44 protein-coding genes, 4 tRNA genes and 1 pseudogene (2 of these 49 cut by a window edge) are annotated in these 57,671 nt (G+C 62.2%); 18 read left to right on the plus strand and 31 right to left on the minus strand.

All coding sequences use genetic code 11. The annotated features are described in order from the left end of the window. Positions 1 to 1,311, minus strand: partial view of a phosphoenolpyruvate carboxykinase (GTP) gene (locus tag LSO07_RS00235; protein ID WP_151091732.1) — the 5' portion only. 561 nt of this gene lie to the left of the window's left edge; 1,311 of the gene's 1,872 nt are visible here — the first part of the coding sequence; it begins with the start codon at positions 1,309 to 1,311; the stop codon falls past the left edge of the window. Positions 1,312 to 1,667: 356 nt separating this feature from the next. Here LSO07_RS00235 and LSO07_RS00240 point away from each other — a divergent pair, with 356 nt between their 5' ends. Continuing rightward, on the plus strand, positions 1,668 to 2,681 hold the full coding sequence (locus LSO07_RS00240; protein ID WP_151091734.1) for a D-2-hydroxyacid dehydrogenase family protein: 1,014 nt from the start codon (positions 1,668 to 1,670) through the stop codon (positions 2,679 to 2,681). Here the strand turns inward: LSO07_RS00240 and LSO07_RS00245 are convergent. Further along, positions 2,669 to 3,442, minus strand: coding sequence for an L-asparaginase (locus LSO07_RS00245; RefSeq protein ID WP_151091736.1), 774 nt, complete (start codon positions 3,440 to 3,442; stop codon positions 2,669 to 2,671). The genes LSO07_RS00240 and LSO07_RS00245 overlap by 13 nt on opposite strands. A 178-nt stretch (positions 3,443 to 3,620) precedes the next feature. On the opposite strand from LSO07_RS00245, the gene LSO07_RS00250 reads away from it, so the two are divergent. Next, positions 3,621 to 4,106, plus strand: coding sequence for an asparaginase domain-containing protein (locus tag LSO07_RS00250; RefSeq protein ID WP_034781194.1), 486 nt, complete (start codon positions 3,621 to 3,623; stop codon positions 4,104 to 4,106). 608 nt (positions 4,107 to 4,714) lie between these two features. Continuing rightward, positions 4,715 to 7,399 carry a TonB-dependent receptor gene (locus LSO07_RS00255; RefSeq protein WP_225317129.1) on the plus strand — a complete coding sequence of 895 codons (2,685 nt, stop codon included), beginning with the start codon at positions 4,715 to 4,717 and terminating at the stop codon, positions 7,397 to 7,399. A 135-nt stretch (positions 7,400 to 7,534) separates the two neighbouring features. Here LSO07_RS00255 and LSO07_RS00260 read toward each other — a convergent pair whose 3' ends face one another. Together LSO07_RS00260 and dinB are read right to left on the minus strand one after the other, a co-directional pair. Next, complete coding sequence (locus tag LSO07_RS00260) at positions 7,535 to 8,431, minus strand: recombination-associated protein RdgC (protein ID WP_034754435.1); 897 nt, start codon at positions 8,429 to 8,431, stop codon at positions 7,535 to 7,537. A gap of 118 nt (positions 8,432 to 8,549) precedes the next feature. After that, positions 8,550 to 9,704, minus strand: a complete 1,155-nt coding sequence (gene dinB, locus LSO07_RS00265) for a DNA polymerase IV (protein WP_151093914.1) — start codon at positions 9,702 to 9,704, stop codon at positions 8,550 to 8,552. A gap of 185 nt (positions 9,705 to 9,889) precedes the next feature. On the opposite strand from dinB, the gene LSO07_RS00270 reads away from it, so the two are divergent. From LSO07_RS00270 to LSO07_RS00305, 8 genes are all read left to right on the plus strand, one after another. Next, complete coding sequence (locus LSO07_RS00270; RefSeq protein ID WP_151091739.1) at positions 9,890 to 12,049, plus strand: S9 family peptidase; 2,160 nt, start codon at positions 9,890 to 9,892, stop codon at positions 12,047 to 12,049. Positions 12,050 to 12,148: 99 nt separating this feature from the next. Continuing rightward, positions 12,149 to 12,224 (plus strand) — tRNA-Val (locus tag LSO07_RS00275). A 54-nt stretch (positions 12,225 to 12,278) separates the two neighbouring features. Then, positions 12,279 to 12,355 (plus strand) — tRNA-Asp (locus tag LSO07_RS00280). A gap of 217 nt (positions 12,356 to 12,572) precedes the next feature. Continuing rightward, positions 12,573 to 12,648 (plus strand) — tRNA-Val (locus LSO07_RS00285). Positions 12,649 to 12,705: 57 nt separating this feature from the next. After that, positions 12,706 to 12,782: transfer RNA gene (locus tag LSO07_RS00290), tRNA-Asp, on the plus strand. 112 nt (positions 12,783 to 12,894) lie between these two features. Next, complete coding sequence (locus LSO07_RS00295) at positions 12,895 to 13,992, plus strand: hypothetical protein (RefSeq protein ID WP_225317130.1); 1,098 nt, start codon at positions 12,895 to 12,897, stop codon at positions 13,990 to 13,992. Next, positions 13,983 to 14,609 (plus strand): ATP-binding cassette domain-containing protein, encoded by a 627-nt coding sequence (locus tag LSO07_RS00300; protein ID WP_151091741.1) that lies wholly within the window; start codon positions 13,983 to 13,985, stop codon positions 14,607 to 14,609. The genes LSO07_RS00295 and LSO07_RS00300 overlap by 10 nt, the downstream gene beginning before the upstream one ends. Positions 14,610 to 14,745: 136 nt before the next feature. Next, positions 14,746 to 15,084, plus strand: a complete 339-nt coding sequence (locus LSO07_RS00305) for a CzcE family metal-binding protein (RefSeq protein WP_191909552.1) — start codon at positions 14,746 to 14,748, stop codon at positions 15,082 to 15,084. Between the two features lie 69 nt (positions 15,085 to 15,153). Here LSO07_RS00305 and ahpF read toward each other — a convergent pair whose 3' ends face one another. From ahpF to LSO07_RS00415, 22 genes and pseudogenes are all read right to left on the minus strand, one after another. Continuing rightward, positions 15,154 to 16,749, minus strand: coding sequence for an alkyl hydroperoxide reductase subunit F (ahpF, locus tag LSO07_RS00310; protein WP_034780871.1), 1,596 nt, complete (start codon positions 16,747 to 16,749; stop codon positions 15,154 to 15,156). 98 nt (positions 16,750 to 16,847) lie between these two features. After that, positions 16,848 to 17,411 (minus strand): alkyl hydroperoxide reductase subunit C, encoded by a 564-nt coding sequence (gene ahpC, locus LSO07_RS00315; protein WP_034780873.1) that lies wholly within the window; start codon positions 17,409 to 17,411, stop codon positions 16,848 to 16,850. A gap of 188 nt (positions 17,412 to 17,599) precedes the next feature. Next, positions 17,600 to 18,004, minus strand: coding sequence for a DUF3597 domain-containing protein (locus LSO07_RS00320; protein WP_034780875.1), 405 nt, complete (start codon positions 18,002 to 18,004; stop codon positions 17,600 to 17,602). 170 nt (positions 18,005 to 18,174) lie between these two features. Next, complete coding sequence (locus tag LSO07_RS00325; RefSeq protein ID WP_225317131.1) at positions 18,175 to 21,018, minus strand: EAL domain-containing protein; 2,844 nt, start codon at positions 21,016 to 21,018, stop codon at positions 18,175 to 18,177. 134 nt (positions 21,019 to 21,152) lie between these two features. Continuing rightward, positions 21,153 to 21,545, minus strand: a complete 393-nt coding sequence (rbsD, locus tag LSO07_RS00330; protein WP_034780878.1) for a D-ribose pyranase — start codon at positions 21,543 to 21,545, stop codon at positions 21,153 to 21,155. 13 nt (positions 21,546 to 21,558) lie between these two features. Next, complete coding sequence (rbsK, locus tag LSO07_RS00335; protein WP_034780880.1) at positions 21,559 to 22,467, minus strand: ribokinase; 909 nt, start codon at positions 22,465 to 22,467, stop codon at positions 21,559 to 21,561. Further along, entirely contained in the window at positions 22,464 to 23,522 is a 1,059-nt protein-coding gene (locus LSO07_RS00340) for a LacI family DNA-binding transcriptional regulator (protein ID WP_151091745.1), read from the minus strand. Before LSO07_RS00340 ends, rbsK begins: the two co-directional genes overlap by 4 nt. Before the next feature lie 14 nt (positions 23,523 to 23,536). Further along, positions 23,537 to 24,508: an ABC transporter permease gene (locus LSO07_RS00345; protein ID WP_034780885.1), complete on the minus strand. Its 972-nt coding sequence runs from the start codon at positions 24,506 to 24,508 to the stop codon at positions 23,537 to 23,539. Positions 24,509 to 24,525: 17 nt separating this feature from the next. Further along, positions 24,526 to 26,076: a sugar ABC transporter ATP-binding protein gene (locus tag LSO07_RS00350; protein WP_151091747.1), complete on the minus strand. Its 1,551-nt coding sequence runs from the start codon at positions 26,074 to 26,076 to the stop codon at positions 24,526 to 24,528. An 84-nt stretch (positions 26,077 to 26,160) separates the two neighbouring features. Continuing rightward, on the minus strand, positions 26,161 to 27,120 hold the full coding sequence (locus LSO07_RS00355; protein WP_034780889.1) for a sugar ABC transporter substrate-binding protein: 960 nt from the start codon (positions 27,118 to 27,120) through the stop codon (positions 26,161 to 26,163). Between the two features lie 208 nt (positions 27,121 to 27,328). Next, positions 27,329 to 28,210, minus strand: coding sequence for an EamA family transporter (locus LSO07_RS00360; RefSeq protein ID WP_151091749.1), 882 nt, complete (start codon positions 28,208 to 28,210; stop codon positions 27,329 to 27,331). 162 nt (positions 28,211 to 28,372) lie between these two features. Continuing rightward, positions 28,373 to 29,452, minus strand: a complete 1,080-nt coding sequence (locus tag LSO07_RS00365; RefSeq protein WP_151091751.1) for a zinc ribbon domain-containing protein — start codon at positions 29,450 to 29,452, stop codon at positions 28,373 to 28,375. An 8-nt stretch (positions 29,453 to 29,460) separates the two neighbouring features. Next, positions 29,461 to 30,576, minus strand: a complete 1,116-nt coding sequence (locus tag LSO07_RS00370; protein ID WP_151091753.1) for a zinc ribbon domain-containing protein — start codon at positions 30,574 to 30,576, stop codon at positions 29,461 to 29,463. 66 nt (positions 30,577 to 30,642) lie between these two features. Beyond that, positions 30,643 to 31,368, minus strand: a complete 726-nt coding sequence (locus LSO07_RS00375; protein ID WP_139144208.1) for a hypothetical protein — start codon at positions 31,366 to 31,368, stop codon at positions 30,643 to 30,645. Positions 31,369 to 31,413: 45 nt separating this feature from the next. Further along, on the minus strand, positions 31,414 to 32,193 hold the full coding sequence (locus LSO07_RS00380; RefSeq protein WP_151091755.1) for a hypothetical protein: 780 nt from the start codon (positions 32,191 to 32,193) through the stop codon (positions 31,414 to 31,416). 168 nt (positions 32,194 to 32,361) lie between these two features. After that, positions 32,362 to 32,466: pseudogene (locus LSO07_RS28440) on the minus strand (zinc-ribbon domain-containing protein); the annotation flags it as partial. A 291-nt stretch (positions 32,467 to 32,757) separates the two neighbouring features. After that, entirely contained in the window at positions 32,758 to 35,019 is a 2,262-nt protein-coding gene (locus LSO07_RS00390; RefSeq protein WP_225317251.1) for a YgiQ family radical SAM protein, read from the minus strand. A gap of 356 nt (positions 35,020 to 35,375) precedes the next feature. Then, a complete protein-coding gene (locus tag LSO07_RS00395) occupies positions 35,376 to 35,654 on the minus strand; it encodes a DUF4404 family protein (protein WP_034753883.1) in 279 nt (92 codons plus the stop codon). 11 nt (positions 35,655 to 35,665) lie between these two features. Beyond that, a complete protein-coding gene (locus LSO07_RS00400) occupies positions 35,666 to 35,878 on the minus strand; it encodes a VF530 family DNA-binding protein (protein ID WP_034780902.1) in 213 nt (70 codons plus the stop codon). Positions 35,879 to 36,002: 124 nt separating this feature from the next. After that, on the minus strand, positions 36,003 to 38,156 hold the full coding sequence (locus tag LSO07_RS00405; protein WP_151091759.1) for a M3 family metallopeptidase: 2,154 nt from the start codon (positions 38,154 to 38,156) through the stop codon (positions 36,003 to 36,005). A gap of 224 nt (positions 38,157 to 38,380) precedes the next feature. Then, the gene (locus tag LSO07_RS00410) at positions 38,381 to 40,546 is read right to left on the minus strand and encodes a M3 family metallopeptidase (RefSeq protein WP_225317132.1); all 2,166 of its coding nucleotides are present in this window, start codon (positions 40,544 to 40,546) and stop codon (positions 38,381 to 38,383) included. 154 nt (positions 40,547 to 40,700) lie between these two features. Beyond that, positions 40,701 to 40,919, minus strand: a complete 219-nt coding sequence (locus LSO07_RS00415) for a SlyX family protein (RefSeq protein ID WP_070290273.1) — start codon at positions 40,917 to 40,919, stop codon at positions 40,701 to 40,703. Between the two features lie 238 nt (positions 40,920 to 41,157). Between LSO07_RS00415 and LSO07_RS00420 the strand changes: the two genes are divergently transcribed. Together LSO07_RS00420 and LSO07_RS00425 are read left to right on the plus strand one after the other, a co-directional pair. Continuing rightward, on the plus strand, positions 41,158 to 41,466 hold the full coding sequence (locus LSO07_RS00420) for a type II toxin-antitoxin system RelE/ParE family toxin (protein ID WP_231773028.1): 309 nt from the start codon (positions 41,158 to 41,160) through the stop codon (positions 41,464 to 41,466). Then, entirely contained in the window at positions 41,463 to 41,819 is a 357-nt protein-coding gene (locus tag LSO07_RS00425) for an addiction module antidote protein (protein ID WP_099390126.1), read from the plus strand. The genes LSO07_RS00420 and LSO07_RS00425 overlap by 4 nt, the downstream gene beginning before the upstream one ends. A 7-nt stretch (positions 41,820 to 41,826) precedes the next feature. Here the strand turns inward: LSO07_RS00425 and LSO07_RS00430 are convergent, their stop codons facing one another. Then, positions 41,827 to 43,887, minus strand: coding sequence for a UvrD-helicase domain-containing protein (locus LSO07_RS00430; RefSeq protein ID WP_151091761.1), 2,061 nt, complete (start codon positions 43,885 to 43,887; stop codon positions 41,827 to 41,829). A gap of 209 nt (positions 43,888 to 44,096) precedes the next feature. On the opposite strand from LSO07_RS00430, the gene LSO07_RS00435 reads away from it, so the two are divergent. Then, entirely contained in the window at positions 44,097 to 44,582 is a 486-nt protein-coding gene (locus LSO07_RS00435) for an SRPBCC family protein (RefSeq protein WP_034780908.1), read from the plus strand. A 9-nt stretch (positions 44,583 to 44,591) separates the two neighbouring features. Here LSO07_RS00435 and LSO07_RS00440 read toward each other — a convergent pair whose 3' ends face one another. Together LSO07_RS00440 and LSO07_RS00445 are read right to left on the minus strand one after the other, a co-directional pair. Further along, entirely contained in the window at positions 44,592 to 45,713 is a 1,122-nt protein-coding gene (locus LSO07_RS00440) for an HD-GYP domain-containing protein (protein WP_225317133.1), read from the minus strand. A gap of 166 nt (positions 45,714 to 45,879) precedes the next feature. Continuing rightward, positions 45,880 to 47,328 carry a dihydrolipoyl dehydrogenase gene (locus LSO07_RS00445; RefSeq protein WP_151091763.1) on the minus strand — a complete coding sequence of 483 codons (1,449 nt, stop codon included), beginning with the start codon at positions 47,326 to 47,328 and terminating at the stop codon, positions 45,880 to 45,882. Between the two features lie 128 nt (positions 47,329 to 47,456). Here LSO07_RS00445 and LSO07_RS00450 point away from each other — a divergent pair, with 128 nt between their 5' ends. After that, positions 47,457 to 48,347, plus strand: a complete 891-nt coding sequence (locus LSO07_RS00450) for an ArgP/LysG family DNA-binding transcriptional regulator (RefSeq protein ID WP_034780913.1) — start codon at positions 47,457 to 47,459, stop codon at positions 48,345 to 48,347. A gap of 13 nt (positions 48,348 to 48,360) precedes the next feature. Here the strand turns inward: LSO07_RS00450 and LSO07_RS00455 are convergent, their stop codons facing one another. Beyond that, entirely contained in the window at positions 48,361 to 50,412 is a 2,052-nt protein-coding gene (locus tag LSO07_RS00455; protein ID WP_151091764.1) for a primosomal protein N', read from the minus strand. A gap of 135 nt (positions 50,413 to 50,547) precedes the next feature. Between LSO07_RS00455 and LSO07_RS28330 the strand changes: the two genes are divergently transcribed. Then, positions 50,548 to 50,682 (plus strand): hypothetical protein, encoded by a 135-nt coding sequence (locus LSO07_RS28330; protein WP_256607843.1) that lies wholly within the window; start codon positions 50,548 to 50,550, stop codon positions 50,680 to 50,682. A gap of 571 nt (positions 50,683 to 51,253) precedes the next feature. Here LSO07_RS28330 and hemE read toward each other — a convergent pair. Continuing rightward, positions 51,254 to 52,339, minus strand: a complete 1,086-nt coding sequence (hemE, locus tag LSO07_RS00460; protein ID WP_034780918.1) for a uroporphyrinogen decarboxylase — start codon at positions 52,337 to 52,339, stop codon at positions 51,254 to 51,256. Positions 52,340 to 52,539: 200 nt separating this feature from the next. On the opposite strand from hemE, the gene LSO07_RS00465 reads away from it, so the two are divergent. Further along, positions 52,540 to 54,483, plus strand: coding sequence for a dipeptidyl-peptidase 5 (locus LSO07_RS00465; protein ID WP_151091766.1), 1,944 nt, complete (start codon positions 52,540 to 52,542; stop codon positions 54,481 to 54,483). Continuing rightward, positions 54,480 to 57,671: the 5' portion of a DEAD/DEAH box helicase gene (locus LSO07_RS00470; RefSeq protein ID WP_151091769.1), read on the plus strand. Its footprint extends 990 nt past the window's final position; the window shows 3,192 of its 4,182 coding nt (coding positions 1-3,192); its start codon is at positions 54,480 to 54,482; its stop codon lies off the right edge, out of view. Before LSO07_RS00465 ends, LSO07_RS00470 begins: the two co-directional genes overlap by 4 nt.

The raw sequence follows: 57,671 nt of genomic DNA on the forward strand, positions 1-57,671 counted from the left end.
GGTGGTCGAGCGGCGGCCGCCGAAGATGAAGGCCGAGATCGGCACGCCGGCCGGATCGTCCCAGGCTGCGTCGATCACGGGGTTTTGCGTAGCAGCAACCGTGAAGCGCGCGTTCGGGTGCGCCGCCTTGGTGCCGGACGCGGGCGTCCAGTCCTTGCCCTGCCAGTCGATCAGGTGGCTTGGTGCTTCTTTCGTCAAGCCTTCCCACCACACGTCGCCATCGTCCGTCAGCGCCACGTTGGTGAAGATCGTGTTGTCGCGCATGGACGCCATGCAGTTGTAATTGGTTTTTTCGTTCGTGCCCGGCGCCACGCCAAAATAACCGGCTTCCGGATTGATGGCGTACAAACGGCCGTCGGCGCCCGGCTTGATCCAGGCGATATCGTCGCCGATGGTAGTCACTTTCCAGCCGTTAAAACTTGCCGGCGGGATCAGCATGGCGAAGTTGGTCTTGCCGCAAGCGGACGGGAAGGCTGCCGCCACGTAGTGTTTCTTGCCTTCCGGCGATTCCACGCCGAGGATCAGCATGTGTTCGGCCAGCCAGCCGGGATTGTTATCGGCCGATTGCGCTTCCTGGTAGCCCATGTTCGAGGCGATGCGCAGGGCGAAACATTTCTTGCCCAGCAAGGCGTTGCCGCCGTAACCGGAACCGAAGGACCAGATTTCGCGCGTTTCCGGGAAATGCACGATGTACTTGGTGCTGTTGCACGGCCATTTCACGTCGGCCTGGCCGGCTGCCAGCGGTGCGCCCACGCTGTGCACGCATGGCACGAACTCGCCATCGGTGCCCAGCACGTCGTACACGGCACGGCCCATGCGGGTCATGATCTTCATGTTGACGGCGACATATGGCGAATCGGACAATTCCACGCCGATGTGCGCGATTGGCGAGCCCAGCGGGCCCATCGAGAACGGCACGACGTACATGGTGCGGCCGCGCATGCAGCCGTCGAACAGGCCGTTCAAGGTATGGCGCATTTCGCCTGGTTCGGTCCAGTTGTTCGTCGGGCCGGCCGCTTCTTTCGTTGCCGAGCAGATATACGTGCGGTCTTCGACGCGGGCCACGTCGCTCGGGTCGGAGCAGGCCAGGTAGGAATTCGGGCGCTTTTGCGCATTCAGTTTTTTCATGGTGCCACTGGCAACCATTTCGGCGCACAGGCGCTCGTACTCTTCTTGCGAACCATCGCACCAGTAGATGCGCTCTGGCTTGGTCAGCGCAGCAATGTCGGCCACCCAGTTGATCAGTTTCTGTTGTTTAATATAAGCTGGGACGTTGAGTGCGGCGACGCCACCCATGACGGGCTGATTCATATTACCTCCAATACCAATAAAAGAAATTCTGGTCGTTCTGCAAGACAGGCAGCATCGTTGAGAGGTGGCTGCGGCTCACTGCGGGCGGCGTGTTCACGCGGGCAGGGCTCTGGTGTCGTGTCAGCCGCGGCGTTCGCGCCAGCGGCATTTACCTGGATCATGCTCCCAGGCTGCAAGAACAGTTTGCGCTATAACTATAATCAGGAAGCTTCAAAAGTGCCGGCGATTGTACACCCGCCAAACAGCTATTCTCGCAAAAATGTAGGAGAATAGCTTGACTAATGTAGTAGGCTATTCAGCATTTCCCGTATCCTGTTATTTCCCTACCAAATCCTCACTAAAATCGGCCATCCACCATGAAAATTGCCATACTTGATGATTACCAGGATGCCGTGCGCGGCCTCGATTGTTTCCAGTTACTCGACGGCCATGAGGTCAAAGTGTTCAGCAATACGGCGCGGGGCCTAGGCCAGCTGGCGATCCGTCTGGCGCCGTTCGATGCGCTGGTGCTGATCCGTGAGCGCAGCAGTTTCAACCGGGCCTTGCTGTCGAAACTGCCGAATCTGAAACTGATTTCGCAAACGGGCAAGGTCAGCGGACACATCGATGTGCCGGCCGCCACCGAGCTGGGCATCGCCATCGCGGAAGGCATCGGCTCGCCCACGGCGCCAGCCGAACTGACGTGGGCGCTGATCATGGCGGCGCAGCGCAAGATCGTGCCGTACGCGCAACATTTACAGGAAGGGCTGTGGCAAACGTCATCTATCGCGCCGGCGCGCAACACGCTCGGCACGGTATTGAAAGGGCGCACCCTGGCGATCTGGGGCTACGGCAAGATCGGTCAATTGATCGCCGGCTATGGCCGCGCCTTCGGCATGACCATCCTCGTGTGGGGCAGCGAAGCGAGCCGCGCGGCAGCCGTGGCGGCAGGCGATACGGCGGCGACATCGCGTGCAGCCTTCTTCGAGCAGGCAGACGTGCTGAGCTTGCACCTGCGCCTGTCCGACAGGACGCGCGGCCTGGTCACAAACGAGGACCTGGCGCGCATGAAACCGACTTCCCTGTTCGTCAACACCAGCCGCGCCGAACTGGTCGCCGATGGGGCACTGGAAGCGGCACTGCCGCAGGGACGCCCGGGCGCCGCGGCGCTGGACGTGTTTACGGACGAGCCGCTGCCGCCAGGCTCGCCATTGCTGCTGCTGCCGAACGTGCTGGCCACGCCACACCTGGGCTACGTCGAGCGTGACAGCTATGAACTGTATTTCCGCTACGCCTTGCAAAACATCGTCGATTTTGCGCAAGGTCAATGCACGCGCCTGCTCAATCCCGAGGCATTGCAACACGCGCGGCAAGCCCCTCAGGAGCGCTGAAAGCCCTTCAACAAATCGGGCTCGCCCGTGATGCGGATGGCGGGTGCGGGCAGCACGTGCCGGCCGCGCCACAGGCCGGCCCAGCCGGGCGGCCAGGCGATGTCCGGCCCACCGTACGGTGCCACGCCGGCGCGCACGGCGACGACCGGCACGGGCGGCATGTCTTGCAAGGGCTCGCCTGGCGTGCGCTGCATGTCCAGGCTGTACATGTAATTGGGCAATAAAGCATCGCAGACGCGGCCAAACCAGTTGCTATGGTCGTCGTCGCGCCCTAGCGCCTGCGCCAGGCCTTGCGGATCGAAACGGGCCAGGGCATCGATCAGCTCGCCAGTGGTGGCGCCGGGCGTATCGCCCCAGCCCATCACGGGGTTGACGTTGTAATCGGCGCCCGAGCCGTACCAGCCTTCGCGCCAGGGCCGCTGCATCCAGTCGCGCGGCCCCGCAAACAAATGCCAGCGCCAATGCAGGCCGGACGGCTTGGGCCAGGAATACAGATACAGTTTTTGATAGCCAGCCTGGTGCAGCTCGCGCACCATGGCCATCAGGCGTGCATGCGGCATGCGGTCCGGCGGCGCGCGGCGAAACAGGATCGCTTCGCCATCGGCGAATTGCACGTCATCGGTCGACAGGTTCAGGTCCAGGGTCCGCGCTTCGCTGCCGAAACGGGCGGCAATCCAGCCCGTCAGCAAATTGACGGACGTAATCACCCCGTAGCCGCGGTGGCGGTGAAAAATGACGGTGCCGGGAGCGAGCGCTTTCATACGGAGTCGGGGTGGCAGGCAAACAAAGAAACCAGTGTACTCACAGATGGCCAAATTTTCCAGATGCGGCGCGGTAGCAGGGCGGCAGGCACGCTGCCCCATCTGCGGCGGCATTCACGCAACGGTGCCAATCCACGCTATCATGCGCGTCATTCTCCACTGACATCGTGACCACATCATGACTTTGCGCATACTCGCCACTGGCGGCACTTTCGACAAACACTACAACGAATTGAACGGCACCCTGGGCTTTTCCGACAGTCATTTGCCGGCAGCGATTGCCCGTGCGCGCATGACGGCGCCCGTGGCGCTGGAGCAACTGCCCCTGCTCGATTCGCTCGACATGCAGGATGCAGACCGCCAGCGCGTGCTGGCCTCATGCCGCGCGGCACAGGAAAAAGCCATCGTCATCATCCATGGCACCGACACCATGCGCGAAACGGCGCAAGTGCTGGGCGCGGCGAACCTGCAACAGACGGTGATCTTGACGGGTGCCATGATTCCCTACGAAATTGACAACTCCGATGCCTTGTTCAACCTGGGCTTTGCCTGCGGCGTGGCGCAAACCTTGCCAGCCGGCGTGTACGTGGCCATGAATGGTCAGATCTTTGCTTGGGACAATGTGCAAAAGAACCGCGCCGCCGGCGTATTCCAGCCCTTGTAAGCCGTTGGCAGAACAGGGGGCCAAAGCAGACCGGCACTCGTTCAGACTGACACTTTGTCACAATTTAACAAGCCCGCTTTCAGCGGGCTTTTTTACATTTTTTCACATTACATAAATTCTGCGAATTCACGGATTTCATCAAATTATTGCAGGCAAAACATTGAATTGCCAATATAATAATTTTATGTTGTAAAAAAACGCCATCGAACATTTTTAAAAACACAGATATCTTTAAATATAAAGCTGTGATTTAACAATTAAATTAAATATTCTTCTGTATCTATAATTAATTGCCAAATCCGACACGGTTGATATGCATTTTTTCTTGCTGAGACGACATAATGTTCGCCTCGACAAGTCAAAAGTGCATTTATAACAATATTGCGCTAAGTAGTCTTCCACTTCCCACCGACGTGGTTCCGCCTACCGTACACGAGCACCGCTGGCCATCTACCCGATGGCCAGAGCGGTGCTCGTGTACTGCTTGTCGTTATTAAAACTACTACGGAGTAATTGTTACAATGGCATTTAAAGAAAAAATTGGCGTACGCAGCGTACGACTGGCCCTGACCGTTCTGGCAGGTAGCGTCTTGTTCTCTGGCCAATCCATGGCGGACGAAGCAATTCAAAAAGTTGAAATCACCGGTTCGAGTATCAAGCGTATCGCTGTCGAAGGCGCACTGCCTGTGCAGCGCCTGTCGCAAGAAGCGATCGCCAAATCGGGCGCCACTTCGGTAGCCGACCTGATCCAGGCCCTGCCCGCCATGCAAGGCTTCACCATCGGCGCAGTCGCCGCAGGTTCCGACTCGGGTGGCAATACCAGTGCTTCGCTGCACGGTATCGGCGAAACCTACACCCTGGTGCTGTTGAACGGCCGCCGTATCGCGCCACAAGGCTCCGGCACCACGGTCAACCTGAACGCCATTCCGATGAGCGCCGTTGAGCGCGTCGAAATCCTGACCGACGGCGCTTCGGCCCTGTACGGCTCGGACGCCATCGCCGGCGTGCTGAACTTCATCCTGAAAAAAAACCAGCAAGGCGCCACCCTGGAAGCCACCTACGGCGGTCCGGAAGACAAGGGCGGCAACGCCTGGAACACCAGCGTCACCTACGGTTTCGGCGACCTGGACGAAGACCGCTTCAACGTGCTGGTATCGTACCGCCACGACGAGCAGTCGAAACTGGTAGCGACCGACCGCACGTTCGCCGATAGCTCGTACCTGAAATTCGCCCGCGGCGGCAAGAACTACATCTGGGACCGTACCAGCACCTCGGCCTCGCCGGCAGGCGCCACTGTTGCCTACAACAAGAGCACCACTTCGACGGCCTTCACACCGTATCTGAAACAAAACAACGGAAATTGCCCTGACAATTCCCACGTCACGACCAGCAATCGCAACGCCTGCGGCTTCGACACCGGCTCCACCGTGGAAATCGTGCCGCAATCGAAACGCGACAGCCTGTTTTCCAAAGCCACGTACAAGCTCAATGACAGCCTGAACGCGTTTGCCGAACTGGCCTATTCGCGCTACGACCTGACGGCGCGTATCGCCGCCAACCCGATCCCCATCTCGATCGCGCAAACGGTGAAAGACCCTGTCACCGGCGTTGAGAAGCTGGTGTTCAACAATCCGGCCGCCTACGCGAATTACGTGCAACCTTACCTGTCGCCAGCGCAACAGGCAGACATCAAATCGATCACGGCCAACTACCGCAGCACCGATTTCGGTTTGCGTGCAAGCCAGACCGTTACCCAAACCAAGCACATGGTGGTGGGCGTGGAAGGCGAACTGGGTGCGTGGAACTTCGAAAGCGGCCTGACCTGGTCGCAAAACTCGATCGACGAGCGCTACACCGGCGGTTACCAGAAAAACCAGGCCTTCAAGGACATCCTGGCCAATGCGGACTTCGATCCCTTCGCAGTAACGCAAAAGCCATCCGTGCAAGCACAGATCGCCGGCGCGCAATTCATCGGTTCGGTGCGTACCGCCTCGACCACGATGCGCGGCGTCGACACGCACGGCTCGCGTGAATTGTTCTCCTTGCCAGGCGGCAAGGCCAGCCTCGGTATCGGCGGCGACTACCGCACCTACCGCTATGAGCAGTCGCCAGGCGCCACCGGCGACGACATCTACAGCTTCAACACGAAGGCCGCCTACGACATGAGCCGCGACACCTACGGCGCCTTCGTCGAGTTGCTGGCGCCGCTGGCCAAGTCCTTCGAAATGACCGTTGGTGGCCGTTACGACGCTGTCAAGGCGATCGATGACAAGCTGAACAACAAAACTGTCGGCAAAAAAGATAGCGCCAATACTTACAAGGTATCGGCACGCTGGCAGCCAGTACAAACCGTGCTGATCCGCGGTTCCTACGGCACGGGCTTCAAGGCGCCAAGCATGCTGGACATTGCCCAGCCACTGGTCACTGCCGGCTTTACCGCCAAGAAATTTGATTGCCCATACCCAGGCACCAAGCTCTGCCGCGGCGAAACCACGCAATACAATGCCATGTCGGAAGGCAATCCTGAACTGCAATCGGAAAAATCGAAACAGTTCACCCTGGGCTTCCGTGTCGAGCCTAGCGCCGCCTTCTCGTTCGGCGCCGACCTGTGGGACGTAAAACTGCGCAATGCCGTCTCGGAAATCACCGAAGAGCAGGCATTTGCCGATCCGGTCAAGTACGCCACGAGCTTCACGCAATATGTCGAACCGTCGACCGGCAATGCCTACTACGCGTTCAAGAAACTGTCGGTCAACATCGGCAAGAAGGAATACCGCGGTATCGACTGGGATCTGTCGGCCAACCACAAGTTTGACTTCGGCAAGCTGACCGCCCAATTGAGCGGCACGCACATGTTGCATGCCAACTACACCAAAGCAGGCAGCGACAACGTGTACACCAGCAACATGAACTTCTTCGGCGACACCAACGAAGTCACGTTCCGCAACCTGATGAAGCTGACGACGACCCTGGATACGGGCCGCCTGAGCAACACGGTAACGGTCAACTACCGTAACGGCTACACCGATGCAGCCGCGACCGTGTATGACGTAGCAGCCGCAAAAGAAGTGAAGGGTTTCCGCCTGCAAGTACCGTCGTACACCACGTTCGACTGGCAAGCACGTTTCGCCTTTGACAAGCAAACCACGATCCGCGCAGGCATCAAAAACCTGTTCGACCGTGCACCACCGCTGTCGCTGCGCGCTTCGTCGGGCCACCAGGTCGGCTTCGACCCACGCTACGCCGATCCAATGATGCGTTCGTTCTACATCACCGGCAACTACAAGTTCTAATTTGACGTCGTAAATTAGCTGGTCTCGAAAGCGCCTTGCACTTTACCGTGCAGGGCGCTTTTTTCTTGCGCCCGCAGATTGCACAGGCGAAAAAAAAGGAGCCGCAGCTCCTTTTTCGTCACAGCATGACCGCGCTTACGCCGTCGCTTCGCCGCCCAGGGCTTCGACCACGTCGGCCATCAGCTTGCTCAGTTCGCCCGTCATCAACATCACGTCGCCGTCGAAACGCTCTTCGTCGTTCTTCGTGCTCGATTCCGTTTCCTTGATCACGTCCAGCGGCTTGACGCTCTTGATGGCCAGCGATTCCGTCAGCACGAACGAAATCTTGTCGTTCCACGTCATCGCCAGGCGCGTGCACTGCTTGCCGGCCGCGATGTGGCGGCGCACGTCGTCCGCTTCCAGGGTGTGGCGCACGTAGCGCACAGTGGCCTTGCTTTCGCCCGTGGCGCGCAATTCCGTATCCATGTCGACCGTGAAGCCGGCAGGCGCGTCGTCGGCCTGCAGCCATTCCGTCATCACCGCCACGGGCGAGCGCTGCACGCGCAGGCTTTCCAGCGGCAATTTGTCGACGGCTTTCAACAGCAGCTTGATGACTTCATCGGCCTTTGCCGGGCTGGCGGCATCGACCACCAGCCAGCCATTGACGGGGTCGATCCACGTCCAGACGTTGCTGCGGATGCTGAAGGCGCGCGGCAGCAACTCGTCGGCCACGCGTTCCTTCAATTCCTTCATGGCTTTCTTGCCAGGCGCAAAGCCTTGCGCTTCTTCCATCTCGGCAGCGCGGGCCTTGGCCACCTGATTGATGACGGTCGCTGGCAGCAGTTTCTTTTCCGTGCCCAGCAAGATCAGCATCTGCTTGTTGACCACGTGGACCAGGCCGCCGTTCGGGCGTGGCGTATCCCAGCCCTGGCGCATCAGATCCATGCTGGTCGCCGGCGTAAATTTGTTCGAGGACAAGGCCTCTTCCAGTTGTTCTGGCGTATAGGCCCATGGTGCGGGCAGGCGGTAAATCTGAAGATTCTTGAACCACATAGTTTTTGTCTTCCGTTTGTTTCAGTAGTGCCAGGGGAACGCCATTCTACACTTTCGACACGGGAATGCCGTCAAAAGCGCGGACTGGCGCGGTGTTGTTGATGCATGGGGAATGCCGCTACAGGGCGGGAAACAGCTCCGCCTGGGCCGGCGCCTGCCGCGTCACGATGGCCGGATCGGACAAGGTCGAGATGCGCACGCCCAGCAGGCGGATTTTCTTTTCAAATGGCACGCGCCGCAGGCAATCGCGGCTGGCGCGCAGGATGGCGGCGGCGTCCGCCGTGGCGCTGGGCAAGGTGATGTCGCGCGTGACGGTGCTGAAATCCTCGAAGCGCAGCTTGATGCCCACCGTGCGACCCGCCAGCGATTGCTTGTCGAGGTCGCCCGCCACGCGCGTGCACAGGCTTTCCAGCTTTTCCGACAGGGTGGCGCGGTCGCGCACCACCTGCAAGTCGCGCTCGAACGTCGTTTCGCGGCTGACGGACTTGGTTTCCCGGCTCGTCTGCACAGGCCGGTCATCGATGCCCAGCGCCGCCTGGCGCAGCCAGCCCGTGTACAAGTCGCCAAACTGCGTGCGCAGCATGGCCATGTCGGCCCGGGCCAGCTCGCCGATGGTGACTATTCCCAGGGCCTCCAGCTTGGCCGTCGCCTTCGGGCCGATGCCATTGATCTTTTTCGCCGGCAAGGGCCACACGCGCGCTTCGATATCCTCGGGCTGCAAAATGGTGAGACCGTCCGGTTTTTCCAGGTCGGAACAGATTTTTGCCAGCAATTTGTTGGAGGCCAGGCCAATCGAACACGACAGGCCCGTCGCCTCGGACACGGCCGCCTTCAGGCGCGCCGCCATGGCCGGCGCCTGCTCGCCATACTCCGTCAGGTCGACATAGATTTCATCGATGCCCACGTTCTGGATGATGGGGCACAGCTGGGCCACGGCCTGCTTGAAGCGCGCCGAATACTCGCGGTAAGCTTCGAAGTCGGCCGGCAACAGGATGCTGTCGGGCGCCAGCTTGGCCGCCTTCATGATGCCCATGGCGGAAAACACGCCAAACGCGCGCGCCGCATAGGTCGACGTGGTGACGACGCCGCGCCCCACGTAATCGCGCATGCGCGCAAACTGCCGTGTGCCATCTTCCTGCAACACGGGCTGCTGCAAGCGCCCGCCTCCGATGACGACGGCTTCGCCGCGCAGTTCCGGATATTTTAATAGTTCCACTGAGGCAAAGAAGGCATCCATGTCCAGGTGGGCAATCCAGCGGCGGGTTTCAGGCAATGTAAGGGCAGATGTGGTCAAGGGCACCTCGCGGCGGGATGCGGTCGGATACTGTAATTATATACAGTATCACTGCAAATGTCCGTGGATGCAAGCCCCGGGACAGTATTGACTGAAATCATGATTGGCTTTTCTATTTAGCAAGAATAGAATCGCTGCACAACAACGAAACCTAGGGAGTTGCCTTGTCCACAGCACATCACGCTTCGCGCCGCCGGTCCGCCTGGTTATCCATCCTGCCGGCCCTGCTTCTGTCCACGCTATCGCCATCCGCGCTGGCCGACACCAGCCCCCTCGCCAACGCGCCTGTCGCCGCCAAGACAGCCTGGCAGGAAACGCGCCACGGCACCGTCGTCACGGACGACTACCGCTGGCTGCAAAAGAAAACCGATCCTGCCGTGATCGATTACCTGAATGCGGAAAACGCCTACACGGCCGCCGTCACGGCCCCGATCCAGCCGCTGGCCGACAAGGTGACTGCGGAGGTCAAGGGCCGCATGCAGGAAGTGGACCTGTCCGTGCCTGCGCGCCAGGGCAATTTCTACTATTACACGCGCACGGAAGCGGGCAAACAATACCCGATTCACTGCCGCCGCCCCGTCGGCACGAACGGCGCCTACGATGCGCAGGCGGCTGAGGAAATCTTGCTGGACCAGAATCAATTGGCCGAAGGCCAGAAGTTCTTTGCCGTGCGGGCATTCAGCATCAGCCCGAATGAACAGTTGCTGGCCTACACTACCGACACGACGGGTTTCCGCCAGTACGAGCTGCATGTCAAGGACTTGAAGACGGGCAAGTTGCTGGGCGATACCATGCCTCGAGTCACGTCCCTGGCCTGGGCGGCGGACAATGCGACCCTGATGCTGACGCAGGAAGACGCCACCACCAAGCGCGCGGACCGATTGTTCCGCCTGCCGCTGGGCGGCACCTTGCAGCAGGTCTACCACGAGCCGGTGGAACAGTTCGCCATCGGCGTAAGCCGCACGCGCGACCATCGCTACTTTGTGCTCACCGCGCGCAGCACGGATACGAGCGAAGTGCTGCTGCTGCCAACGAGCACGCCGCAAGGCACCTTTCAATCCGTGCTGAAACGTGAAAAAGGCCACCGCTACGGCATCGAGCACCGCGATGGCCAGCTGTATATTCTGACCAACAAGGAGGCGAAGAATTTCCGTGTCGTCAGCGCGCCGCTGTCCGCGCCGCAGCCGAAGAACTGGAAGACCGTCGTGCCGCACAACAAGGATGCCGTGATCCAGTCCATCGACGTCTTCCAGGGCTACCTGGTGGTGATGGAAAAGGCCCGTGCCCTGAACCGCGCGCGCATCCTTGATTTCGCGCATAAAAATTGGAAAACGGTGCAGTTCGACGACCCCGTCTACCTGGCGACCTCCGTCGGTACGCCGGAATTTTCCTCCACGCAATTTCGCATGTCCTACCAGTCGCCCGTCACGCCGCCCACCATCATCGACGTCAGCATGCAAGACGGCAAGCGCACGGTGCTGAAGCAGCAGGAAATCGTCGGCGGCTTTGACGGCAGCCGCTACACCACGCAGCGCCTGTGGGTGAAGGCGCGCGATGGCGTGCAAGTACCGCTGTGGATCGTCTACAAGAAAGGCGTCAAGCTCGACGGTTCCGCGCCGCTGCTGCTGTACTCGTATGGTTCGTATGGCATTTCCACGGAAGCCAGTTTTGCCATCAGCCGCATCAGCCTGCTGGACCGTGGCGTCATCTATGCGCAGGCGCATATCCGTGGCGGTACGGACATGGGCGAAGCCTGGCATGAAGACGGCATGCTGATGAAGAAGAAAAACACCTTCAATGACTTCATCGACAGCGCCGACTACCTGGTGCGCGAAAAATGGACCAGCCCGAACCGCCTGATCATCCAGGGCGGCAGCGCGGGCGGCTTGCTGATGGGCGCCGTCGTCAACATGCGCCCGGACCTGTTCCACGCCGTGCATGCGGCCGTGCCGTTTGTCGACGTGATGAACACCATGATGGACGCCAGCCTGCCGCTGACGACGGGCGAGTACCTGGAATGGGGCGACCCGAACCAGAAGGCGGCCTACGATTACATGCTCAGCTACTCGCCGTACGACAACATTGCGCGCAAGAATTACCCAGCCATGCTGGTGACGACGGGCCTCAACGACAGCCAGGTCATGTACTGGGAACCGGCCAAGTATGTGGCCAAGCTGCGCGCGTATAAAACGGATGGCAATCCCCTGCTGCTGAAAACAAATATGGGCGCCGGCCACGGCGGCGCCTCGGGCCGCTATAACGCCATCGCCGAGAATGCGTTCAATATGGCGTGGATGCTGTCGCAATGGGGTATTACAGAGTAAAGTGAAAAAAGCGCTTGCAGAAGGATTTCGCCCGTCCTATAATAGCGCCTCTTCCAGACGTGGTGACAAACGTCGGGATGGTTTTCTGAGACAAGCAACGGGTGCTTAGCTCAGTTGGTAGAGCGGCGCCCTTACAAGGCGTAGGTCGGGAGTTCGAGCCTCTCAGCACCCACCAAATCAGAAAACTGTCCAGTGCTTCATGGATCAGCAATACAGATCATACGAGCTTGGAGTGGTAGTTCAGTTGGTTAGAATACCGGCCTGTCACGTCGGGGGTCGCGGGTTCGAGTCCCGTCCGCTCCGCCAATAAAAGAAAAGCCCTTTGGTTCTCTGAACCGAAGGGCTTTTCCCATTTCAGAAGCAGAAAAAGCGTCAACCCTCCCTCGCCCCGAATATTTTTGCGTTTTTCAGCAAAAAAAAGCTTTTATCCCATAAGAATAGTTGCACAAGCACGAAAGCGCCCCCTATAATAGTGCCTCTTCCAGACGTGGTGACAAACGTCGGGATAGTTTTCTGGGTATGCGGGTGCTTAGCTCAGTTGGTAGAGCGGCGCCCTTACAAGGCGTAGGTCGGGAGTTCGAGCCTCTCAGCACCCACCACCAATACAGAAAATTATCCAGTGCTTCATGGATCAGCAACACAGATCATACGAGCTTGGAGTGGTAGTTCAGTTGGTTAGAATACCGGCCTGTCACGTCGGGGGTCGCGGGTTCGAGTCCCGTCCGCTCCGCCAATAAAAGAAAAGCCCTTTGGTTCCCAGAACCGAAGGGCTTTTCCCATTCTGGGAGCGCAAATGCACTAGAATCAGCGCTCTTGCTGACTCTGCCGCTCCTGCCTTGATGCGCTTGCCCCGTAGTACTCATCCCTATATCGCTCTGCGGCTGCGCCTGGCCCATCATGCTTTGCTGCAATTTGCCGCCAGCCTGACCAGTTCCATGGAAATCTTCTTTTTCCTGGCCGGCCCCGTCTTGCTGGGCTTGCTCAGCGTCATCGCCTTGCCCGGCTTTCTCGCCGTGGGCCTGCCCTGGCCCGCCGCCCTGGGCCTGCTGGGCGGGCAAGCGTTGCTCACATGCCTGCCCGCCTGGCTGCTGCGCAAGCGATTGTTGCCGGCCCCCCTCGCCGCCTGGCTGCGCCAGCTGCCCTTGCCGCCGCGCCTGCGCTGGCAAGCCGACGTCGCCGTGGCCGGACTGCTGATGCTGCCGCTGGGCCTCGCCTATGCCGTCTCGGCCAGCATCTGGCTGGCGCAGTCGCCTCCCTGGCTGCGCCCGATTGCCGCGCCCGGCATCGCTGCCACCATCACCGTCTGGCTGCTGGCCTGGCTGTTGACAACGCTCATCGTGGCGCAGCGCCTGCGCGCGCCGCAGCCCACACAAAGGGCACGCCCGCCAACGATGACCGCGTATGTGCCGCAACGGCCCCGCTGGCGCACGGTGTTCCTGTGGCGTCAGCTGTTCTGGCTGCCGTTCTGGCGCAATGACAATGTGATCGGCCTGCAGCAAAGCGTGCTGCTGGCCACGGCTGGAACCAGCATGCTGGCCTGGCTGCTGCACACACCGCTCGTGCCTGCGCCACTGCTCGGTTTGCTGGCCAGCGCCAGCCTGGTCATTCTGACGGACCGGGGCGACAAGGCCGTGCGCGAGCAGATCGCCGTGCTGCGCCCCACGCTGAACGCCTGGCCCATGGCCAGCACGGCCTTGACGCGCCTGGCTTGCGCGGCCAGCCTGCTGCCGCCGTTTGCCGTGCTGCTGGCAGGCGCCGTCTTGCTGTACGCCACCGATCCCGCCGCCCTCCAGCGGCGCGTCACCGGCGTCTACGCCATCACCGCCAGCCTGGCCCTGCTGGCCATCGTTGGCCTGCCCCGCCTCACGGCGCGCGGGCGTGTCGCCCTCGTCATCCTGTCCATCCTTGCCTTGAGCGCCATCGGAAGCGAATTATGGAATTGAACCTGTCGTCCCCCACCCTGCAGATCGAACACCTCGATTTCCACTTCCCCACGCACAGCGTCTTCCAGGGCTGCAATCTGCAATTCGGCCCCGGCATCACCTGGCTGCGCGGCGCGAACGGGGCCGGCAAGACGACCTTGCTGAAGCTGGCAGGCGGCGCCCTGCTGCCCGCGCGCGGCGCCATCCGCCTGGACGGTATCGACAGCGGCTTCATGCCGCTGGCCTACCGCGCGCAAGCCTTCTATTGTGGCGGCGACGTGCCAGCCCTGCCCTGGCTGCAAGTGCACGAATTTCTCGACCTGCACCTGGCCCTGTATCCGGGCAGCGACCAGTCCCTGCTGAACGACGAGCTGAGCGCGTTTGCCATGACGTCGACCTTGCAGCAAAGCATCAACGCCCTGTCCCTGGGCCAGCATAAAAAACTGCAACTGGCGCTGGCCCTGGCCTTGCCCGTGCGCCTGCTGCTGATCGATGAACCGTTCAACGGCCTCGATGCGGCGGCCATGCTGCACCTGCGCGCGCGCCTGGCCGATCCGGCCCGCCTGGCGCGCCAGTGCATCGTGCTGACCAGCCACCTGGCGCCGGATGTGCCGCTGGCAGCCACGGTGGAAATATAGACAGGAAATACAGCTTTGCAGATCGACCAAGGACAGCTTACGATGCCGTGTTGCAAAATCCGGCGATCCCGGTGCAGCCATTACCCATAACACGGCGCGCTTATTCACCGCGCCAGGCTTATTCTTGGAGATTACTATGTTGAACACCCACCGCAGCGCCCTGGCGATTTTGTGCGCCGCCTTCGCCGCCTCGGCCATCGCGGCCGGTCCGACAGGCACGCCCGCCGACTATGGCAGCAGCGCCCCGCACGCCGCCGCCCAGCGCAGCATCGACCTGCAGCCCGACACGCGCCACATCAACGTCACGCACGGCGAAACCGTCACCATCGCGCGCGCCGGCCAGCGTTTTACGTGGCACGTGCAAACCTTCAGCAACAAGACCGTCTTCGCCCTGGCCGACATCGCGCCGAAGGACATGCCCGTCGATGGGATTCAAGTGTATGTGGCCGGCAATCCCCTGTACGCGGGTAGCTGATCTCCTGCGCCCATAAAAAAACCGGAACCACCTTGCGGCGTTCCGGTTTTTTTTGATACGGCTCAATAGTTACGCCGTCAGTGCTTCCTTGGCGGCAGACTCTTCGACCACTTCCTCGTCATCCGAGCGGATCAGGTGGTCAAAGGCGGACAAAGCTGCCTTGGCGCCTTCGCCGGTGGCGATGATGATCTGCTTGTACGGCACCGTGGTGACGTCGCCGGCCGCAAACACGCCGGGGATCGAAGTCTGGCCACGTGCATCGACTTCGATTTCGCCGTGGCGCGATAACGCTACCGTGCCTTTCAGCCACTCCGTGTTCGGCACCAGGCCGATTTGCACGAAGACGCCTTCCAGCTCGACCTTTTTCGACTCGCCGCTGACCCGGTCCGTGTAGCTCAGGCCATTGACGATCTTGCCGTCGCCGTGGATTTCGGTGGTTTGCGCCGACGTGATCACGGTCACGTTAGGCAAGCTGTGCAGCTTGCGTTGCAGCACCGCATCGGCGCGCAGTTCCGCGCCGAATTCGATCAGGGTCACGTGCTTCACCAGGCCGGCCAGGTCGATCGCCGCTTCCACGCCCGAGTTGCCGCCGCCGATCACGGCCACGCGCTTGCCCTTGAACAGCGGACCATCGCAGTGCGGGCAGTAGGCGACACCGTGGTTGCGGTATTCCTTCTCGCCCGGCACGTTGATTTCGCGCCAGCGGGCACCAGTGGCGAGGATGACGGTCTTGGCTTTCAAGATGGCGCCATTGGCCGTTTCAATCTGCACCAACTTGCCTGGCGTCAATTTCGCGGCGCGCTGGGTGTTCATGATGTCGACTTCGTATTCCTTGACGTGCTGTTCCAGCGCCATGGCGAACTTCGGACCATCCGTTTCCTTGACCGAAATAAAATTCTCGATGGCAAGGGTGTCGAGCACCTGGCCGCCGAAACGCTCGGCCAGCACGCCCGTCTTGATGCCTTTGCGGGCCGCGTAGATGGCCGCTGCCGCGCCGGCAGGGCCGCCGCCGACGATCAGTACATCAAAGACGTCTTTCTTGTTCAACGCTTCCGCCTGGCGTGCACCGGCGTTGGTGTCGAGCTTGGCGAGGATTTCCTCGACATTCGTGCGTCCCTGGCCAAAGTGTTCGCCATTCAGGAACATCATCGGCACGGCCATGATCTGGCGCGCTTCCACTTCTTTCGGGAATACGCCGCCATCGATGGTGGTGACCTTGATGCGCGGGTTGATCACAGCCATGGCATTCAATGCCTGCACCACTTCCGGGCAGTTATGGCAGGAGAGCGAAATAAATGTTTCAAACTCGTAATCGCCGTCGAGGTTGCGGATCTGCTCGATCACGGCGTCGTCGAACTTGATGGTGTGGCCGCCCACTTGCAGCAGCGCCAGCACCAGCGAGGTAAATTCGTGGCCCAGCGGCACACCGGCGAAACGCACGCCGATGTCGGAGCCGGTACGGTTGATGCTGAAGGACGGGGCCCGTACGCCAGCGTCAAGGCGCTCGACCAGCGTGATCTTGTCGCTCAACAGGACTATCTCCTGGAGCAATTCCTTCATCTCGCGGGCTTTTGCGCTGTCATCGAGAGAGGCGACCAGCTCAAGCGGATACACCACTTTTTCCAGGTAGGATTTCAGTTGGGTTTTGAGGGTTGCATCTAACATGATTTTTTCTTCCTTTACAAATATTTAGGCGAATGCCGGGCCGGACGCCCGGTCCGGCATCGCGGTAACTACTTGTTTGCTACGTGCTGCATCGAGACTTAGATCTTGCCAACCAGGTCCAGCGATGGGGTCAGGGTTGCTGCGCCTTCCGTCCATTTGGCTGGGCAAACTTCGCCTGGGTGAGCGGCAACGTATTGAGCTGCCTTAACTTTGCGCAACAGTTCCGATGCGTCACGGCCGATGCCGTTGTCATGCACTTCCAGTACTTTGATGAAACCGTCCGGGTTGATGACGAAAGTACCGCGCAGTGCCATGCCTTCTTCTTCGATCATGACTTCGAAGTTGCGCGACAGGGTACCGGTTGGGTCGCCGATCAGTGCGTATTGCACTTTCTTGATCGCGTCCGAGGTGTCGTGCCATGCTTTGTGCGCGAAATGCGAATCGGTCGAGATGCCGTAGACATCGACGCCCAGCTTCTGGAATTCAGCGTGGTGATCGGCCAGATCTTCCAGTTCGGTTGGGCAAACGAAGGTGAAGTCGGCTGGGTAGAACACGAATACCGACCACTTGCCTTTCAGCGACGCTTCCGTCAGGTCGACGAATTTGCCATTGTGGAATGCGGTTGCCTTGAATGGTTTAACTTGGGTATTGATGAGCGACATAGTCATTTCCTCTCGTGTGGTGAATCAGTAAGACCCTAGTGTAAGGGGTTTTATTCCATATGCAAAATTGATTGTCACAATAGTTTCAATTAGTTTTAGCTATCACGACGCCATGGGAACTCCATGATAGGCAGTTCCCACAGGATTGGATAGCGGTGACAGTGGATACCCCTGCCACCGCCAGGTGTTTAGTTCTTCAGTTCGTCCGGTACCTTGCCGCCGTTTTCCGCCAGCTTGATCATCACCTGGCGGTGCAGCCAGATATTCATGCTGGCCGAATCATTGGTGTCGCCCGTGAAATGCAGCTCTTGCGCCAGTTCCTTGCGCGAAGCCAGGCTGCTGTCGAGTTGAAGCAGTTTCATCAGGTCGACGATGGATGTGCGCCAATTGAGTTTTTCCGCGTTCTTGCTGGCCAGGTCGACCAGCACCACTTCCACGTCCACCACGGGCACGGCAGCCGCTGGCGCAGCAGGTGCAGGTGCGGCCGCCGGTGCTGCGGCAGGTGCTGTCGTGGCGGCGGCCGGCGTGGCTGCCGGGGCAGCGTCGGACGAATGGTGGAAGATCTTGTTGTAGATATTGCTGAAAATGCCCATGAGGTCACCTCGAGTTGAGTGAATGGAAGAAATATTGCCTGCGCACCCGGTGTAGGTACCGGTGACAGCAAAGCCGGGCGCAGGCGCCAGCCCGTCGAGTATAAGCCCGTTCAAGCCGGGAGCCCTGTCCCGCAGGCTTGCGTCAGATCTGGTGGCCGGCGACGCCTGTTTCAAGGGTGCAAGGGCCGCTGCGCGTGCAGCAGGGCATCGAACGCTTCGATGGTCAGCGGCGGCGCAAACAGCTCGCCTTGCGCAAAATCGCAGCCGATCTCCAGCAGCCGGGCGCGCTGCTCTTCGGTCTCCACCCCTTCGGCAATGACCTGCAAACCCAGCTTGTGGGCCATGGTGACGATGGCTTCGCACAGCACCAGTTCGCTGGCACCGGGCGCCAGCTTGCGCACCAGCACGCCATCGAGCTTCAGGTAATCGATGCCGCACTGCTGCAGCTGCGTCAGCGAGGCATGGCCGCTGCCGAAGTCGTCGAGGGCGATCTGCAGGCCCGCTTCGCGCAAGTGCTGCAGGCGGGGCGCCATGCTATTGCCGCTAGGTAAAAGTACATCTTCGCGCATGTCGAGCACGATGGCCGAGGCCGGCACATCGAGCGCCATCAGTTGGCGCAGCCAGGTGCCGGGCGCCTCCACTTCGCGCTGCAGCTCCAGCGGCGACTGGTTCAGGCACAGTTGCAGCCCCGGCAAACCGATGGCATGGCCCTGCGCGCGCCAGTGCAGCAGTTGCGCGGCCGCCGTGTGCAGCACCCAGTCGCCGATCTCCACGATCAGGCCGCTGCTTTCGGCCAGCGCCAGGAAATCCGGCGGGCAGACCACACCCCGCTGCGGATGGTGCCAGCGCAGCAAGGCTTCCGCCTTGGCAAGCTTGCCGCTATGCAGCTCGACGATGGGCTGGTAATACAGCTGCATCTGCTGTTCGCGCAGGGCCGTGCGCAAATCCGCCCCCATGCGCATGCGGTTGACGGCCGCCACCTGCATGGCAGGCGTAAAGTAACTGTAGCGGTTGCGCCCCGCCCCTTTCGACACATACATGGCCTGGTCCGCCTGCTTGAGCAAGTCCTCGATCGTGCCCGCGTCGTCCGGATACAGGGTGATGCCGATCGAGGCCGAGACGAACGCCTGCTCCTGTCCCAGCAGAAACGGCGCCAGCAAGCCGTCGAGTATCTGCCGCGCGATGCGGTCAACTTGCTGCAGATCATCAAGGTCGGACAGGATTACCGTGAATTCATCACCACCCAGGCGCGCCACCGTATCCGTCTCGCGCACGCCCACGCGGATGCGCCGCGCCGCCTCGATCAGCAAGATATCGCCCTGGTGGTGGCCCAGGGTGTCGTTGACTTCCTTGAAGTGGTCGAGGTCGATGAACAAGATGGCCACGCGGCTCGCATCGCGCCGCCCCTGGGCCAGCGCCTGGCGCAGGCGTTCGTGGAACATGCGCCGGTTCGGCAATTGCGTCAGGGTATCGAAATTGGCTTGCTGCCAGATCAGCGCTTCCGTTTGCCGCTTGTCCGTCACGTCTTCCAGCATGCACAGGTGGTGCGGGCCACCGTGACGCGTCGTGGCGATGGCCGTCACGGAAGCGTCGACCCACACCACGCCGCCATCGGGCCGCACGATGCGCTTGGCATGGCGAAAGCCCTGCAGGCTGCGCGCCAGCAACTGCGCCACCTGCTCTTGCTCGCCGGCCACATCGTCGGGATGGCTGATCTCCATCCAGCTCGTTTGCTTCATGTGTTCCAGACTGCGCCCGCTGATGGCCAGGTAGCGCGGATTAATGTCGAGAAACTGTCCGCTCACGGTATCGATCAGGGCGATGCCCATGGGCGCTTCCTCGAACATGGTGCGAAAGCGCAATTCTCCCTGGCGGATGGTGTCCTCCGTGCGGCGGCGCTCGCGCGCCAGGTTGTTGAAGTGAAAGGCGGCCGACACGGCCAGCAAGCTGCCCGCCAGGCCCAGCGACAGGTACAGCCAGCCCAGATCGGCGCCTGGCACGGCACGGTACAAAAACCCCTTGTAGACGCGGCTGTCCGTGGCATTGCGCGGCAGCACGCCCATGCTGGCATACGTGTCGGCGATGTGCTGCCAGCGCTGGGGATTCATGTAGCCAAGCTCCACCAGCACGGGCTGCAGCAGCAATTCCATCTGCTGCGCCTCGTACAACAGGTGCGCGCGGTCGTGGCGCTGGCTGTACTTGGCAAGGATCACGCGCGCCATTTCCTCGCGGTGCGCCATCGCATATTGCCAGCCGCGCAAGCTGGCAGCACGGAACGCTTTGACACGCTCGGGATGGCGGCGCATTTCGTGCTCGCTGGTAAACAAGTTGTCGCCGTAGAAATCGATGCCGGCCGTGCGCGGCGTAAACTGGTAGTAGGAAAAGCCCGCCCGGTCCAGGTAATCCGGTTCGTTGGTGGAATATGCGGCAATCGCATCGACCTTGCCATCGATCAAATCCTCGATACGATAGCTGGGCGGCAAGTGGCGCATCTGCTGCGGCGCGACGCCCATTTTCGCCAGGAACAGCGACACTTCATCGGCTGCAAGCGCCACGTCGGTGGCCGCACCGATCATGACGGGCGCCCCCACCAGCTTGCGCACGTCGGGCGCGCCGCCATGCTGGCGCATCAGCAGCACGCTGGGCGAATGCTGGAACACCACGGCCAGCACCACCACGGGCTTGCCCGCCAGCCGGCTGAGCAACAAGCTGCTGTTGCCCACGCCATACTCGGCCTGGCCCGCCAGCACGGCCGCCTCGACCAGCCGTCCGCCACCGCCTTCGACCAGCTTCACCTCCAGCCCCGCCTCGCGGTAATAGCCTTGCTCGATGGCCGCATAATAGCCGGCAAACTGGAACTGGTGCGTGAAATTGAGTTGCAGGGTAACGGGTTCCAGCGCCCGGGCTGGTGTGGCCAGGCACAGCAGCAGGAGGAAAAAGCAGCGCCAGCCGTGCGCCAGCCTGCCGGCGAGCGGCAAGACAAAGCGGAAAGCGTCGGGGGCTTTCATCGGCATGGCGGAACACCACAGGAAGCTGCCGAGCTGGCAGGGGTAAGGCTATTGTAGCCGCCCCTTTTGCCGATGGATAATTATTTCAGTGAGGACAATAGCGTTGATGTTTTTGGCAAACAATTTCGCGTTTGTTTGCGCTAGAACACGACGCCGGCCACCAAAATCACGTTGGCGTACGGACTGCACTCGCCCGTGCGCACGATGGCGCGCGCGCCCTTGCTCAATTGCTTGAACTCGTCGTGCGTCACCTGGCGCGCATCGGGCAAAGCCAGGGCCGCCACCTGCGCCGCCATGGCCGGATTATGCTGCGGCAACTCGCTGGCGAGCAAATGGTATTCCACCTGCATTTCGCTTAATACCGTGTTGACGGTATCGATGAAGCCGGGGATGCCGCGCGTCAGGGCCAGGTCGATCAGGGGCACGCCCGGTTGCGACGGCAAGCCCGCGTCGCCGATGACGAGCATGTCGCCATGGCCCAGCGACGCGATCAGTTGCGACAGTGCGATATTGAGCAGCGGTGATTTTTTCATGGGCGTGGTGTCGTTAGAACAGCTCGTGCAAGTGGGGGATCGACGTTTGCGCGCCGGGCTTGGTGACGCTCCAGGCAGCCGCGCGCTGGCCTTGCTGGATCGCTTCCGCCTCGTCCATGCCGGAGGCCAGGCCTGCCACAAAACCGCCGATGAAGGTGTCGCCGGCGGCCGTCGTGTCGACGGCTTTCACCACTTCGGCGGGGAAGGTGAAGTCGCCGCCGTACAGGGCCGCGTGCACGCCCTTGGAACCCAGGGTGATGATGACGTTGTCGCTGCCCAGCTTTTGCAGCGCGGCGGCCAGCGCCTTGGCATCCGCGCCTTCCGGGCTGACGCCGGCCAGCATGGCCGCTTCGATTTCATTCGGGATCAGGTAGTCAACCAGTTCCAGCACGCCTTCCGGCAGGCTGGCGGCCGGGGCCGGGTTCAGCACCACGGTCTTGCCCAGCGAACGGGCCAGCTTGATCGCGTGCACAACGGTGGCCATCGGCGTTTCCAGCTGCAGCACGACAATATCCGCCTGTTCGATCAAGCCTTGCGCCGCGTCGATGTGCGCAGGGCTGAGCAGATCGTTGGCGCCGCCGGCGATGACGATGCTGTTCTGGCCATTGTCGTCCACCAGAATGGAAGCGATGCCGGATGCCACGCCCGGCAAGGTGGTGATGTGGCTGTCGATGATGCCGTCGCCCACCAGCGCCGCGCGCAAGGTGGTACCGAACGCGTCGTCGCCCACGCAGCCTACCATGGCCACTTGCTGGGCGCCCGCCACTTTGCCGCTCAGGCGCGCGCAGGCGACGGCCTGGTTGGCGCCCTTGCCGCCAGGAATGGTTCGAAAAGCGCCGCCCGTCAGGGTTTCGCCGGGGAGGGGCATGCGCGGCACGCGCAAGACCAGGTCCATATTGATGCTGCCGATAACCACGATCATGATGTCATTCCCATCAGTTCAGTTGCAGGTGAAGAAGTAGGTGCGGAAGAAGGTAGCGTGACGGCCGCGCTGGAGCCGCGCACGTGCAGTTCCGGGGCAATGCTGCGCTGCTGGCGCGGCAAGGCGGGATCGGCGATGCGCGCCAGCAGGCAGGCGGCCGTGATGCGGCCCAGCTCGCGCGTATTTTGCGCCACGCTGGTCAAGGCCGGATGCACGAAGCTGGCCAGGTCGATATCGTCGAAGCCGACGACGGCCAGTTCGCCAGGCACGGCAATCCCGCGCTCGGCGGCGGCGCGCAAGGCGCCGAAGGCCATCAAGTCATTGCAGCAGAACAAGGCGTCGGGGCGCTGGCCTGGCGGCAGCGCCAGCAAGTCCAGCGCGGCCGCATAGCCGCCCGCGCTCGTAAAATCGCCATGGCGGCACAGCGTATCGGCCAGAGCCACGCCCGCGTCCGCCATGGCGCTACGCACGCCGGCTATGCGGTCATTCGAGATGCTCACTTCACGGGGACCGGCGATGCAGGCGAGGCGCCGGCGTCCCAGCTCCAGCAGATGGCGCGCGGCCAGCACGCCGCCGGCGCGGTTGTCGACCGCCACCGCATCGATGGACAGGTCGCTGGGCGCGCGGTCGAGCAGCACGGCCGGCACCTTCATCTTGCGCAGCAATTCGCCATCGCTGTCGGCCAGCGCGGACAGAATCAGGCCGTCGCAGCGCTTGGTCAGCAGCACGTTCAGATAGTCGCGCTGCTTGACGGGGTCGTCATCGGAATTGCACAGGATCACGCTGTAGCCGGCCGCGTAGCAACTGTCCTCGATGCCGCGCGCCACTTCCGAGAAATACGGGTTCGTATTATTCGGAATGATCAGGCCGATAGTGCCCGTGCTGCGGCTGCGCAGGGAACGCGCCAGCGCGCTGGGCACGTAATGCAATTGCTCCGCCGCCGCCAGCACGGCGCGGCGCGCCTCGTCGCTGACGGGGCGGGTATTGTTGAGGACGTGCGAGACGGTGGTAAACGACACCCCCGCCGCCTGCGCCACTTGCTTGATGGTTGCCATGGGCGATGTGGCGCTTAGGCGCGTTCGCCGCGGCGGCGGTAGGTGTCGAGCACCACGGCCGCGACGATCACCAGGCCCGTGACGATGCGTTTCACGGGTTCGGACACGCCCACTTGCGCCAGGCCCGCTTCCAGCACGGAAATGATCAATACGCCGATAAAGGTGCTGATGACGGAACCGCGCCCACCCATCAGGCTCGTGCCACCGATCACGACGGCGGCGATCACTTGCAATTCCATGCCTACGCCGCCGTTCGGGTCGGCCGCTTCCAGGCGCGACACCTGGAACAGCGCGCCCACGCCGGCGAGAAAGCCCATCAAGGCAAACACCAGTACTTTCGACGGTTTTGTATTGATGCCGGACAAACGCACGGCTTCTTCATTCGTGCCGATGCCGATCCAGTGGCGTCCCAGCACCGTGCGCGTGAGCACCAGGTGGCCGATGACAACGATGGCGATCGAGGCGATGAAAGCGGGCGACAGGCCAAAGGCGATCGGCGAACTGATGCCGTCAACGGCGCTGCCGATGTATTCTGTGCGCGAGTTCGTTACTTGATACGCGAGGCCCCGTGCCATTTCCAGCACGCCCAGGGACACGATGAACGAGGGAATGCGCCAGCCGACGGAAATCAAGCCCGTGGTGGCGCCGCACAGGGCCGCGACGAACATGCCCAGCAGGGCCGCGCTCCACACGGGCCAGCCCCAATGCACGACGGCCAGCGACAGCACGGAAGCGGCCAGCGCCATCACGGAACCGACCGATAAATCGATGCCGCCGATGATCAGCACGAACGTCATGCCGACAGCCATCACCACCAGGGTCGGGATGTTGTTCGACAGGGTGCTCAAGGTGGCCAGGGTAAAGAAGTTTTCGCTGGCAAACGAGAACAGCACGCACATGGCGACCAGGGCGCCGATCAGGCCCGCATAGTTTTTCAGGTCGGCCAGGCTGCGCTGCAGATACGAAGGAGAGGAATTGGTGGTCATGGGAATCTTTCCGGCGATCAGGCCGCAGCTGGAGTGGAAGTGGGGGTCAAATAGCCGGAGAAGGCGGCCGACAGCAGGGCGTCCTGGCTCCAGGCGCCGCGCTCGAAGGTGTCGACGATGCTGCCCGCGCTCATGACGGCGATGCGGTCGCAGATCAGCATCAGTTCGCGCAAGTCGCTCGAGACGATGACGAGGCCCTTGCCCTGGCGCGCCTGTTCGGCCAGCACCTGATAAATATCAAACTTGGCGCCGATATCGATGCCGCGCGTGGGCTCGTCGAACAGCATCACGGGGCAGTCGCGGTACAGCCAACGGGCGATCACCACCTTTTGCTGGTTGCCGCCGGACAGCTCGGCCACCGTTTGCGCGCTGTTGCGCGAGCGGATGCCCAGGCGTTGGATGTAGTCGTCGGCCACCGATGCTTCGGCCGTATCGTTGAGCCAGCCGGCGCCGCTGACGGTATCGAGCGACGCGAGGGTCGTGTTGACGGCAATCGACTGGCGCAGCAACAAGCCCTGGCCCTTGCGGTCTTCCGTGATCATGGCGATGCCGGCTTTCACTGCTGCCTGCGGCGAGTGCAAGGCGGCGGGCGTCGCGCTGTCGCCGAGGAACACCTCGCCCGCGTCGGCGCGGTCGGCGCCAAAGATCAGGCGCAGCAATTCCGTGCGGCCCGAGCCGATCAGGCCGGCGATGCCGAGAATTTCGCCGGCGCGCAAGTCAAACGAGGTCGGGTTGACGACCTTGCCGCGCGCCAAGCCCCGCACGCGCAGCAGCGGCGCGCCGATGGTGCGCCCGCTCAGGTCGACGGCATCATCGGCCGAGCGGCCCACCATCAGGCTGACCAGGTCGGCGGCGGAGTGGCCCGCGATATCGTCGTCGCACACGAGCTGGCCATCGCGCAGCACGGCGATGCGGTCGGCCACGCGCTTGAGTTCTTCCAAGCGGTGGGAAATATAGATGATGCACACGCCGTCGGCTTTCAGGCGTTCGATTTGCAGGAACAGCAATTCCACTTCGCGGTGCGTCAGCATGGCCGTCGGCTCGTCGAGCACCAGCAGGCGGCAGGCGCCGATCAGATTGCGCGCGATCTCGATCATCTGCTGGTGGCCGATGCCCAGTTCGCCGACCAAAGTCCACGGATCGAGGCCGCCCAGGCCGACTTTCTCCATCTGTTCGCGCGCGTCGCGCTCCAGGCGCGTACGGTCGATGAAACCGAAACGCTGCGGCAGGTTTTTCAGGTACAGGTTTTCCGCGATCGACAGGGTGGGAATCAGATTGAGTTCCTGCATCACCATGCGGATGCCCAGCGCTTCGGCGGCGCCGCGCGAGGCGGGCTGGTAAGGCTTGCCGTCGAGCAGCATCGTGCCCGTGGTGGATTGCTCCAGGCCGCAGATGATCTTCGACAGCGTGCTCTTGCCCGCGCCGTTCTCTCCCGTCAGCGCCAGCACCTGGCCAGGGGCGAAGCGCAGGCCCACGCCACCGAGGACGGGGCCGACATAGGACTTGCCGATGTTGTCGAGCGTTAACAAGGGGATGGCGGCTGGCGCCGGTGAAATGTCGGTGGGCATGATAAAACTCCGCGGTAGTGGCGGCGGGGCCGGCGCCGCCTACTCGGTGAGTACGCAGGCGCCGGCCCCGGCGGGATCAAACGATCAGGACTTGGCGCCCTTGGCGACCAGTTCGACCTTGGTTTCGATGACGCCACCAAGCTCGGCCTGTTTCTTCTTCTGCGCCAGGGCTTTCAGCACGGTCTCGATGCCGAACACGGCTTGCTGCGAACCGAACTGGTCGGCGGTAGCCAGCACGCGGCCATCGGCCAGCATCGGCTTGATGGCGTTGATGTTGTCGTAGCCGACGACGAGCACTTTGCCCGTCTTGCCGGCCGCCTTGATGGCGGAAATGGCGCCGATGGCCATGTTGTCGTTACCGCACAGCAAAGCCTTGATATTCGGATTGGCGTTCAGCATGGCGGCCGCCACCGTGTTGGCGGGGGCGATTTCCCACTGGCCCGACTGCACGCTGACGACCTTGGCGCCGGCCGCGTTCATGGCGTCCTGGAAGCCCAGAGTACGCTGCTGCGCGTTGTAGGTGGTCGACACGCCTTCGATGATGCCGACGGGGTCACCCTTCTTGATCTGCTGGGCCAGGTAATCGCCGACCACCTTGGCGCCCTTGCGGTTGTCCGGGCCGACGAATGGCACGGAAATGCCCTTCTCTTTCAGGGCGCCCGCGTCGAGCTTGTTGTCGATATTGACGACGATGATGCCCGCGTCGATGGCTTTCTTCAGCACCGGCACCAGCGCTTTCGAGTCGGCCGGCGCGATCACCAGCGCGTTGACGCGCGAAACGATCATTTGCTCGACCAGCTTGATCTGGCTCGACGTATCCGTTTCATCCTTGATGCCGTTCGACAGCAAGTCGTACTTGGCGGCATTGGCCTTCTGATGCGCCTTGGCGCCATTTTCCATGGTCAGGAAAAATTCATTGGCGAGCGACTTCATCACCAAGGCCACCTTTGGTTTGGCTGGCGTCTGCGCCATCGCCGGCACGGCGGGCAAGGCACACACGAGGACAGCGGCGGCAATCATTTTCAGGCGAATACGGGATGTCATGAGCGTCTCCAGAGTTGTTGGTCAAGCACGTGTACTGCATGCTTTTTAGGAAATTCGTTGCGCGCAAACGTTTGCGCGAAGCGAATAGTGCCTCAATGCCCCATACCAGTGCAAGCAAAACTGTATGTGCGGTGCAGCAAAAAGGCAGCGCCCAGAGGGAAAGGGACAGGCTGATGCGATCAGCCTGCCGAGGGGAAATGCGCGGATGTCAGGACTTTGTTGCGGGACGGGCGCTGGCCCACTGCACGGCCAGCACGCTGGCCAGTACCAGCAGCAAGCCCAGCATCGACCAGCCCGTCATGGCCTGGCCCAGCAAGGCCCAGCCCAGCACGACGGCCATCAGGGGACTGAGCAGTCCCAGCGAGGAGACGGCCACGGGCGACAGCCTGGCGATGCCGCGGAACCACAGCGCATACGCCAGCAGGGCGCCGGCCAGGCACAGATAGGCGTAGGCCAATACTTGCTGCAGCGACAAGGCCGGCAGCGGTGCGTCGGCCAGCCAGGCGACGGGCGCCAGCATCAGGCCGCCGAGCAGTAATTGCCAGCCCGTCAGCGCCAGCACGGGCAAGTCCGGCTTCCAGCGCCGCGTCAGATAGGTGCCGGCCGCCATGCACGCCGTGCCGCCCAGCGCGGCGGCGATGCCGACGGGTTCCCATACCGTGCGCGGCGACAACAATAAAACGCCCATGCCGGCCACACCCAGCACGCTGGCAAGCAAGGCCAGGCGGGCCGGACGGCGCCCTTCCACACCCCAGGCCAGGCCCATCACCAGTAGCGGCTGGATGGCCCCCACCACGGCCGCCAGGCCGCCCGGCAAGCGGTAGGCGGCCACGAACAGCAGGGCCTGGAACACGCCGATATTCAGCGCGGACAGGAGCAGTACGCGGATCCAGTCGCGCCGCGCGGGTAGGCGCCGCATGACCAGCAGCAACAGCAAGCCGGCCGGCAGCACGCGGATCAGGGCCGCCGTGAAGGGCCGGTCCGGCGGCAGCAGTTCGGACGTGACGATGTACGTGGAACCCCAGATCAGGGGCGCCAGCGCCGTGAGCAGAATGTCGCCCCAGGCGGGACGGACGGAGAAAGAGGCCATACAACTATCTCGATATTAAGATAAAGCGAGTGTGGGCGCGAACTATCTTGATGTCAAGATAAATCATTCGCTGCGCCGCCGGATGAGAAGCGTAAAAAAGCCCGGCATGGCCGGGCTCCGCGAAGGATACAAGGCGGCAAGCTGCACCGCCTGGATCAGGACTTAATCGCGCATGCGCCGCAGGGTCGTCACCCGCATGCCGCCCATGCTGATCTGCGCCGTGCTGCCATCGTCGCTGACGATAATGTCCATGGCCGCCTCGCCCGCGCCTTCCGGCGCGATCGTCACGGTATTGCCCTTGGTGGTGAAGGTGGCCTTGGTCGACGTCCCGTTATTGATCACGCTGTCACTTGTAAATTCCAGGACATTGCCCATCGCCGCCTGCCATTTCCCTACCGCCGGGTGGCCGCCAAAGCGGAACGCGCTCTTCAGCTTGTCCAGCATGCCGGCGCCCTGCCCGGCCGGCGCTGTGCCTATCACACCGGTCATGGCCGCCTGGCTCATCTGCGCTTCGTCGATGACTTGCCATTGCTTGTCGACCAGCGCCAGCGGCAACCGCACTTCCAGGTCGCCATCCGGCAAGCGTTGCAGGATCAGCGCGCGGTCCGCCGACTTGGCGAACCATGCCGCCTCATCGGTCAATGCCAGGGTGGCCTTGGCCATCGCCACTTGCTGTGCGCCCAGGTCGCGCACCTGGTCGTAGCCGCTGACCTTGGCCACTTTCAGGCCCTTGGCCACGCACAGCTTGTCGCCGCGCAAGGCCGCCTTGCCCGGGGCAGCCAGCGCGTAGACAAATTGCGATTGCGCAACCCAGCCACCGCTGCTTTGTTCCACGGGAGCGCTGTACAGTCCGCTACGCACGAGAATATCCAGCCATTGCCGGGTTGAACTGTCATACGACGCCACGCGGATCTCTTCCTTCTGGTACGGCAAGTTGGTGAGGCACAGCAGCTTGTCGCGCACCGCCTCGTCGGCCGCCAGGTGGGTATCGATGGCGCGGCTGAAACTGCTGGCCGAGGCCGCCTCTGGCGCCAGCAGCCACGCCAGGGCGCCACCGGCCACGATGAGCACCGCCAGCGCACCGCCGGCAAGGATGAGGTGGCGCCGCTGCACACCAGCCGGCCTGGCCGGCACGGCGGGCGCCGGCGCGGCTGCTGCGGCGTTCACGGCCTTGCCGCATTCATCGCAGAAGCGCGCGCCGGGGACATAGGCGGTGCCGCATTTGGTGCAGAAGTGAGCCATGGTATGCCTTACTTGAGTTTATGCGCGCATTCGCCGCAGAACACGTCATCGGACGCGACCGGTGCCTTGCAGCTTGGGCATTGCAGACTGTCAACAGGTGCGGCAGCCGGCGTGGCAGATGCGGCTGGGGCAGTCGCCTGCTCGGCCAGGGCGCGCGCACGTTCACGCGCTTCCTCGGCTTTTTTCTTGACCGTCGCCAGGCCGTCGTTCAGGCTTGCTTCGGAGGCGCTGAAATCGACATTGCGCGTAGCGTTCAGGTAAATGATGCACACGCCCTTGGTAAAGATCAGGCCAGGCACTACGGCCGCGGCCGCCAGCAGCAAGCCGCCGCCCAGGCCGGCTGCGATGATGTAGCCGGAACCGCCACTCAGACCCGAAGCCAGGGAATACATGTTCATCTGGCCGCCCAGGCCCAGGATGCCTGCGGACATGCCGCTGGTCAGCGACACGCCGGTACCGAGCACGCCAAAGATCAGCAGGGCCACAAACGAGGTGATCAGGAACAGCAGCACTTCCAGCAAAATCACGGACACCAGCTTGGTGCGCACGATCAGGTTCAGGCGGGCAATGATCTGGAACACGCTGGCACCCGACCAGGCGGCAGGACCGGCCAGCGGCAGCATCACGTAGAACAGCGCAAACACCAGCACGCCCAGCACGATGGCCGACAGCGGGAAAACAACCGTGTACAGCACGGGGCCGAGCACGGGAATCTTGCAGACGAACAAGATAATGGCGATGGCGATCATGGCCGCCAGCACGATCAGGAATTCAAGGAAGACGACCGCGATCAGGCGATGGCTCGTGTACAGCGAAACGAGCACGGCATCCACCAGACTCATGCCCGGCTGGCCTTGCGCATCGCGCATCAGCAGGATGCCCACGGCGTTGGAACCGTAAAACATCACGAGGAAGGCCATCAAGCCGCCGAAAAAGGCCAGCAGCGGACTGCTCATGCCGCCGGCAAGCGTCGCCAGCACGCCACCGACAAGCACGGCGCCGATGAAGGTCAGGGCCAGCAGGGCAATCGCGCGGAAGTTCTTGATGGCATCGGTCGCTTCGATCAGCGAGCCCACGGCGGAAGAAAAGGGAAGAGGGTTATGTGCTTCGGTGGAAGTGGTCATGTAAAGCCTAGTGGAAATGAATCGGGAATGGAGCGGCCTGCCGGGCCGCCCCGTGGTACCAAGGTGTTAGTAGGCGAGCGCCAGTTGCAGCTCGCTCGCGGGCGCCTGGCGCTGGACGATCTGCAGCTTGACGTCCTGGCCGCCGACGCGCTTGCTATTCAGGTACAGGGCCGTGCGCACCGGGTAAATGCCCTGCGGCACGCCTTCCGGCATGGGAATCGAGAAGCCGCCCTTGTAGGCGCCGCTGCCGTTATTGCTGCTGACGACCTTGCGCACAGTCTTGATCAGCTCGCCATTTGGCTTGTACAGGCTCAATTCCTCTTCCACCAGCGGGTTCGGATCGCGCGTGCCGGCCGCCACTTCGATATACGAATTGGTCTGCGCCTTCTGGCCCGGACGCACGGAAGATGGCGTAAAGCCCGTCTCGTACTTCACCAGGGTCGACTGCTCGGGCAGCTTGCCCTTGTTGGCCACCTTGTAGTCGGTCTGCACCTGCTGCGCCGTCTTGACTTGCTGGCTTTGATAATTCAAGGCCACGCAGGCAAGCGCACCCAGGCTGGCACCCAGTGCCGCGCCGCGCACGGTATTGTTGCCGCCGCCCAGCAAGCCGCCCACGACGGCGCCGATGCCGGCCAGCATGGCCGTATTGCATTCGCCGCTGGCCGCTTCCGTGCCTGCGGTGGTGGTATTGCCGGTGGCGCCAGGGCCGCCCGGCGCGGCGCAGCCGGCCAGCATCGAGGACACGACCAACATCGCCACCATGGGCTTGGCAATTTGTTTCAAGTTTTTCACGTCATTCTCCAGGAGGATCAAAATAGTGGGGAGGCAAGCAGCGGTTTACTCGATCTGAATTTGCGACAGCGCCTTGTCCTGCGCTTCTTTCGCCTTGCGCTTGATATCGAGCGCGTAGCGGTTGCCCGTGTCCATGCGCAACACGGCATTCGCGTTGGCAATGGCACAGTCGTATTTACGCTGGCTCATGCAGTGGCTCGCTTCCGACAGGCTCTCCGTGATGACGCTTTCCAGGCCGGTCGTCTGTTTGACAGGCGCCGGTGGCGGGGTCACCTTGACGGGCTTGGCTGGTTTTTCCACGACGGGTGTCGGTGCCGGCTCGGGTGCCGGAGCAGGCACCGGTGCAGGCGCTGCCGCCGGTACTGGCGCGGGTTCGTCCGCAGCCGCGGCAGGTGTCGCGGCAAAATCGGCCGTCGTGGCGCCATCGAGCGCAGGGTCGCTGATGGCCAGCGGCTGCTCGGCGGCAGGCGCAGGGTCCTCCAGCGCGGGCAAGGCTGGAACGGGTTCGGATGCCGGTGCAGCCGGCTTGCCGGACAAGAAATAGTAAGCGCCCGCACCGCCCAGCAGCACCACCGCGGCGACGGCTGCGGCGACCAATTTCATGCGGTTGCCGCCCGGTTGGCTGTCAACCGGCGTGTCGGGAACGCTGTCTGCCACGGGTGCGGGCGTGGCTTCTGGTTCCGGTGCAGGCACGGGATCGGCACGGCGCTTTTCCAGCACGGGCGGTGGCGGCGGCGCGACAGGCGCCGGGATGGAAACGGGAATCGGTTCCGGGACAGCTTCCGCGACCACTTCTGCCACAGGCACGGGCTCAGGAACGAACACACGCACTGGTTCAGGAATCGGCTCAGGAACAACCTCAGGAATGGGCTCAATAATCGGCTCAAGAGCCGGTGCCGGCGACGCCACTGGCGCCACGGCAAAGCTGAATGCGCACTTGGGGCAGAACTTGGCATCGGGCTTGCAGTCATGGCCGCATTGGCCACAGGCTTTACCTAGCAGCGGGGCGGCGGCAGGAGCGGCGGCAAACGTCGTGCCGCAGGAAGAGCAGAATTTTGCGCCCGGCTTATTCTCGGCCTGGCAGGAAAGGCATTTCAATTGGCATCTCTTTTCATCTAAACACTGGGTGGCGCGTACGCTGGCGCTTGCCAGAATGGCAGCTTTGTTGCCGTACGGCTAAATATCCAACGAGTATATTTTCAAACACCGAGTTGCCACAAGGGAAAATTGCCTTTTGCTCTATTCATTTTTTAAATATTGGTAAAAATCCTGCTGCCAAGGCTTGCCGTCACGCCATCCCGGGGCGCAGATAGCAAAAAACCCGGCAACGCAGTACGCGTTGCCGGGTTTCGAGAGGATGCCCCAGGTGCCGGGAACAGTGACGCTGGCTTACTTGCGTCCACCCCGTGCCGGCGCGGGATGGCCGCCCTTGGCTGGCGGCTTGCTGCCACGGCCCATCGGCACGGCGGCCGGCTTGGCCTTGGTCTTGATGGTCGACAAGATCGATGGACGTACTTTCGATTCGACGGCGCTCGCCTTCGGTGCGGCGGCCGTACCGCCCAGGGCGATACGGTTCTTGCCCGGCGTGACCTTGAACTTGTCCGGCGTGCCGGCGCCATGCGTCTGGCGGCTGCGTTCGCCTGCGGCCAGGCCGCCCGATTCCGACGACGTCCAGGCCGGGATCAAATGCTTGTCGCCATTGCCGATCAAGTCGCCACGGCCCATGTTGACCAGTGCTTCGCGCAGGATCGGCCAGTTGGCCGGGTCCTGGTAGCGCAGGAAAGCTTTATGGGTGCGGCGGATCTTGCCGCTGCGGGCCGTTTCCACCACTTCCGAGTCTGCCGTCACCTTGCGCAAAGGATTCTTGCGCGTGTGATACATGGTCGTCGCCATGGCCATCGGCGTAGGCATGAATGTTTGCACCTGGTCCAGCTTGAAATTGTTTTTCTTCAGCCACAGGGCCAGGTTCAGCATGTCCGTGTCCGTCGTGCCCGGATGGGCGGCGATAAAGTAAGGGATCAAATACTGCTTCTTGCCCGCTTCCAGGGAGAAACGGTCGAACATTTCCTTGAACTCGTCATACGCGCCGATGCCGGGCTTCATCATCTTCGACAAGGTGCCCTCTTCCGTGTGCTCAGGAGCAATCTTCAGCAAACCGCCGACGTGGTGCGTCACCAGTTCCTTCACGTACTCGGGGGAACGCACGGCCAGGTCATAACGCAAGCCCGAGCTGATCAAGACTTTCTTGATGCCCGGAATGGCACGCGCCTTGCGGTACAGGGAAATGAGCTTGCTGTGGTCCGTGCCCAGGTTCACGCAGATGGACGGGTACACGCAGGACAGGCGGCGGCACGAGACTTCGATCTCTTTTTCCTTGCACGCCAGGCGGTACATATTCGCCGTCGGACCACCCATATCGGAAATGGTGCCCGTAAAACCTTTGGTTTTATCGCGGATATGCTCGATTTCGCGCAGGATCGACGGTTCCGAACGGCTCTGGATGATGCGGCCTTCATGTTCCGTGATCGAGCAGAAAGTACAGCCGCCGAAGCAGCCGCGCATGATGTTGACGGAAAAGCGGATCATTTCCCAGGCGGGGATATGCGCCTTGCCATAGCTCGGGTGCGGCGCGCGCGCATAATTCATGTCGTACACGCCATCCATCTCGTCCATGGCCAGCGGCAGCGGCGGCGGGTTGAGCCACACGTCGCGTTCGCCGTGCGCCTGCACCATGGCGCGCGCATTGCCGGGATTCGATTCCAGGTGGAACACGCGCGACGCGTGCGCATACATGACGGGATCATCCTTGACGACGTCGTAGGCAGGCAGGCGCACCACCGTCTTGTCGTGCTTTTCCTTGGCCATGGCCAGGCGTTCTTCGCGGCTCATGATGCGGATCGGCTTGATGACTTCGGCCGATTTCGACGCATTTTCCGTGGCGCAGGCGGTCTTGTCTTCCTGCACCATCTCGTACGGGCTGTAGTGCGGATCGATCTTGCCGGGCACGTCGACGCGGGTAGAATTGTGCACGCCCCAGTCGTCGCCGGGCAGCCAGCCAGCCGGCACCATGAAGGCCGTGCCGCGCAAGTCACGGATATCCTTGATCGATTCGCCGGCGGCCAGGCGATGGGTCAGGTCGACCAGCGCCCGCTCGGCATTACCGAAGATCAACAAATCAGCCTTGGAATCGGGCAAGACGGAACGGCGGACCTTGTCCGACCAGTAATCGTAATGGGCGATGCGGCGCAGGGATGCCTCGATGCTGCCGATGACCACGGGCACGTCGGGATACGCTTCGCGCGCGCGCTGGGCGTACACGGTGACGGCGCGGTCCGGGCGCTTGTTCGGTTCCGCATTCGCCGTGTAGGCATCGTCGGAGCGGATCTTGCGGTCGGCCGTGTACTGGTTGACCATGGAATCCATGTTGCCGGCGGTAATGCCGTAGTACAGGCGCGGCTTGCCGAGGATGCGGAAGGCGTCGGCCGACAGCCAGTCCGGCTGGCTGATGATGCCGACTCGGTAACCCTGCGCTTCGAGCAGACGGCCGACCAGGGCCATGCCGAAACTCGGATGGTCGATGTAGGCGTCGCCCGTGACGAGGATGACGTCGCACTGGTCCCAGCCCAGCGCGTCCATCTCGGCACGCGACATCGGCAGGAAAGGCGCCACGGCAGCGCGGGCAGACCGCTTGGGAACGGTCGCAAATAAATTGGTAGGGGAGCTCATAGGGTACGGATTGTACCGGAATTGGCCATTTCCAACCTGACGGCCTGCTTTTTACTGTTGGATTTCAGTACAAAAAACGTTTATTTTTCAATCACTTGGGAAATTCCCATCGAGAAATTGTGACTGAGGAGCAGTTTTTATCATGGCATCAACATCGTCTCGGCGCCTCTCAAAACCGTAGCGAGCAAGCTCAATGCCGGGTTGAGTAGCGGAGCCGTACGAAGGTACGGTGAGCAACGGATGCCCGGCAGTGGGCTGCGCAGTAGGTTTTCAGAGGTGCATCAGATACCCATATTGGCGAGAATCTCACCAAGTTCCCGCAGCGCCGGCTCCAGTTTCGGATGCTTGACGGCAAACTTGGCCGACAATTCCTGGCTGCGCTCGGCCAGTCCATAGGTGGTCGACTCTTCTTCCTGTTCCTGCGCGGCGCGCTTTTCCATCAGCAACTTGATGTCGACATCGAGTTTTTGCAGCAAACCATGCAGTTCTTCATCGACGGGGCCGCTGGTTTCCAGTGTCGAATGCAGTTGTTGCAGCGATTCCTTGAGTTTGCTATCCATGTTTTTTCCTGTCAGTCAGTAAATTGCGTGTCCAGGTACAGCTGTTCCACCTTGCTCCTGGCCCACGGGGTCTTGCGCAAAAACTTCAGGCTCGACTTGATGCTGGGATCGCTGATGAAGCAATTGATATCGATGTGCTTGGCCAAGCCATCCCAGCCGTAATGGGCCTGCAGACGCGTCACGATACCTTCCAGGGTAATGCCATTCAAATCTTGCTGACTCATATACTCTTTCGACTGCCTTCTTATTTACATCTTACTCAATTCTACGCCGCCGGCACGGAAAGCTTGCGTGCGCCATGTCAACGCAACGCAACGCAACGCAACGCAAGCTTCAGATGGGGACGCCTTACTTCGCGTTCAAGCCGCGGCGTTCCAGCAATGGTTCCACGGTGGCATCGCGGCCGCGGAAGTCGCGGAACAGTTGCAGCGCATCGACGCTGCCGCCGCGCGACAGCAATTTGCTGCGGAACCAGTCGCCATTCTTGCGCGTCAGGCCGCCGTTTTCCTTGAACCAGTTAACCGATTCTGCGTCCAGCTTTTCCGACCACAGGTAGGCGTAATACGCTGCCGAGTAGCCGCCCGAGAAGCTGTGCGAGAAGTAGCTGGTGCGGTAGCGCGGCGGCACGGGCGCGTAATCGACGCCTGCATCCTTCAGCGATGCCGCCTCAAAGGCCAGCACGTCGGTCGGGATCTGGCTCGGCGCCAGCTGGTGCCAGCGCTGGTCCAGCAGGGCCGCCGACAGGTATTCCGTGGTCATGAAACCTTGGTTGAATTTCTTCGCGGCCGTGACCTTGTCGAGCAATTCCTGCGGCATGGCCGCGCCGCTCTGGTAGTGCTTGGCATAGTTTTGCAGCACTTCCGGCCAGACGGCCCACATTTCATTGACTTGCGATGGATACTCGACGAAGTCGCTCGGCACGCTGGTGCCGGCAAAGCGCGGGTATTTCACGTTCGAAAACATGCCGTGCAGCGCATGACCGAATTCGTGGAACATGGTCGTCACTTCATCGAACGTCAGCAAGGTCGGCTGGCCGGCGGGCGGCTTCGGAATGTTCAATTGGTTGGCGACGACGGGATGCGTGCCCATCAACGACGATTGCGACACGTATTCATTCATCCACGCGCCGCCATGCTTGTTGCCGCGCGCATAGAAGTCGGCGATGAACAGGGCCAGCGGCTTGCCGTTGGCGTCGAGCACGTCGTAGACGCGCACGTCCGGGTTGTACACCGGTAGATCAGTGCGCTGCTTGAAGCTGATGCCGTACAGTTTATTGGCGGCAAAGAAGACGCCATTGTTCAGCACGCTGTTCAATTCCAGGTACGGTTTCAGCTCGTTTTCATCGAAATTGAAACGTTGCTTGCGCAGCTTGTCCGTGTAGATGGCCCAATCGGCGGCCGCCACCTGGAAGCCGCCCTTCTCGGCATCGACCACTTGCTGCAGGTCGGCCGCTTCGCGGCGTGCGTTGGCAACGGCCGGTTTCGCCAATTCCGACAGCAGGGTGTTGACGGCCGTGGTCGTCTTGGCCGTCTGGTCTTCCAGCGAGTAGGCGGCGTAATTGGCATAACCGAGCAGGGTGGCCCGTTCGGCGCGCAATTTGGCCAGCTTCAGCACGATGGCGCGGTTGTCGAACTCGCCGCCCTGGCTGCCGCGGTTCAGCGACGCATCCATCAGGCGCTGGCGCGTCTTGCGATCCGTCAATACAGCCAGCGGCGGCTGGCCGCTGGTGTTGACGAGGGCGATGACGAACTTGCCCGTCAAGCCGCGCTCCTTGGCTGCCGAGGCGGCCGTATCGATATCGCTGTCCGTCATGCCGGCCAGCTCAAGACGCGTGTCGACGACGATGCTCTTGGCATTCGTTTCCTTCAGCACGTTTTGCGCGAAGGCCGTTTCCAGGCCCGCCTGCTCGGCGTTGTAGGCTTTCAATTTTTCCTTGTCCGCATCGGACAGCTTGGCGCCGGCGCGCACGAAATCCGTGTGATAGCGTTCCAGCAGGCGCAGGGATTCGGCGTCGAGGCCCAGCTTGTCGCGCTTGGCGTACAGGGTGTCGATGCGGGTAAACAGTTTCGGATTCAGGGTGATCGCATCGGCGTGCGCGGCCAGCTTCGGCGACACGTCCACTTCCACCGCTTCCAGCACGCTGTTCGTGTTGGTCGAGGTCATATTGCTGAAGATGCTTTGCACGCGATGCAGCAACTGCCCCGTGCGCTCGAGGGCCACGATGGTGTTTTCAAACGTGGGCGCCTGGCGGTTGCTGGCAATCGCGTTGACTTCGGCCAACTGGCGTTTCATGCCTTCGGCAAACGCCGGCGCATAGTGCGCGTCCTTGATCAGGCCGAACTGCGGCATCTGGAATGGCAGCGGGCTCGCTTTGAGCAGGGGGTTCTGGGCGCTGACGGCGGCGGCGGGCGCGGATTTTGCGGTGGCGGCAGCCATGGCGGACGGAGCGGCGTGGGCCAGCATGACGCTGGCGGCGATGACGAGCAGTTGTGGACGGATCATGACATCTTTCAGGAAGCGCGGGGAAGAACCGCGATCGCGTCGCGGGCCAGTGGCAGATCATAGCAGCCTGTCACACAGGCGTCATCCAACATGGGCGATCCTGTGGTGTATCACGCCAAATGCGCGGTTTACCACGGTTTACAATCAAAAACTCCAAATAAAAATGGCCGCCCGTTGCGGGGCGGCCATCGATGTTCAGTACCGGCCAGGCCGGTGAACGGGCATTACTTGGCGTTCAAGCCACGGCGTTCCAGCAGCGGCTCGATCTTCGCATCGCGGCCGCGGAAGTTGCGGTAGATGTCGAGCGCATCGGCGCTGCCGCCGCGCGACAGCAGTTTATTGCGGAACCAGTCGCCGTTCTTGCGCGTCAGGCCGCCGTTTTCCTTGAACCACTCGACCGTGTCGGCATCGAGCTTTTCCGACCACAGATACGCGTAGTAGCCGGCCGAATAGCCGCCCGCGAACGCGTGCGAGAAATACGTGGTGCGGTAGCGCGGCGGCGCCGGGGCGAAATCGACGCCGGCATCCGTCAAGGCGGCTTTTTCAAACGCCAGCACGTCGGTCGGGATCTGTGCCGGGGTCAGCTGGTGCCAGCGCTGATCCAGCAGGGCCGATGCCAGGTACTCCGTGGTTTTATAGCCCTGGTTGAAATTGTCGGCCGCCGTCACTTTTGCCAGCAGTTCGGCCGGGATAGCCGCGCCCGTCTGATAGTGCCTGGCATAGTTTTGCAGCACTTCCGGCCACAGCGCCCACATTTCATTGACTTGCGACGGGTATTCGACGAAGTCGCGCGGCACGCTGGTGCCGGCAAAGCGCGGGTATTTCACGTTCGAAAACATGCCGTGCAGCGCATGGCCGAATTCGTGGAACATGGTGTTGACTTCGTCAAACGTCATCAGGGTCGGTTGGCCCGCTTCCGGCTTTGGAATGTTGAGGTTATTCGCGATGACCGGCTTGCGGTTCAGCAAGGCCGACTGGCCCACGTAGGCATTCGCCCAGGCGCCGCCGCGCTTGTTGCTGCGCGCGTAAGGGTCGAGCGTAAAGATGGCCAGCTGCGTGCCGTCTTCATTGAAGACGTCGTACACCAGCATGTCGGACGTGTAGACAGGCAAGTCGGTGCGCTGCTTGAAGGTCAAACCATACAATTTGCCAGCAGCAAAGAACACGCCCTTGGTCAGCACGCTGTGCATTTCAAAGTACGGTTTCAACTGAGTCTCGTCGAAGTTGTAGCGTTCGGCGCGCACCTTGTCGCTATAGAAGGCCCAGTCGGCAGCGCCCACCTTGAAGCCGCCTTTGCCTGCATCGATGACCTTCTGGATATCGTCCGCTTCACGGCGCGCGTTGACGACGGCCGGCTTCGCCAGTTCGCCCAGCAAAGCGTTCACGGCGGTCGTGTCGTGCGCCGTCTGGTCTTCCAGCGAATACGCCGCGTAGTTCGGGTAGCCCATCAGCGCGGCACGTTCGGCGCGCAGTTTTGCCAGTTCCAGCACTTCCTGGGTATTGTCGAATTCACCGCCACGGCTGCCGCGCGCTTGCGAAGCGGCCATGATGCGTTCGCGCAAGGCACGGTTGGTCAGCAGCGACAGCGGCGCCTGGCCCGTCGTATTGACGAGAGCGATCACATACTTGCCATCCAGGCCGCGCTTCTTGGCCAGGCCGGCAGCCACCTCGATGGCGGCCGGCGACAGGCCGTCGAGTTCTTCGCGCGTATCGACGACGACGGCCGAGGCGTTCAATTCCTTCAGCACGTTCTGCGCGAACTTGGTCGACAGGGCAGCCAGCTGGCCGTTGTAGGCGCGCAGCTTTTCCTTGTCCGCCGCCGACAGCTTGGCGCCGGCGCGTACAAAATCGGTGTGGTAGCGTTCCAGCAGACGTTTCGATTCCGCATCCAGGCCCAGCTTGTCGCGCTTGGCGTACAGGGTGTCGATGCGCTTGAACAATTTGTCGTTGAGCATGATCGCGTCGCTATGGGCCGCCATTTTCGGCGCCAGTTCGCGCTCCAGGCCCTGGATCGTCTCATTCGTATTCGAACCGGACATCACGGAAAACACGGTGCGCACGCGGCTCAGCAACTGGCCCGAGCGTTCCATGGCCACGATGGTGTTGTCGAAGGTAGCTGGCTTCTTGTTATTCGCAATCGCGTTGATTTCCGCCAGGTTGGCGGCCATGCCTGCCGTAAAGGCGGGCGCGTAGTCGGCGTCCTGTACCTTGTCGAACGGTGGATAGTTGAATGGCAGGCTGCTGGCCTGCGCAAACGGGTTCGAAGCGGGCAGCGTTGCCGCCGCGGTAGCGGCAGTGGCAGGCGCTGTGGTGGCGGTGGCGGCAAAAGCGGCAGCGGCTGGCGCCAGCATCAGGCTGGCGGCGATGACGAGCATTGTTGGACGGGTCATGTCTACTTTCTAGGAGCGCAAGAGAGCCGCGATTGTGTCGCGGGCCAGCTTGAAATAATAACAGCCTGACACACTTGCGTCACCCGCAACGACCGACCTTAACGGGTCGGCGGGTAATGAATGGTTTTCATGCGTCCCGCTCCACGATGCCGATTTAGTAATGCGGCGGACGTTCGTTGACCAGCCCGCCATTTGCCTGCTGCGCCCCGTCGCGCACATGTTCGCCCAGCTTGTGCAGCATCGCCTCGAGCTGGTCGATGCGCTTGCCTTGCTGGTACACCATCTGGTTCAGCGACTCGACCAGGTCTTCCTGCTGCGCCAGCTTGATTTCAATATCGACGAAACGTGTTTCCATCTGTTCTGCATTGTCCATGGTGCTTCTGCTCATTTCTGACTGAAAGCGGCATTCTACCGCCGCAGTAGCGTGAGCCAGGACAAACCTCGTCCATTCGCCATCGGTCAGACGGCCATTGCTGCCTATTCTTTCGTTTGGCCCCCTCAAATCGCTTGACGAATGAGAACAAACGATTACAATAACTGCATCCACGCCACCCGAACCACCGCTGATCGACACGCGCAAGACGGCCGAATACCGGCGCTGGGAAGACTCGCTGCACGATGTTGCGGCCGCCACCATCGACGCGCGCATCAAGCACTTGCAGCACGGCAAAAAGGGCGACTGGCGGCCAGTGGGTGAAGGCGTGTGCGAGCTGCGCTTTTTACAGACGGGGCCAGGCTGGCGCGTGTATTTTCATGAAACGAACCGGGGCACCCTGATCTTGCTGCTGTTGGGCGGCAACAAATCCAGCCAGCAGCGTGACATAAAGCAGGTGCAAGCGATCCTCCGGGAGCTGAAAGCCCGGCAGGCGGCCCTCAAAAAAGCGGCGGCAAGCCCCTCCACAGGAGCACGAAAGAAATGAACCACGACATCGACCACGACACCTTCGACCTCGACGACCTGGAAGCATTGGGACTGAGCAAATTTGACCCGGCACAACACCTGACCAGCAAGGCCGCCGTGGCCGCCTACATGAGCGAAATCGTCGCCACCGGCAATGCGGAACTGTTCCAGTCCGCCATGAACGACGTGGTGCGCGCCTACGGCATGGGCAAGGTGGCGGCCAGGGCCGACATCACGCGCGAAGGCGCGTATAAAGCCTTGCGCGAAGGCAGCAAGCCGCGCTTCGAAACCATTTTAAAGATGCTCGATGCGCTGGGCATGCAGCTGGCCATCGTGCCGAAGGCCACGCCGGACGGCGCCGTGGAAGCCTGAGCGCCGCTTACCCTTTCGGCGCGGCCAACAGCGCCTTCATGCGGGCCAAACGCTCCTTGGGCGAAATCACTTCCGCTTCCGTCGGCACGGCGTCGCCCACGTCGAGTTCCATTTCCTTGATGAAGCGCGACGGGTCGCAATGGACTTGCTCGCCAGCCCGCTTGCGCTTCTTGCACCACGTAATGTGCAAGGTGCGCTGGGCCCGCGTGATGCCCACATACATCAGCCGCCGCTCTTCCTGGATGCGCGCGGCGATGGTTTCGGCCGGCGCGTCAGGGTCGCCCTTGTGCGGCAATATCCCCTCTTCCACGCCCACCAGAAACACGTGCGGAAACTCGAGACCTTTCGACGCGTGCAGGGTCGACATGCGCACGGCGTCCTGCTCCTCGTCCTTGCCCTCGAGCATGGTCATCAAGGCCACCATCTGCGTCAATTCCAGCACGTTCTTTTCTTCGCCATCGCGGTCCTTGCCGCCCCGGCCCCGTTCCTTCAGCCAGTTGACGAATTCCAGCACGTTCTGCCACTTGCTTTGCGCTTGGCGTTCCTCGAAGGCATCGTACAGATACGATTCGTAGTGGATTTCCTTCATCATGTCATCCAGCACTTCGGCCGCGTTGTCGCCGCTGCCGGCCGCACCCGGACGGCTGGCGCGCGATTCCAGGTCATTGATGAAGTTGCAGAAGTCGCGCAGCGGCCCCAACTGGCGGTCCGTCAGCTTGGCCTCGATGCCGCCCTTGAACACGGCCTGGAACAGCGAGCACTGCCACTGCCCCGAGAACGCGCCCAGCACCTCCAGGGTCGACTGCCCCACGCCACGGCGCGGCGTCGTCACGGCGCGGATGAAAGCCGGATCGTCATCCTCGTTGGCCAGCAAGCGCAAATAGCTGATGATGTCCTTGATCTCGGCCTTGTCAAAGAAACTCTGGCCGCCCGAAATCGTGTACGGAATGCGTTCCTTGCGCAAACACTGCTCGATGATGCGCGCCTGGTGATTGCCCCGGTACAAAATGGCGTAATCGGAAAATTTGTTCTTGCGTTCAAAATGGTCGGCCGAGATCATGATGGCGACCTGCTCCGCCTCCTGCTCGTCCGTCTGCATGCCCAGCACCTTGATGGGCTCGCCCAGGCCATGTTCGGACCACAGCGACTTTTCAAACAGTTTAGGATTGTTGCCGATGACGGCATTGGCTGCATTGAGCACGCGCATGGTGGAGCGGTAATTCTGCTCCAGCTTGATCACGCGCAAATCGGGGAAATCCGTCTCCAGGGTCTTCAGGTTTTCCACGGTGGCGCCGCGCCACGCATAGATCGCCTGGTCGTCATCGCCCACGGCCGTAAACATCGGCTTCTTGCAGATGCCCGTCACCATCAGTTTCACCAGTTCGTACTGGCACGTGTTCGTATCCTGGTATTCATCGACAAGCAGATAGCGCAAACGGCGCTGCCACTTGTCACGCACGGGACCGTTGTTGCGGAACAGTTCCACCGGCAAGCGGATCAGGTCGTCGAAATCGACGGCCTGGTAGGCAGAGAGCGTTGCCACATAGCTGCGGTAGATGCGCGCCGCGTTCGCCTCGTCCTCATCCTTGGCTTGTGCCAGCGCCATGTCCGGGTCGATCAGGCCATTTTTCCACAAGGACATGGCGTTCTGGATGCCGCGAATGACCTGTTTATCGGTGGTAATGGCGAGGTCTTGCACCAGCGAAAAACAGTCGTCGCTGTCCATGATGGAAAAGCGGTCCTTCAGCCCCACGCCATTGGCTTCCTGGCGCAGGATTTTCACGCCCAGCGAGTGGAAGGTCGACACCGTCAACTGCTTGGCCTGGCGCGGCTGTTTCAACAGCTTGGCGATGCGCTCCTGCATTTCCAGCGCCGCCTTATTGGTGAAGGTCAAGGCGGCGATGGTTCGCGGGTCATAGCCCCGGTCTTCGATCAGATGGGCGATCTTTTGCGTGATCACGCGCGTCTTGCCCGAGCCGGCGCCCGCCAGCACCAGGCAAGGGCCGTCGAGGTAGGTAACCGCTTCGCTTTGGGGCGCATTCAGACCGAACTGTGGTGCTTTGGACATCAGGGTATTTCCGCAGGGAACAGCAGCCCATTGTAACAGCGTCGCGCAGGCTATTTGCATGACGGGCCATGCCTGAAAAACAGGCAATGGCATTGATATATCGCCATCTGACGCCATCTTGACCCATGCAATGCGTGCGGCACGGCCACGCCTGGAGTACCATTCCGCCTATATCGCCCGTGTGCGCCCACTTACCGAATGGCAGTCCCATGAAATTTGAACACCTGATTGAAATCAACGATCCTTTGAACCCGCTGATCGACACCTTGACCCTGGAGCAAGTCTGGCGCGGCCTGGTCTTGCGCGCCGAGTCGCCGAAACTGTTCGTGCCGCACCTCGATGAATGCCAGATCAGCGAGCGCAGCGATACCGGCTTCGCGCGCAGCCTGCGCTATGGCGAGCTGGTCATCAACGACAGGGTGGTGCTGGTGCCGCAATTGCAGGTGCGCTACGAAGTGCCGGCGCAAAAGGATATCAGCGCGTCCTCGCTGGTAATGACCATCGAAATGCCCGACGAAGCGAGCATGTGGGTACGCTTCCAGTACGACGACGGCCACGACGCGGCCACCGATGCGGCCAACGCCCTGTACGACGACTTCCGCCGTTCCGCCTACAAGGAGTCCGACATCGACACCGTGCGCATCATGCGCGAACTGGCAGTCGAAGGACGGCTCGATGCGGGCTTGCTGAACTAAGCGCCTGGGCTACATTCGCGCGCTGCGGCCCCACAGCTGATCAGGGCGAAACTGCAAACCCGCCTGCTCCGCACTGAGCACTTCGCGGATGGCGTGCAAGTCCACGCGCGTATCGCGCCGCAGCGGCACGTCCAGGCGCGCGCCGCGGGGGCCGATCAGCGACTGCACGTGCGGCGTGGCGGCATTCAAGCCCTTGCGCGTGACGACGCCGATTTCCCCATTGAGCAGTTTGACGAAGGTGCCGACCGGGTAGATGCCCAGCTCGCGCACCAGCAGGGACGCCAGCGGCGCATCCAGCGTGGCCTTGTCGGCCATCAGCATTTCGCGCAGGGCCACGTTCGGCAGCAAGGGCTGGCGGTAGCTGCGCTTCGAAACGCGCGCGCAATAGCGGTCGGCCAGCATGATCAGGCGCGCGCCGATGCCGATCGCCTCGCCTTGCGTGCCCAGCGGATAGCCGCTGCCATCGATATTTTCATGGTGCTGCAGCACGGCCTGCAGCCAGACGGCGTCCGTGACGCCCGCCGCGCGCAGCAGGTCGACACCGGCTTGCGGATGAGCCCGCAAATAGGCCCGCTCCTGCGCGTCCAGCGGTCCCGCCTTGTGCTGGAAATCCGCATGGCGTTCCAGCATGCCCACATTCATGCTCAGCGCGGCCAGCACCACGCTGCGGATCACGCCATCATCGAGTTTCAGGGCGCGCGCCAGCAGGGCCGTGATGACGGCCGTGTCGACGCTGTGGCGCACGGCAAAGTCGCCCGCGCCCTGGTTGTGCAGGATGCAAGCCAGCGCCACGTCCGCATCCAGCGCAACAGCCTCTTCCACCAGCTGCGCCAACGCCGCGAGGGATAGATGGCTGCCCGCATGTCCGGCGGCAATGGCCGGCAGGACGAGGGCCAGCCCTGCCGTGACAAGGTTCAGCATGCGCAGGGCCGACGGCGCTTCCGTGGCCGTGCGCGGCACGTCCGCACTGGTATCGGCGATGACGCCATGCGCCAGCAGCAATGCGATCTGGTTCTCGCTGCTGATGACATGGCCCAGCCTGGCCAGCAGGCTGCCCGTCTCGCCGTGCACGTCCCAGGGCAGGGCCACGCCCAGGGCGAGTTCTCCCGCGTAAATGCGCCGAATTTTCACATCGTCTCCGTGTCATCGCCAGCCGCTACCCTTTTTACCATTGCGGCATGGGCGGCATGTGCCAATTGAAATGTTTTTTGCTTTTAATCAATATTTCAATGTGGCAGCGATGATCGCGCAATCATGTGAGCTTGTCTACAAAATTATATAAATCATAAAGTTGCATTCAGGGCCCGGGTGTGCAATCGGCGCAGCCGGGCGCGTGTTCCGGGTCTTTTTCCAAGTGCAGCGCCAGTTCGCGCAAGGCCGTGCGCACGCCTTCCTCGATGACAGGGTGGTAAAACGGCATGTCGAGCATGGCTGGCACCGTCAGCTGCGCCTGGCATGCCCAGGCCAGCAGATGGCCCAGGTGTTCCGCCCTTGGGCCGATCAGCTCGGCGCCAAGAAAGCGCTTGCTGCCGAATTCCGCATACACGCGCAGCAAGCCCTGGTTTTGCAGCATAACGCGGCTGCGGCCCTGGTTGCCGAACGACACGGCACCGACGGCGAAGCGGCCTGCGTGGCTCACGCACAATTGCTGATACGTCGCGCCCAGGGTGGCGATCTGCGGCTCCGTGAAGGCAATCGTCAACGGCGTGCGGCGCAAGCCTGGTTTGACGTCAGGAAAGCGCGCCGCGTTGTCGCCCGCGATGCGGCCCTCGTCGGCCGCTTCGGGCAGCAGCGGCAGTTCGTTGTCGGCATCCCCGGCAATGAAGATGGCGCTCTTGCCACACTGCATGGTATGCGGGTCATGCAGGGGAATGCCGTGGCGGTCGAGTTCGATTTGCGCCGTTTCCAGGCCGATCTTGTCCACGTTCGGCGCCCGGCCGATGGCGGCCAGCACATACTCGAACTGCTCGGTTTTTTCCACGCCGGCGGCATCGCTGCTGGTGAGCAGGATGCCGCTGCCGTCAGGCGCTTTTGCCATGTGCGCAACCTTGGTCATGAAACGGATATCGAGTTCGCGCGCCAGCACGGCATCCGCCTCCCGCAGCACCAGCGGGTCCGTCAGCTGCGCGACTTTATTGCCACGCGCAAACAAGGTCACGCGCACGCCCAGCCGCGCCAGCGCCTGGCCCAGTTCCAGGCCGATGACGCCGCTGCCGACCACGGCCACGGAGCCCGGCAGATCCGTCCACTCGAACACGGCGTCGCTGGTGATGACCCTGTCTCCCGCCGCCTGCCACTCGGGCGGCACGATGGGCGTGGAACCGGTGGCGATCACCACGCTGGTAGCTTCGACAAGCGTATGCTCATCCACCTGCAATGTGCCGGGGGAAATAAAACGTGCATGGCCACGCAGTTTTTCTTCGTCAGGGATGGCGTTGACGCCGTCGAGCACGAAGCCGACAAAACGGTCGCGCTCGCTGCGCACCCTGGCCATCACTTGCCGGCCATCGATGCGCACGGGGCCCGGGTGCACGCCAAAAGCCGGCGCGGCAGCCACGGCATGTGCCGCCTCGGCCGCCGCGATCAAGAGTTTGCTGGGCATGCAGCCCACCCTCGCGCAGGTCGTGCCGTACGGTCCGCTTTCGATCATCAGCACGCGCTTGCCCTGCATGCGCGCCGCCTTGTGCGCCGTCATGCCGGCCGTGCCGCTGCCGATCACGGCCACATCCACTCGTATCGTCTTCATGGTGCTATCCATCCACTGAGGTTGCTCACAGCGTTCGATACTACCCGTTTGCCAAAAATAAGGTTTTACTTTGCAGCAATATATGCATTAGTATAACTAATCATTTTCAAAATTTATAAGCTGAGCTAATGGGATCACTCGATTATCGCGCGCTGGCCGTGCTGGACGCCGTTGCCAGCCATGGCAGTTTCGACAAGGCCGCCCTGGCGCTGGGCATCACCCAGTCGGCCGTCTCGCAGCGCATCAAGGCGCTGGAAGACGCCAGCGGGCGCCTGCTGATCATCCGTGGCCAGCCAGCCGTACCGACGGGACTGGGCCAGCGCCTGATCGTGCATCACCGCAACGTCAAGCTGATGGAAGCGTCGCTCGACATCGACCTGGGCAACAGCGTCAGCATGCCGGAAATCGCCATCGCCATCGATGCCGACAGCCTGGCCACATGGTTTCCCGACACCTTGTCCGCCCTGCTGGCGCCGCCGCGCTGCCAGCTCGACGTGCGCCTGGCCGACAGCGACAGCGCCCTGCAGATGGTGCGCGACGGCTCCGTGTTCGGCTGCGTGGCTGCCGAGTCCGGCACAGCGATCGACGCGGCCGCGGCCACCAGCGTCACGCCGCTAGGCACCTTGCGCTATGTCTGCGTGGCAACACCCGTATTTGCAGGCCACTGGTTCGGCGATGGTTTTATTGCCGAGGCGGTACAACTGGCGCCCGCCGTGGTGGGCCAGCACGGCTTGCTGGCGCGTTTCCTTGCTGAACAATTGAGCATGCGTGAACCGTTTCCGCACCACACCTTACCCGTGGAAGCGACGCGCCGCGGCTGTGTCCAGGATGGCCTCGCCTACGGCTTGATGCCGCAGCGCCTGGCCGCGCAGGCGCTGGCAACAGACCGTCTCGTGGATCTGATGCCGGGCAGCACCCTGGACGTGCCGCTGAGCTGGCATGCGTGGACCCTGGACACGCCGTTTACCAAGCTGCTGTCCGAGCAGATCGTCAAGTCGGCGCGCGACTATCTGAACTAATTCAGTGAATTAATTAAATATCCAGCGGGTCCACTTCCAGCGACCATTTCACGCGCGTCTTCATGGCGCGCAATTCCGCCAGCCATTCTTTTAAAAACGCCTGCAGCGCTGGCCGCGAGGGGGATTCCAGCAGCAGCTGGGCACGGTCCACGTTGTAGACGCGCGTCATGCTCATGGGAATCGGGTCATTGATGGTCACCTGCGGGTGTGCCATGCACTCTTTCGCCGCCTGCAGGAATTCGATGGCCGTGGCCAGTTCGGGCGCCTCGGCGCGCAGCAGGGCCTGGAACAGATACGGCGGCAGCGCCGCCTGGGCCCGCTCTTCCAGCAAGGTCGTGGCGAAGTGGTCGTAATCGTGGTTGACGACGGCGTCGTACAGGGGATGGCGCGCATAGCGCGTCTGGATCAGCACCTCGGACACGCTGCCCCCTTCCGTCTGCGCGGCGCGCCCGGCCCGGCCCGCCACCTGCATCAGCTGGGCGAACAGCCGTTCGCTGGCCCGGTAATCCTGGGAAAACAGGGCCGTGTCCGGATTCAAGATACCGACCAGGGTCAGTTTTTTGAAATCGTGGCCCTTGGCCACCATCTGCGTGCCGATCAGGATATCCACTTCGCCCCGGTGCACGGTGTCGAACGCTTCCTGCGCGCTGCCCTTCTTGCGCGTGGAATCGGCGTCGATGCGCAAGATCCGTGCCTCGGGAAACAATTGCTGCAAGCCTTCTTCCACCCGCTGCGTGCCGCGTCCCAGCGGCTGCAGGTCGACGTTGCCGCAGGTGGGGCAATGGCGGGGAATACGCAGTTCCAGGCTGCAATGGTGGCAGCGCAAGCGGTGCTCGGGCTTGTGCAGCACCATGAACGAAGTGCAGCGCGTGCAATTGCTGATCCAGCCGCACGATTCGCAGCAGATCACGGGCGAATAGCCGCGCCGGTTCAAGAACAGCAGCGACTGTTCCCCGCGCTCCATGCGCAGTTTCAAGGCGGCTACCAGATGCGAAGTCAGGCCGTCTTTCGGCTTGTCGCGCTCCATGTCCAAAATCTTGACGCGCGGCAACACCGCATTCTTGACGGCCCGTTCGCGCAATTCCAGCTTGCGGTAGCGCCCCGTCTGTGCATGGTGCCAGCTTTCCAGCGACGGCGTGGCCGAACCGAGCACGATGGGGATCTGCAATTGCCAGGCGCGCCACACAGCCAGGTCGCGCGCCGAATAGCGCAAGCCTTCCTGTTGCTTGTAGGACGGGTCGTGTTCCTCGTCGATGACGATCAGTTTAAGTTTCGGCAGGGACGCCAGGATGGCCAATCGCGTGCCGAGCACGATGCGCGCCTGGCCCTGGTGGGCGGCCAGCCAGTGCAGCATGCGCTCGCCTTCGGACAGGCTGCTGTGCAGGGTGGCCAGCATGACGCCGGGAAAGCGCGCGCGGATATTGCCTTCCAGCTGGGGCGTAAGGTTAATTTCCGGCACCAAAATCAGGATTTGCGCATCGTCCTCGCGCGCCAGCACCTGGGCGCAGGCTTGCAGATACACTTCCGTCTTGCCGCTGCCCGTCACGCCATACAGCAGGGTTGGCTTGAAACCCTGGGCGCCGCCGATGGCGTCCGCCGCTTCCTGCTGCGCCGGGTTGAGCGCCGGCATGTTCAACGGCGTGCCGTCATGCGCGTCGGCCAGCTTGCCCAGCTTCTTGATGGCGCGGTCGAGCGCCACGGTAGTCAGCACGCGCAAATTCTTCGGCAAACCCGGCAGCGCCACTTCACCGAGCGGACGCTGGTAGTAATCGGCGGCAAAGGCGGCCAGCGCCAGCCACTGTTCCGACAGGGGCGCCAGCTGGCTGCGCACGGCCAGCACATCCTTCAATTTCGCGGCGGGCACGTCGGTGCTGTCGGATACGCCGACAATCAGCCCCATCACTTCGCGCCGGCCGAACGGCACCAGCGCCAGTTGCCCCACTTGCGGCAGCGGCGCGTCCGCGCCGGCATCCACCGCCGCGTTCCAGCGGTAGTCGAACAGGGCGTTCAAGGGCGTGTCGAGCGCGATTTTCAGGATGCACGACGTCAAAATGCACTGCGACATGGAAGTAGGGCCTATCTCAATAAAAAAGCGCGCCGCAGGGGAAATGGCGCGCGGGATGTCCGGCATCAAGCCAGCGGGCCATGATACTTGTTTCACCTATCAAACGCCTAACGGCGGACAGGACAGCATGTCATCATGCCTGAAGAAAATTCTGTGGATAACTTTGTGGACAAAGCAAAATTAACTTTCAGAAAAATGTGGACAGAAAATTTCGATCGCCGTCAAGAGCGGCACGCAAGAAAAATTAACCATTTAAAATCAATGGCTTAAAAATTGATGCCCGGGAGGCTACAAATCCACAGGACATTTCCGCCGCTGTGCATAACTGAACCATTTGTAATTTATTTATACAGAAATCAGCACCACTTTGAGGCACCCGATCGGGAAAAACGGGGGCGGCCTGCGGCAAAGTTGACAATTGCCGGGCAAGCGTTCGTTTTTACCTGCCGGGCGGCGAAACATTGTTCAATTATCATGCACTGCAACATACACTTCACGTGAAACCTGAACATCGACGCTAAGTATCGGTTAACAAATTACTTTTCAATTTTATCCACAGAATCTGTTGATAACTTTGTGGACAATGAAGGAATAAGGCCGGCGAACGAAAGAATAACCTTATCAATAGCAACAAAGTCCGCCGAACAAGGCATTTTTTATTTCTTAATAATCAAGCACTTGCAAAGCATCCCCGGGCATGGCTTTTCGACTGCCTCTTATTTCCGCAGCAAAAAAAATTGTGCATAAGTCGGTCTTTCTTGCTAGGGCGCAGCAAAGAAAAAGGCAGGCTTCCGCTGGAAAGCCTGCCTTTTCTGTCCCTGCGCGAGGGGAGGCGCTGAAATTACTGGCCGCTGCGCATGGCGCGGCTCATGCTGTGTACGGCTTCCACCATCGCTTCCACGGATTCCGGTGGCGTGAACTGGGAAATGCCATGGCCCAGGTTGAATACATGGCCCGTGCCGGCCGATGGCGCGCCGAAGGCGTTGAGCACTTTCGCCACTTCGGCGCGGATCTGCTCTGGGCTGGCGAACAGGATGGCCGGGTCAAGATTGCCCTGCAAGCCCACTTTATGGCCGACCAGCTGGCGCGCGCGCGTCAGGTTGACGGTCCAGTCCAGGCCCACGGCATCGGCGCCGATGTCGGCGATCTGCTCGATCCACTGGCCGCCGCCCTTGGTAAACACGATGGCGGGAATCTTGACGCCATCCTTGTCGCGTTTCAGCTGCGCCACCACTTGCTGCATGTAGGCCAGCGAGAATTCCTGGTAGGCGCCGTCAGCCAGCGCACCGCCCCAGGAGTCGAAAATCATCACGGCTTGCGCGCCGGCATCAATTTGCGCGTTCAGGTACTGCGCCACGGAGGTGGCGTTAATCGCCAGGATGTGGTGCATCAGGTCCGGGCGGTTGTACAGCATCTTCTTGATGGTATGGAACTCTTTCGAGCCGCCGCCTTCCACCATGTAGCAGGCCAGGGTCCACGGGCTGCCGGAAAAACCGATCAGCGGCACGCGGCCGTTGAGTTCCGTGCGGATTTGCGTGACGGCCTTGAAGACATAGTCGAGCGATGCCAGGTCCGGCACTTGCAAGGCCTTCACGTCCTGTTCCGTGCGCAGCGGGCGCTCGAACTTCGGGCCTTCGCCATCGGCGAAATACAGGCCCAGACCCATCGCGTCGGGCACCGTCAGGATGTCAGAAAACAAAATCGCCGCGTCGAGCGGGAAACGCTCCAGGGGCTGCAAGGTGACTTCCGTCGCGTAATCTGGATTCTTTGCCAGGCCCAGGAAGGAGCCGGCCCGCTCGCGCGTGGCGCGGTATTCGGGCAGGTAGCGGCCCGCCTGGCGCATCAGCCAGACAGGGGTATGCTCGGTCGGCTGGCGCAGCAAGGCGCGCAGGAAAGTATCATTCTGGAGCGGAGCAAATTGTGGCATGGAAGGCAATCAATAGCTTGGAGAAGCGGTATTATCGCATCCAATCGCCGCCATTTCATTGATTCCAGTGCCGCTTTGCAGCATTTGCCACGCACAGCGATGACTTTCGTTGTGCCTGCCCTTCCATTATGATGATGCACGCCGCCGCGCGCCCTGACCCTGCCTGGCGGCCCTTGATCCCCTCACTACACGGAGCCCGCATGACCTCGACCGCATCCAGCACCCCTTATGGCATCTGGCCATCGCCGATCAGCGCGGCCATCGTCGCCGCCGGCGCCTCGCCGCTGACGCAGCTGGCCCTGGGCGGTGCGGATGGCAGCGACGTGTTCTGGCTGGCCGGACGCGCCAGCGAGGCGGGCCGCAACACCCTGCTGCGCCAGCGCGGCGCGCGTGTCGATGAACTGACGCCGGCGCCCTTCAATGTGCGCACCCGCGTGCATGAATACGGCGGCGGCGCGTATGCCGTTGCCGGCGATAGCGTGTATTTCTCGCATTTCGCCGATAATTGCCTGTACCGCGTGGACGGCGACGGCACCCCGGAAGCATTCACCACTGGCGGCAGCACGCGCCATGCGGATTTTGTGGTCGATGCGGACCGTTCCCGCCTGATCGCCGTGCGCGAGCAGCATCCGGCGGAAGGCCACGCGCATCCGGAAAACTGCCTGGTGGCCGTCGGCTTCGACGGGCGCGAAACGGTGCTGGCGCGCGGCCACGACTTTTATGCAGCGCCGCGTTTGTCGCCGGACGGCAGCCAGCTGGCCTGGATCAGCTGGGATCACCCGCGCCTGCCATGGCAAGGCACGGAACTGTGGCTGGCCGACGTGCATGCGGACGGCAGCCTCGGCTCGCCACGCCTGATCGCCGGCGGCGCGCGCGAATCGATCTGCCAGCCGGAATGGTCGCCCAGCGGCTTGCTGCACTTCGTCTCCGACAGCAGCGGCTGGTGGAATCTGTACCGCCTGCACGGCGCCGACATCGAGGCACTGTGCCCGATGGAAGCGGAATTTGCCACGCCGCACTGGACCTTCGGCGGCAGCATGTACGGCTTTCTTTCCGACGACGAGATCGTCTGCACGTATATCCAGGCCGGCATCAGCTACCTGGCGCAATTGAACGTGGCGGCGGCCAAGCTGGAGCCGATTTCCCACCCATACCAGGAAATCCGCGAACTGCGCGTGGGGCCCGGCTTCGTCGCACTGCTGGGCGGCAGCCCCACCATTGCGCTGGAACTGGCGCGTATCGATTTGTCGAACCATGAGCTGGAAGTGCTGGCGCAATCGATCGCACACTTACCCGCGCTCGCTTACCTGTCCGTGCCGCGCAGCTTGAGTTTTACCAGCAGCAATGGCCGCACGGCGCACGCCTTCTTTTATGCGCCCACCAATGGCGATGTGCAGGCGCCGGCAGGAACATTACCGCCCGTCATCGTCATCAGCCACGGCGGCCCCACCAGCATGGCCAGCAATACTTTGAAACTGGCAACGCAGTACTGGACCAGCCGCGGTATCGGCGTGCTCGACGTCAACTATGGCGGCAGCAGCGGCTTTGGCCGCGAATACCGCGACGCGCTGCGCGGGCAATGGGGCATCGTCGACGTGGAAGACTGCATCGCCGGCGCGCGCTACCTGGCCGCCAACGGCCTGGCCGACCCGGAGCGCCTGATCATCCGCGGCGGCAGCGCGGGCGGCCTGACCACCCTGTGCGCATTGACGTTCCACGACGTCTTCAAGGCCGGCGCCAGCTACTATGGCGTGTCCGACCTGAAGGGCCTGGACGACGATTCGCACAAATTCGAATCGCGCTACACCGATTACCTGATCGCTTCGCAGCCGCAGGCCGAGGCGCTGTACCGCGAGCGCTCGCCCATCCACCACACGGATAAATTGTCACGCCCGATGATCTTCTTCCAGGGCCTCGATGACAAGGTCGTGCCGCCGCAGCAGTCGCAGCTGATGGTCGACGCCCTGCAGGCGCGCGGCGTGCCCGTCGCGTACGTGCCGCTGGAAGGCGAGGGACACGGCTTCCGCAAGGCGGAAAACATCGTGCGCACCCTGGAGGCGGAACTGTATTTCTACCAGCGCGTGTTCGGCCTGCCCGTGGCGGCCGGCGAGCCGCCCGTGCAGATCGCCAACTTGCCCGCATGAGCGAACCGAGTGTAGACCAACAGCTGCTGGACGAGTTCGCCGCACTGGAGCAGCATGAACAGATGATCCTGGCCTTGCTGGCGATCACGGGCGAACCGGTGGGCAAGCATGCCGTGTATGAACACTTGCAGCGCGCCAATGTCGTCGAGCCGGACGGCACGCCGTTTTCCCTGCTCGTGGTAACCAACATGCTGCAGCGGCTGACACGCCTGGCGCTGACGTCCGAGATCGTCGGGCGGGGCTTTGCCTGCGAAGCCAGGCTGCGCTGGCCCGCCATGCGCGCCGCCATCGAGCACCTGGTGTTTCGCGACCTGTGCCAGGCCATCGAGCTGATCAACCCCGTGCGCCGCAACTGGGATGGCTATGTGGAATTGCGCAGCTACCGGCAAGGCGTGGCGCGCCTGCGCATCGCCCTGCTGCGCAATGACGAGGTACGCCACGTGGCCGCCATCCTGGCCGCCTGCATGGCGTGCTATGAAGCGCAGCAGCTGCATCCGCTGATCGAGATCTTCGGCCGGCCGTTCGAACCGGAAATGTTGTCTTTCGTCATGCCGCAACTGCAGGATGACATCCTCGCCGTGCTGCTGGGCAACGCCCCGCGCGAGCCGGCCACGGCGCACGCCATCCGCGCGTACGCTCGCGCCCACCATGCGCGCCAGACGGCCGCCGGCGACCATATCGGCGCCGCCCTGCCATTGGCCCTGGCCGAAGACGCCCTGCTGTGCGGCGAACTCGACGCGGCCGCGCGCTACCTGGCGGGCCAGCAGGGACCGCAGGCGCTGTTTGTCGACAGCAGCATCGCCCTGTTGCGCGGCGAACACGCTCACGCCGTGGCAGGCTTCGAGACAGCCTTGAAAGGACTGCGCAAGGAGGCGGGAAAGCGCAAGCTGTGCTTTACGGGCATCGGCGGCCACCTGTACGTGCTGGCCCTACTGCGCGGCAACGACGCCAAGCTGCTGAAAAGCGCGGAAACCTACCTCGATATCGCCCTGCATGCGCAGCCGAACCACGACAGCATCGTCTACCAGCAACTGAACACCTTGCGCCTGGTGCGCGGCGGCGTGCAGCTGGCGGAAAGCATCCCCACGCGCAGCTGGGAAACGGGACTGCAGGCGCAGCTGTTCCAAGGCTTACTGTACTACTGGCTGGCGCTACCGCAATTGAGCGAGCGCAAGGACCAGCTGCGGTCGCTGGTGCAGCAGGCGGACGCGGCCGGCTACGACCTGATCGCGGCGCAGGCGGCCGGCTTGCTGGGCTTGATGGGCGAGCCGCAGCAGGAGCGCTATGCGACGGCCAAGCGGGCGCAACACGGCTTGACGGACATGGCGCCGTGGTTCGAGCGCCAGGAAGCGTGGCAGCGCCAGCTGAGCGCGCTGATCAACCTGCAGCAGAACGCGCCCGCCGAAGCGCTGGGCGGCGTGTCGCGCCTCGTGTGGCTGGTGGCATTCGACCCGCGCTTCGGCCTCACGGCCGTGGAAGTGCGCGAGCAGAAGCGCGACGCGCGGGGCGGCTGGAGCAAGGGCCGCGCCATGGGTCTCAAACGCTTGGCCGAAGAGGCCGGCGACATCGATTTTCTCACGCCGCAAGACGCGCGCGCGGCGGGCAGCATCGCGCCGTTCAAACAGTATTATTCGTCGGCGCCCCGCTATGAAATCGAGCTCGACAAGGCCGCCGTCTTGCTGGTGGGCCACCCGCTCGTGTTCTGGCTCGACCATCCCGACACGCGCGTGGAACTGATCGCCGGCGCGCCGGAGCTCCTGATCAAGTCGCACGAAGGGCAGCTGTGGCTCGGCATGCAACCGCCGCTGCCCGACAACGGCAGCAATGTGGTGGTGCAGCGCGAAACGCCGACGCGCTTGCGCGTGGTGCACATCCTCGACGAGCACCGGCGCATCGGCGCCATCGTCGGCCTGGGCCTGTCCGTGCCCCTGCATGCGGAAAAACAGGTGATGCAGGCGATCGGCGCCATTTCGTCCATGGTCACCGTGCAATCGGACATCGGCGGCGGCGCCGGCGACGCGGAAGCGATCACGGCCGACCACCGCCTGCACGTGCACCTGCTGCCCTATCAGCAGGGCCTCAAGATGCAGATTTTAGTGCGTCCGCTGCTCGACAACGGCGCCTATTACGCGCCGGGCAGCGGCGCCGAAAGCGTGTTTGCCGACGTGGCGGGCCGGGCAGTGCAAGCGCGGCGCGACCTGAATGCGGAACGCGAGGCGCAGCGCCAGCTGATCGGAAAATGCCTGGTGCTGGAAGAAGCGGAGGAAGAGCATGGCGAATGGCTGCTGGGCCAGCCTGCCCTGGGCCTGCAATTGCTGGTGGAATTGCAGGCGCTGGAGCCAGACGGCATGGTGCTGGCGTGGCCGGAAGGCGAAACCATGCGCGTGTCGAAACGCATCGACAGCGGCCAGATGCGCCTGAATATCAAGAGCGAAAAGGACTGGTTTGCCGCCAGCGGCGAAGTGCAGATCGACGAAGACAAGGTAATGGATTTGCGCGCCCTGCTCGACTTGATGCAGAACAATAAAAGCCGCTTCGTGGCCCTGGGCGACAACCAGTTCCTGGCTCTGAGCGACGAACTGCACCGCCGGCTGTCGGAGCTGGCCGCATATGGCGAGGCGCATGCCGATGGCGTACACATCCACCCGCTGGCCGCCTTCGCGCTGGAAGAGCTGACCAACGACGCGGGCGGCGTCAAAGCCGACAAACTGTGGCGCGAACACTTGCTGCGCCTGCGCGCCCTCGACGACTATCAGCCGCAGTTGCCCAGCACCTTGCAGGCGGACTTGCGCGATTACCAGCTGGCCGGTTTTAACTGGCTGGCGCGCTTGGCGCACTGGGGCGTGGGCGCCTGCCTGGCCGACGACATGGGACTCGGCAAGACTTTGCAGGCGCTGGCGCTGATCCTGGCGCGCGCGCCGAACGGCCCCACCCTCGTCGTCGCTCCCACGTCCGTGTGCATGAACTGGATCAGCGAAGCGCAGCGCTTCGCGCCCACCTTGAACATCAAACTGTTCGGCAGCGGCGACCGCGCCGACATGCTGGAAACATTGCAGCCCTTCGACGTGGTGGTGGCCAGCTATGGCTTGCTGCAGCAGGAAGCCACTATGTTTGCCGGCGTGCGCTGGCATACGATCGTGCTCGACGAAGCGCAAGCTATCAAGAATGGCGCCACCAAGCGCTCGCAA

The organism is Janthinobacterium sp. PLB04 (assembly GCF_021165895.1).
GTDB lineage: Bacteria > Pseudomonadota > Gammaproteobacteria > Burkholderiales > Burkholderiaceae_D > Janthinobacterium > Janthinobacterium lividum.

Coding starts and splice junctions, on each gene's coding strand:
- LSO07_RS00260 (WP_034754435.1), bottom strand. CDS start 8,431: ATGTGGTTCAAGAATCTTCAGATTTACCGCCTGCCCGCACCATGGGCC.
- LSO07_RS00390 (WP_225317251.1), bottom strand. CDS start 35,019: ATGTCGCGTGCCGAGATGGACGCGCTGGGCTGGGACCAGTGCGACGTC.
- LSO07_RS00250 (WP_034781194.1), top strand. CDS start 3,621: ATGACTTTGCGCATACTCGCCACTGGCGGCACTTTCGACAAACACTAC.
- hemE (WP_034780918.1), bottom strand. CDS start 52,339: ATGCCACAATTTGCTCCGCTCCAGAATGATACTTTCCTGCGCGCCTTG.
- LSO07_RS00405 (WP_151091759.1), bottom strand. CDS start 38,156: ATGATCCGTCCACAACTGCTCGTCATCGCCGCCAGCGTCATGCTGGCC.
- LSO07_RS00415 (WP_070290273.1), bottom strand. CDS start 40,919: ATGGACAATGCAGAACAGATGGAAACACGTTTCGTCGATATTGAAATC.
- rbsK (WP_034780880.1), bottom strand. CDS start 22,467: ATGATCGTGGTTATCGGCAGCATCAATATGGACCTGGTCTTGCGCGTG.
- LSO07_RS00400 (WP_034780902.1), bottom strand. CDS start 35,878: ATGAGTCAGCAAGATTTGAATGGCATTACCCTGGAAGGTATCGTGACG.
- LSO07_RS00350 (WP_151091747.1), bottom strand. CDS start 26,076: ATGCCCACCGACATTTCACCGGCGCCAGCCGCCATCCCCTTGTTAACG.
- ahpF (WP_034780871.1), bottom strand. CDS start 16,749: ATGTTAGATGCAACCCTCAAAACCCAACTGAAATCCTACCTGGAAAAA.
- LSO07_RS00305 (WP_191909552.1), top strand. CDS start 14,746: ATGTTGAACACCCACCGCAGCGCCCTGGCGATTTTGTGCGCCGCCTTC.
- LSO07_RS00245 (WP_151091736.1), bottom strand. CDS start 3,442: ATGAAAGCGCTCGCTCCCGGCACCGTCATTTTTCACCGCCACCGCGGC.
- LSO07_RS28330 (WP_256607843.1), top strand. CDS start 50,548: ATGCCTGAAGAAAATTCTGTGGATAACTTTGTGGACAAAGCAAAATTA.
- LSO07_RS00255 (WP_225317129.1), top strand. CDS start 4,715: ATGGCGGACGAAGCAATTCAAAAAGTTGAAATCACCGGTTCGAGTATC.
- LSO07_RS00425 (WP_099390126.1), top strand. CDS start 41,463: ATGAACCACGACATCGACCACGACACCTTCGACCTCGACGACCTGGAA.
- LSO07_RS00345 (WP_034780885.1), bottom strand. CDS start 24,508: ATGACCACCAATTCCTCTCCTTCGTATCTGCAGCGCAGCCTGGCCGAC.
- LSO07_RS00370 (WP_151091753.1), bottom strand. CDS start 30,576: ATGACCACTTCCACCGAAGCACATAACCCTCTTCCCTTTTCTTCCGCC.
- LSO07_RS00360 (WP_151091749.1), bottom strand. CDS start 28,210: ATGGCCTCTTTCTCCGTCCGTCCCGCCTGGGGCGACATTCTGCTCACG.
- ahpC (WP_034780873.1), bottom strand. CDS start 17,411: ATGTCGCTCATCAATACCCAAGTTAAACCATTCAAGGCAACCGCATTC.
- rbsD (WP_034780878.1), bottom strand. CDS start 21,545: ATGAAAAAATCACCGCTGCTCAATATCGCACTGTCGCAACTGATCGCG.
- LSO07_RS00340 (WP_151091745.1), bottom strand. CDS start 23,522: ATGGCAACCATCAAGCAAGTGGCGCAGGCGGCGGGGGTGTCGTTTACC.
- LSO07_RS00395 (WP_034753883.1), bottom strand. CDS start 35,654: ATGGATAGCAAACTCAAGGAATCGCTGCAACAACTGCATTCGACACTG.
- LSO07_RS00450 (WP_034780913.1), top strand. CDS start 47,457: ATGGGATCACTCGATTATCGCGCGCTGGCCGTGCTGGACGCCGTTGCC.
- LSO07_RS00325 (WP_225317131.1), bottom strand. CDS start 21,018: ATGCCGATGAAAGCCCCCGACGCTTTCCGCTTTGTCTTGCCGCTCGCC.
- LSO07_RS00240 (WP_151091734.1), top strand. CDS start 1,668: ATGAAAATTGCCATACTTGATGATTACCAGGATGCCGTGCGCGGCCTC.
- LSO07_RS00320 (WP_034780875.1), bottom strand. CDS start 18,004: ATGGGCATTTTCAGCAATATCTACAACAAGATCTTCCACCATTCGTCC.
- LSO07_RS00455 (WP_151091764.1), bottom strand. CDS start 50,412: ATGTCGCAGTGCATTTTGACGTCGTGCATCCTGAAAATCGCGCTCGAC.
- LSO07_RS00365 (WP_151091751.1), bottom strand. CDS start 29,452: ATGGCTCACTTCTGCACCAAATGCGGCACCGCCTATGTCCCCGGCGCG.
- LSO07_RS00445 (WP_151091763.1), bottom strand. CDS start 47,328: ATGAAGACGATACGAGTGGATGTGGCCGTGATCGGCAGCGGCACGGCC.
- LSO07_RS00465 (WP_151091766.1), top strand. CDS start 52,540: ATGACCTCGACCGCATCCAGCACCCCTTATGGCATCTGGCCATCGCCG.
- LSO07_RS00435 (WP_034780908.1), top strand. CDS start 44,097: ATGAAATTTGAACACCTGATTGAAATCAACGATCCTTTGAACCCGCTG.
- LSO07_RS00355 (WP_034780889.1), bottom strand. CDS start 27,120: ATGACATCCCGTATTCGCCTGAAAATGATTGCCGCCGCTGTCCTCGTG.
- LSO07_RS00430 (WP_151091761.1), bottom strand. CDS start 43,887: ATGTCCAAAGCACCACAGTTCGGTCTGAATGCGCCCCAAAGCGAAGCG.
- LSO07_RS00300 (WP_151091741.1), top strand. CDS start 13,983: ATGGAATTGAACCTGTCGTCCCCCACCCTGCAGATCGAACACCTCGAT.
- LSO07_RS00410 (WP_225317132.1), bottom strand. CDS start 40,546: ATGACCCGTCCAACAATGCTCGTCATCGCCGCCAGCCTGATGCTGGCG.